General features: G+C 62.7%; 50 protein-coding genes (1 of these 50 cut by a window edge). 26 read left to right on the forward strand and 24 right to left on the reverse strand.

The features are described 5' to 3' along the window. The 7 genes from PQQ52_RS02695 to PQQ52_RS02725 all read left to right on the forward strand — a co-directional run. Positions 1–561 carry the 3' portion of a HoxN/HupN/NixA family nickel/cobalt transporter gene (locus PQQ52_RS02695; protein WP_408206569.1) on the forward strand. 459 nt of this gene lie to the left of the window's left edge, so only the last 561 of its 1,020 coding nucleotides appear in the window; its start codon lies off the left edge, out of view; the stop codon is at positions 559–561. 326 nt (positions 562–887) lie between these two features. Continuing rightward, on the forward strand, positions 888–2,552 hold the full coding sequence (locus PQQ52_RS02700; protein ID WP_408206571.1) for an ABC transporter substrate-binding protein: 1,665 nt from the start codon (positions 888–890) through the stop codon (positions 2,550–2,552). 105 nt (positions 2,553–2,657) lie between these two features. Next, entirely contained in the window at positions 2,658–3,668 is a 1,011-nt protein-coding gene (locus PQQ52_RS02705; RefSeq protein WP_408206573.1) for an ABC transporter permease, read from the forward strand. Beyond that, positions 3,665–4,543: an ABC transporter permease gene (locus tag PQQ52_RS02710; protein ID WP_408206575.1), complete on the forward strand. Its 879-nt coding sequence runs from the start codon at positions 3,665–3,667 to the stop codon at positions 4,541–4,543. The genes PQQ52_RS02705 and PQQ52_RS02710 overlap by 4 nt, the downstream gene beginning before the upstream one ends. Continuing rightward, positions 4,540–6,711 carry an ABC transporter ATP-binding protein gene (locus PQQ52_RS02715; RefSeq protein WP_408206577.1) on the forward strand — a complete coding sequence of 724 codons (2,172 nt, stop codon included), beginning with the start codon at positions 4,540–4,542 and terminating at the stop codon, positions 6,709–6,711. Before PQQ52_RS02710 ends, PQQ52_RS02715 begins: the two co-directional genes overlap by 4 nt. A gap of 759 nt (positions 6,712–7,470) precedes the next feature. Beyond that, the gene (locus tag PQQ52_RS02720) at positions 7,471–8,211 is read left to right on the forward strand and encodes a hypothetical protein (RefSeq protein ID WP_408206579.1); all 741 of its coding nucleotides are present in this window, start codon (positions 7,471–7,473) and stop codon (positions 8,209–8,211) included. A 294-nt stretch (positions 8,212–8,505) separates the two neighbouring features. Continuing rightward, positions 8,506–8,988 carry a hypothetical protein gene (locus PQQ52_RS02725; RefSeq protein WP_408206581.1) on the forward strand — a complete coding sequence of 161 codons (483 nt, stop codon included), beginning with the start codon at positions 8,506–8,508 and terminating at the stop codon, positions 8,986–8,988. 82 nt (positions 8,989–9,070) lie between these two features. On the opposite strand, the gene PQQ52_RS02730 is transcribed toward PQQ52_RS02725, so the two are convergent. Then, entirely contained in the window at positions 9,071–9,916 is an 846-nt protein-coding gene (locus PQQ52_RS02730) for an aldo/keto reductase (protein ID WP_408206583.1), read from the reverse strand. Between the two features lie 201 nt (positions 9,917–10,117). On the opposite strand from PQQ52_RS02730, the gene PQQ52_RS02735 reads away from it, so the two are divergent. Next, complete coding sequence (locus PQQ52_RS02735; RefSeq protein ID WP_408206584.1) at positions 10,118–10,864, forward strand: GntR family transcriptional regulator; 747 nt, start codon at positions 10,118–10,120, stop codon at positions 10,862–10,864. Between the two features lie 96 nt (positions 10,865–10,960). On the opposite strand, the gene PQQ52_RS02740 is transcribed toward PQQ52_RS02735, so the two are convergent. Further along, positions 10,961–12,352, reverse strand: a complete 1,392-nt coding sequence (locus PQQ52_RS02740; RefSeq protein ID WP_408206789.1) for a CoA transferase — start codon at positions 12,350–12,352, stop codon at positions 10,961–10,963. A gap of 125 nt (positions 12,353–12,477) precedes the next feature. On the opposite strand from PQQ52_RS02740, the gene PQQ52_RS02745 reads away from it, so the two are divergent. Further along, positions 12,478–13,716 carry a citrate/2-methylcitrate synthase gene (locus tag PQQ52_RS02745; protein ID WP_408206586.1) on the forward strand — a complete coding sequence of 413 codons (1,239 nt, stop codon included), beginning with the start codon at positions 12,478–12,480 and terminating at the stop codon, positions 13,714–13,716. A gap of 13 nt (positions 13,717–13,729) precedes the next feature. Here PQQ52_RS02745 and PQQ52_RS02750 read toward each other — a convergent pair whose 3' ends face one another. Beyond that, positions 13,730–14,035 (reverse strand): DUF2917 domain-containing protein, encoded by a 306-nt coding sequence (locus PQQ52_RS02750; RefSeq protein WP_408206587.1) that lies wholly within the window; start codon positions 14,033–14,035, stop codon positions 13,730–13,732. A 204-nt stretch (positions 14,036–14,239) separates the two neighbouring features. Between PQQ52_RS02750 and PQQ52_RS02755 the strand changes: the two genes are divergently transcribed. From PQQ52_RS02755 to PQQ52_RS02765, 3 genes are all read left to right on the forward strand, one after another. Then, positions 14,240–15,667 carry an aminotransferase-like domain-containing protein gene (locus PQQ52_RS02755; protein WP_408206588.1) on the forward strand — a complete coding sequence of 476 codons (1,428 nt, stop codon included), beginning with the start codon at positions 14,240–14,242 and terminating at the stop codon, positions 15,665–15,667. A 95-nt stretch (positions 15,668–15,762) separates the two neighbouring features. After that, positions 15,763–17,217 carry a multidrug transporter subunit MdtD gene (mdtD, locus tag PQQ52_RS02760; protein WP_408206589.1) on the forward strand — a complete coding sequence of 485 codons (1,455 nt, stop codon included), beginning with the start codon at positions 15,763–15,765 and terminating at the stop codon, positions 17,215–17,217. Positions 17,218–17,562: 345 nt separating this feature from the next. After that, positions 17,563–18,837: an EAL domain-containing protein gene (locus PQQ52_RS02765; protein ID WP_408206791.1), complete on the forward strand. Its 1,275-nt coding sequence runs from the start codon at positions 17,563–17,565 to the stop codon at positions 18,835–18,837. On the opposite strand, the gene PQQ52_RS02770 is transcribed toward PQQ52_RS02765, so the two are convergent. After that, positions 18,793–19,779, reverse strand: a complete 987-nt coding sequence (locus PQQ52_RS02770; protein ID WP_408206591.1) for a sigma-70 family RNA polymerase sigma factor — start codon at positions 19,777–19,779, stop codon at positions 18,793–18,795. The two genes, PQQ52_RS02765 and PQQ52_RS02770, sit on opposite strands and share 45 nt — an antisense overlap. A gap of 208 nt (positions 19,780–19,987) precedes the next feature. Here PQQ52_RS02770 and clpP point away from each other — a divergent pair, with 208 nt between their 5' ends. Further along, on the forward strand, positions 19,988–20,635 hold the full coding sequence (gene clpP, locus PQQ52_RS02775) for an ATP-dependent Clp endopeptidase proteolytic subunit ClpP (RefSeq protein ID WP_408206593.1): 648 nt from the start codon (positions 19,988–19,990) through the stop codon (positions 20,633–20,635). 138 nt (positions 20,636–20,773) lie between these two features. Further along, entirely contained in the window at positions 20,774–22,204 is a 1,431-nt protein-coding gene (locus PQQ52_RS02780; RefSeq protein WP_408206595.1) for an NYN domain-containing protein, read from the forward strand. 259 nt (positions 22,205–22,463) lie between these two features. Here PQQ52_RS02780 and PQQ52_RS02785 read toward each other — a convergent pair whose 3' ends face one another. From PQQ52_RS02785 to xseA, 11 genes are all read right to left on the reverse strand, one after another. Continuing rightward, positions 22,464–24,209, reverse strand: a complete 1,746-nt coding sequence (locus tag PQQ52_RS02785) for a PQQ-binding-like beta-propeller repeat protein (protein ID WP_408206597.1) — start codon at positions 24,207–24,209, stop codon at positions 22,464–22,466. Positions 24,210–24,500: 291 nt separating this feature from the next. Then, entirely contained in the window at positions 24,501–25,079 is a 579-nt protein-coding gene (locus tag PQQ52_RS02790; RefSeq protein ID WP_408206793.1) for a glycine zipper family protein, read from the reverse strand. A gap of 817 nt (positions 25,080–25,896) precedes the next feature. Next, the gene (locus tag PQQ52_RS02795) at positions 25,897–27,303 is read right to left on the reverse strand and encodes an O-linked N-acetylglucosamine transferase, SPINDLY family protein (RefSeq protein ID WP_408206599.1); all 1,407 of its coding nucleotides are present in this window, start codon (positions 27,301–27,303) and stop codon (positions 25,897–25,899) included. A 64-nt stretch (positions 27,304–27,367) separates the two neighbouring features. Then, positions 27,368–27,841 carry a tetratricopeptide repeat protein gene (locus PQQ52_RS02800; protein ID WP_408206601.1) on the reverse strand — a complete coding sequence of 158 codons (474 nt, stop codon included), beginning with the start codon at positions 27,839–27,841 and terminating at the stop codon, positions 27,368–27,370. A gap of 635 nt (positions 27,842–28,476) precedes the next feature. Further along, on the reverse strand, positions 28,477–29,412 hold the full coding sequence (locus PQQ52_RS02805; RefSeq protein WP_408206602.1) for a c-type cytochrome: 936 nt from the start codon (positions 29,410–29,412) through the stop codon (positions 28,477–28,479). Next, on the reverse strand, positions 29,409–30,101 hold the full coding sequence (locus PQQ52_RS02810; protein ID WP_408206604.1) for a c-type cytochrome: 693 nt from the start codon (positions 30,099–30,101) through the stop codon (positions 29,409–29,411). The genes PQQ52_RS02805 and PQQ52_RS02810 overlap by 4 nt, the downstream gene beginning before the upstream one ends. A gap of 134 nt (positions 30,102–30,235) precedes the next feature. Next, positions 30,236–31,285, reverse strand: a complete 1,050-nt coding sequence (locus PQQ52_RS02815) for a substrate-binding domain-containing protein (RefSeq protein WP_408206606.1) — start codon at positions 31,283–31,285, stop codon at positions 30,236–30,238. An 8-nt stretch (positions 31,286–31,293) separates the two neighbouring features. Continuing rightward, a complete protein-coding gene (gene tetH / locus PQQ52_RS02820) occupies positions 31,294–32,085 on the reverse strand; it encodes a thiosulfate dehydrogenase (RefSeq protein WP_408206608.1) in 792 nt (263 codons plus the stop codon). 247 nt (positions 32,086–32,332) lie between these two features. Continuing rightward, the gene (locus PQQ52_RS02825; RefSeq protein WP_408206610.1) at positions 32,333–32,965 is read right to left on the reverse strand and encodes a LysE family translocator; all 633 of its coding nucleotides are present in this window, start codon (positions 32,963–32,965) and stop codon (positions 32,333–32,335) included. Positions 32,966–33,175: 210 nt separating this feature from the next. Next, a complete protein-coding gene (gene sodB, locus PQQ52_RS02830) occupies positions 33,176–33,754 on the reverse strand; it encodes a superoxide dismutase [Fe] (RefSeq protein WP_408206612.1) in 579 nt (192 codons plus the stop codon). 219 nt (positions 33,755–33,973) lie between these two features. After that, positions 33,974–35,353 (reverse strand): exodeoxyribonuclease VII large subunit, encoded by a 1,380-nt coding sequence (gene xseA / locus PQQ52_RS02835; RefSeq protein ID WP_408206614.1) that lies wholly within the window; start codon positions 35,351–35,353, stop codon positions 33,974–33,976. A gap of 566 nt (positions 35,354–35,919) precedes the next feature. On the opposite strand from xseA, the gene lpxK reads away from it, so the two are divergent. The 5 genes from lpxK (at position 35,920) to PQQ52_RS02860 (ending at position 39,971) form a co-directional block, all read left to right on the forward strand. Next, positions 35,920–36,936, forward strand: coding sequence for a tetraacyldisaccharide 4'-kinase (gene lpxK / locus PQQ52_RS02840; protein WP_408206616.1), 1,017 nt, complete (start codon positions 35,920–35,922; stop codon positions 36,934–36,936). Then, positions 36,917–37,120 carry a Trm112 family protein gene (locus PQQ52_RS02845; protein WP_006050060.1) on the forward strand — a complete coding sequence of 68 codons (204 nt, stop codon included), beginning with the start codon at positions 36,917–36,919 and terminating at the stop codon, positions 37,118–37,120. The genes lpxK and PQQ52_RS02845 overlap by 20 nt, the downstream gene beginning before the upstream one ends. Positions 37,121–37,258: 138 nt before the next feature. Next, on the forward strand, positions 37,259–38,059 hold the full coding sequence (gene kdsB, locus PQQ52_RS02850; RefSeq protein ID WP_408206618.1) for a 3-deoxy-manno-octulosonate cytidylyltransferase: 801 nt from the start codon (positions 37,259–37,261) through the stop codon (positions 38,057–38,059). A 213-nt stretch (positions 38,060–38,272) separates the two neighbouring features. Next, positions 38,273–38,938 (forward strand): adenylate kinase, encoded by a 666-nt coding sequence (gene adk / locus PQQ52_RS02855; protein ID WP_408206619.1) that lies wholly within the window; start codon positions 38,273–38,275, stop codon positions 38,936–38,938. 274 nt (positions 38,939–39,212) lie between these two features. Continuing rightward, positions 39,213–39,971: a 3-hydroxyacyl-CoA dehydrogenase gene (locus PQQ52_RS02860; protein ID WP_408206621.1), complete on the forward strand. Its 759-nt coding sequence runs from the start codon at positions 39,213–39,215 to the stop codon at positions 39,969–39,971. Between the two features lie 187 nt (positions 39,972–40,158). On the opposite strand, the gene PQQ52_RS02865 is transcribed toward PQQ52_RS02860, so the two are convergent. Further along, complete coding sequence (locus tag PQQ52_RS02865; RefSeq protein ID WP_179734003.1) at positions 40,159–41,001, reverse strand: SirB1 family protein; 843 nt, start codon at positions 40,999–41,001, stop codon at positions 40,159–40,161. Between the two features lie 5 nt (positions 41,002–41,006). Further along, positions 41,007–42,557, reverse strand: coding sequence for a murein biosynthesis integral membrane protein MurJ (gene murJ, locus PQQ52_RS02870; protein WP_408206623.1), 1,551 nt, complete (start codon positions 42,555–42,557; stop codon positions 41,007–41,009). Positions 42,558–43,091: 534 nt separating this feature from the next. On the opposite strand from murJ, the gene rpsT reads away from it, so the two are divergent. Next, positions 43,092–43,370: a 30S ribosomal protein S20 gene (gene rpsT / locus PQQ52_RS02875; protein WP_074282377.1), complete on the forward strand. Its 279-nt coding sequence runs from the start codon at positions 43,092–43,094 to the stop codon at positions 43,368–43,370. Positions 43,371–43,614: 244 nt separating this feature from the next. On the opposite strand, the gene PQQ52_RS02880 is transcribed toward rpsT, so the two are convergent. Next, entirely contained in the window at positions 43,615–43,962 is a 348-nt protein-coding gene (locus PQQ52_RS02880; RefSeq protein WP_054034308.1) for a DUF3579 domain-containing protein, read from the reverse strand. A gap of 435 nt (positions 43,963–44,397) precedes the next feature. On the opposite strand from PQQ52_RS02880, the gene argF reads away from it, so the two are divergent. Together argF and PQQ52_RS02890 are read left to right on the forward strand one after the other, a co-directional pair. Continuing rightward, positions 44,398–45,327, forward strand: coding sequence for an ornithine carbamoyltransferase (argF, locus tag PQQ52_RS02885; protein WP_325045554.1), 930 nt, complete (start codon positions 44,398–44,400; stop codon positions 45,325–45,327). A gap of 236 nt (positions 45,328–45,563) precedes the next feature. Further along, on the forward strand, positions 45,564–46,790 hold the full coding sequence (locus PQQ52_RS02890) for an argininosuccinate synthase (protein WP_408206626.1): 1,227 nt from the start codon (positions 45,564–45,566) through the stop codon (positions 46,788–46,790). A 254-nt stretch (positions 46,791–47,044) separates the two neighbouring features. Here the strand turns inward: PQQ52_RS02890 and murB are convergent, their stop codons facing one another. Continuing rightward, on the reverse strand, positions 47,045–48,085 hold the full coding sequence (gene murB, locus PQQ52_RS02895) for a UDP-N-acetylmuramate dehydrogenase (protein ID WP_408206628.1): 1,041 nt from the start codon (positions 48,083–48,085) through the stop codon (positions 47,045–47,047). A 185-nt stretch (positions 48,086–48,270) separates the two neighbouring features. Between murB and PQQ52_RS02900 the strand changes: the two genes are divergently transcribed. Continuing rightward, positions 48,271–48,756 (forward strand): YajQ family cyclic di-GMP-binding protein, encoded by a 486-nt coding sequence (locus PQQ52_RS02900; protein WP_054034313.1) that lies wholly within the window; start codon positions 48,271–48,273, stop codon positions 48,754–48,756. 118 nt (positions 48,757–48,874) lie between these two features. On the opposite strand, the gene plsY is transcribed toward PQQ52_RS02900, so the two are convergent. Then, entirely contained in the window at positions 48,875–49,519 is a 645-nt protein-coding gene (gene plsY / locus PQQ52_RS02905; RefSeq protein ID WP_408206630.1) for a glycerol-3-phosphate 1-O-acyltransferase PlsY, read from the reverse strand. A gap of 125 nt (positions 49,520–49,644) precedes the next feature. After that, positions 49,645–50,136: a Cys-tRNA(Pro) deacylase gene (gene ybaK / locus PQQ52_RS02910; RefSeq protein WP_408206632.1), complete on the reverse strand. Its 492-nt coding sequence runs from the start codon at positions 50,134–50,136 to the stop codon at positions 49,645–49,647. Between the two features lie 197 nt (positions 50,137–50,333). On the opposite strand from ybaK, the gene PQQ52_RS02915 reads away from it, so the two are divergent. Beyond that, the gene (locus PQQ52_RS02915) at positions 50,334–51,896 is read left to right on the forward strand and encodes a class I adenylate-forming enzyme family protein (RefSeq protein ID WP_408206634.1); all 1,563 of its coding nucleotides are present in this window, start codon (positions 50,334–50,336) and stop codon (positions 51,894–51,896) included. A 119-nt stretch (positions 51,897–52,015) separates the two neighbouring features. On the opposite strand, the gene xerD is transcribed toward PQQ52_RS02915, so the two are convergent. The 3 genes from xerD to queG form a co-directional block, all read right to left on the reverse strand. Then, positions 52,016–52,951: a site-specific tyrosine recombinase XerD gene (gene xerD, locus PQQ52_RS02920; RefSeq protein ID WP_408206636.1), complete on the reverse strand. Its 936-nt coding sequence runs from the start codon at positions 52,949–52,951 to the stop codon at positions 52,016–52,018. Further along, positions 52,948–53,418 (reverse strand): methylated-DNA--[protein]-cysteine S-methyltransferase, encoded by a 471-nt coding sequence (locus tag PQQ52_RS02925; protein ID WP_408206638.1) that lies wholly within the window; start codon positions 53,416–53,418, stop codon positions 52,948–52,950. The genes xerD and PQQ52_RS02925 overlap by 4 nt, the downstream gene beginning before the upstream one ends. Positions 53,419–53,561: 143 nt before the next feature. Further along, positions 53,562–54,803 (reverse strand): tRNA epoxyqueuosine(34) reductase QueG, encoded by a 1,242-nt coding sequence (gene queG, locus PQQ52_RS02930; protein ID WP_408206640.1) that lies wholly within the window; start codon positions 54,801–54,803, stop codon positions 53,562–53,564. 17 nt (positions 54,804–54,820) lie between these two features. Here queG and tsaE point away from each other — a divergent pair, with 17 nt between their 5' ends. Next, complete coding sequence (tsaE, locus tag PQQ52_RS02935) at positions 54,821–55,417, forward strand: tRNA (adenosine(37)-N6)-threonylcarbamoyltransferase complex ATPase subunit type 1 TsaE (RefSeq protein ID WP_408206642.1); 597 nt, start codon at positions 54,821–54,823, stop codon at positions 55,415–55,417. Beyond that, positions 55,399–56,973 (forward strand): N-acetylmuramoyl-L-alanine amidase, encoded by a 1,575-nt coding sequence (locus PQQ52_RS02940; protein ID WP_408206643.1) that lies wholly within the window; start codon positions 55,399–55,401, stop codon positions 56,971–56,973. The genes tsaE and PQQ52_RS02940 overlap by 19 nt, the downstream gene beginning before the upstream one ends. The last annotated feature ends 15 nt before the right edge of the window (positions 56,974–56,988 follow it).

The raw sequence follows: 56,988 nt of genomic DNA on the forward strand, positions 1-56,988 counted from the left end.
GGCGAACTCGCTGCAGAAGCGACAGCGAGCATCGCGCCCGCCGGTCTGCTGTCGCGCGCACTTCGGCCGATGTTCCGGCTCGTGACGAAAAGCTGGCACATGTACCCGGTCGGCGTGCTGTTCGGCCTCGGCTTCGACACCGCGACCGAGATCGGCCTGCTGGCGATTGCCGCGTCCGAAGCCGGCAAAGGGCTGCCGCTGTATTCGATCCTCGTGTTCCCGGCGCTCTTCACCGCCGGCATGACGCTGGTCGATTCCACCGACAACGTGCTGATGGTCCACGCCTACGGCTGGGCCATGGACGACCCGAAACGCAAGCTCTACTACAACGCGAGCATCACGCTCGTCTCGGCTGTGGTGGCGATCGTCATTGGCGGCATCGAAGCGTTGGGACTGCTATCGGACAAGCTCGGCCTGAACGGCGGCATATGGGACGCGGTAGCGAGCCTCAACGAGCGCTTCGGCGTGCTGGGTTATGGCGTCGTCGCCATGTTCATGGCGTGCTGGATCGGCTCGGTGTTGTTCCATCGCTGGCGCCGTCCGGCGACCATCGCGCGGTAAATCCAACTTGCCTGTGCGGCGGATCGGTAAGGTTTCCACGGCAGCAGCGGCGGTTTCCGCGCTGCGGCATCCTGCGCTTTCGCGCGACCATGCGAGACAGCCCCAGCGGGCGTTGTCGTGACGACACACCCCACTCCTTTTATCCGCCAAACAGGAACCGGAGCACGCACCAGGCGCGCCGAACCGGCGGGCAATCGCTTACACTGAAACCGCTTTTCGTCACTGCAGCGCCCTGCAGCTTGTCGTCATTGCCATAAGTCGCCCTGTCGCGAGCATCCAGCGCGACCCTTCAGAACCGACAGCAGAACGGACTGGACACTCCATCAATGAAGACTCCCGCGGACCGATTTTTCGAACTCGACCTGGCCCGCCGCACGGCCGACGCCTACGGCAATCACGCCATTGACGAATTCATCGCCGGCCGCATCACGCGCCGCGATCTGCTGCGCTATGCCAGCGTGATCGGTTTGTCGCTGGTTGGCGGCGGTGTTCTGAATGCGCCGCGAGCACGTGCACAAGGCGCGCCGAGTCCGTCTAACCAGACGATCCGCGTGGCCCATCTGACGCCGGCCGGCGCGGTAGATCCGCTCACCGTAACCGATGCCGCAAGCCTCGCGCTGCTGAACCAGACGGGCGAATTCCTGATCGACGACGACGGCGAAAAGCTCGTGCTGAAGCCGGCACTCGCCTTGTCCTGGAAGCCGAACGACAAGGGTGACGTGTGGACCTTCAAGCTGCGGCCGAACGTTAAATTCCACGACGGCCAGGCGTTTACCGCCAAAGACGTTGTCGCCACCTTCGATCGCCTCGCCGATCCGGCGAGCGGTTCGGCAGCGCTCTCGGTGCTCAAGGGCGTGTTGTCGAAAGGCGGTGCGAAGGTGGTCGACGAGCATACGGTCGCCTTCCATCTCGACGCACCGAACGGCAATTTCCCGTACTACGTTTCCTCGGACAATTACAACGCCGTGATCCTGCCCGCGAACTATGCGGGTGGTTATGAAAAGAGCTTCATCGGCACGGGGCCGTTCAAGCTCGAAAAGTATCAGGCAAAGGTCGGCGCATCGTTCGTGCGCAATCCAGATTACTGGGGCGACAAAGCATTACCCCAACGCGTACAGTTCTCTTTCTACGCGGACGAACAGGCGCAATTGCTCGCGCTGCAAGGCCATCAGGCCGACGTGATGGGCACCTTCACCGTGCAGGGCGGCGCCGGTATTCTAAACAATCCGGACTACAAGGCAGTCGGCGTGAAGTCGAGCGCGCATCGCCAGATTCATATGCGCAACGACAACCCGCTGTTCAAGGACAAGCGCGTGCGTCAGGCGATGGCGTTGTCGCTCGATCGCGACATCCTCGTGCGTGGCCTGTTCAAGGGCCGCGCGCAACTCGGCAACGACAGTCCGTTCGCACCGGTGTTTCCGTCTTCCGATGCAGGCATCGCACAACGAAAGATCGACCTCGCGAAAGCGAAGCAACTGCTTGCGCAAGCAGGCGTGCCGAACGGTTTCGACGTCACGCTGACCACCGAGAAATACATGGAGATTCCCGATCTCGCGGTAGTCGTGCAGAACGCGGCAAAGGCGATCGGCGTGCGCATCAATCTGAAAGTGGAAAGCCAGTCGCTGTACTACGGTGCGGGCACGCCGGGCAAATCGGATTGGCTCGACTCGCCGCTCGGCATCACCGATTACGGCCATCGCGGCGTACCGAACGTGTTTCTGAACGCGCCGCTTACCAGCACCGGCACGTGGAATGCCGCGCACTTCAAGAACCCGCAATACGATCAGCTGGTCGCCCAGTTCGTCGCGGCAATCGATCTGGGCACACAGAAGAAAATCTCCGGACAAATCCAGACGCTGCTGCTCGACGAAACACCGGTAATCATCCCGTTCTTTTACGATCAACTGATCGCCATGCGCAAGGGCGTGAATGGCGTGCGCTTCACCGCGCTCGCCCAACTCTATTTCGACCGCGCGGTGTTGAGCGCGTAATCTGAACGCAAAAGCCGTGAACGCAAACGCTGTGAACACAAAACCCGTGAATGCAGAAGCCGTTGAACGCATGAGCGCACGGCGCTTCTTCGGCAGGAGATCGCAATGTCGACCACGGTGAGCCCTTCCGCTTCGCCGGTCTCAAACGGCAACGCGGGTCGCGTCGTGCGTTTTCTGGCGACGCGGATCGGTTTGTCGTTGATTACGCTGTGGCTGCTCTCGGTGATCGTGTTCGCGGGCGGACAGTTGCTGCCTGGCGATATCGGCCGCGCGGTACTCGGGCCGCTCGCCGATGCGCGCGCGGTCGCCGCGCTCAATCATCAACTCGGCGCGGACCGGCCGCTCATGACGCAATACGTCGAGTGGATTTCGCATTTCGTGCGCGGCGACATGGGGCTCTCCTATGCGTACCGTGAACCGGTCGGGCCGTTTATCGCGGAAGCGTTGGCGCATTCGGCCAAACTCGGCCTGCTCGCGTTTATCGTCGTCGTGCCGCTCGGCATTGCGGGCGGTGTGTGGTCGGCCATGCACGCGGGACGCTGGCTAGATCGGACCATCAGCATCGCCGGCCTGTCGGCGACCGTCGTGCCGGAGTTCGTCTCGTCGATCGTGCTGATTCTGGTGTTCGGCGTGTGGCTCAGGTGGCTGCCGATCGAAGCCTCGTATCCGCCCGAAGCGAGCGCACTCGAACAGTTGCGGCATCTGATTCTGCCGGTGCTGCCATTGGTACTGGTGTTTTTCGGCTATATCGCGCGGATGGCGCGCGCGGGCACCGTTGAAGCGCTCGATGCCGACTACACCCGCACTGCGATCCTCAAAGGCTTGCCGCGCCGCACCGTGATCTGGCGACACGTATTGCGCAATGCGCTGTTGCCGACCATCACCGTCGCCGCGACGCAGCTCGGCTACATGATCGGCGGTCTCGTGGTGGTCGAGACGCTGTTCCACTATCAAGGTATCGGCTCGTTGATCTACAACGCCGCCAAGGCCAAGGATTTTCCGATGCTCGAAGCGGGTGTGCTGACGATCGGCGTGGTCTACACCGTCGCCAATCTCGTCGCCGATGCGCTGCATGTCCTGCTCAATCCGCGGCTGCGGGTGAGGAGCGCCGAATGAGCACCATCGTTCCGCCGACCGCGCCGCCCGCTCCACGCCGGGCTGCTGAACCACGCTTCGACCAGTTGCGTGTGCTGCTGCGCTCGCCCACGTTTGTGGTCGGCGTGTTGATCGTTGGATGGTGGATCGTCTGCGCAATCGCCGGGCCATGGATCGTGCGGATCGACCCGTACGCATCCGATCCGCTCAACTCGCTCATGCCGCCCGACAGCACCCATTGGTTCGGCACCGATCAGCTTGGCCGTGACGTGTTCTCCCGGGTCATCGTCGGCGCGCGCGACATTCTGACCATTGCGCCTTTGGCGACCCTGCTCGGCACGCTCGCGGGTACGACGCTGGGATTGATCGTCGGCTACTTCGAAGGCTGGGTCGACAACGTAGTGGGCCGCGCGATCGACGCCGTGCTCGCGCTGCCGCTCGTGATCGTCGCGTTGCTCGCGCTGGCCGCGGTCGGTGCATCGAATTTCACCGTGATCCTCGTGATCGGCATCACCTTCACGCCGATCACCGCGCGTACGGTACGCGCCGCCGTGTTTGCAGAACGGCATCTGGACTACGTCGCCGCTGCGCAACTGCGCGGCGAACGCGCCCCGTACATCATGTTCGCGGAGATTCTGCCGAACGTGCTGCCGCCCATCATCGTCGAGGCCACCGTGCGTCTCGGGTATGCCATTTTTGCGGTTGCGACACTGTCTTTTCTCGGCTTCGGCATTCAGCCGCCTTCCGCCGACTGGGGGCTCGCGCTCTCCGAGTCGTACACGCTGATGGCGGGCGGTGCGTGGTGGACTGTTGTGTTCGCGGCCGGCGCCATCGCCTCGCTCGTGGTCGGCGTGAATCTGATCGCCGATAGCGTGCAAGGAGTGCTCGACCGATGAACGGGCCGCCTCCCGCCTCGTTCCCCGCCTTCGACGTATCGAAGAGCGATCGCACGGATGCGCTGACCGTCGTCGGCCTGACGGTGACGTACCGGATGCGTGGACGCGATCGTGAAGTGCTGCAGGACGTCTCGTTTCGCGTGCGGCGGGGCGAAGCGTATGGCCTCGTCGGCGAATCCGGGTGTGGTAAATCGACGGTCGCGATGGCGGCGTTGCGCTATCTGCCGCGCAACGGCAAAGTGAAGGCCGGCAAGATCATCATCGCCGGCCAGGACGTGCAGAAGCTCGACGCCGACGCGCTGCGCACGATGCGCGCGAACGCGATTTCGATGGTCTATCAGGATCCGGGGCGGGCGTTAAATCCGTCGCTAACGATCGCGCGGCAAGTCACGGAAGCATTCGAAGCAGCCGGTGTCTCGCGTGACGAAGCGACGCAGCGCACGATCGAGATACTGCAACGTGTGCGCATCGCCTCGCCCGAACGCGTGATGGACAGCTACCCGCATCAATTGTCGGGCGGCATGCAGCAGCGCGTGGTGATCGCGATGGCGCTTGCCTCGAACCCGGCCTTGCTGATTCTCGACGAGCCGACCACCGGGCTCGATGCCACCGTCGAAGCCGAAGTCCTCGATCTCGTGGCGCAACTGCGCGAAGAGCTCGGCACGGCCGTGCTGTTCATCAGCCACAACCTCGCGGTGATCGGGCGAATGTGCGAGCGCGTCGGCGTGCTGTATGCAGGCAAGCTGGTCGAGGAAGGCGCAACCCAGGACGTGTTCGCGCGGCCACGTCATCCCTATACGGTTGGATTGCTGCGCTGCCTGCCAAGCGCGGGACGCAGCAAGGACACCGAGCGGCTCGATACCATCGCGGGCCATCTGCCCTTGCCGGGCTCGGTCACACAGGGCTGCATTTACGCGGACCGTTGCCGCCTCGCCGACGATCGCTGCCACCGTGAAGCACCGCCGCCGTATCGCGTGAGCGCCGCGCATGGCGATCAAATGTCGCGCTGCCATTATCACGAACGCGCCATCGACCTGCCGCGTGCGGCCGCGGAAATATTGCCCCAGCATGAGGACGTGGCGCGTAACGGCGAGCGTCCTGCTCTCGTGCTGCGCGCGGAAAAACTCTCGAAGACATTCCATGTTTCCGGGGCTCCGCTGCGCGCAGTCGACGACGTTTCGATCGATCTCGCGAGTGGCGAAACGCTCGGCCTTGTCGGCGAATCCGGCAGCGGCAAGACGACGCTCGCGAAACTGATGCTCGGCCTGCTCACACCGGACGCGGGCAGTGTGCTCGAACTCGACGGCACGCCACTCGCCGCGCGCGTCACGCGGCGCAACGACGAGCAGGTCAAGTCGCTGCAGATCGTGTTCCAGAATCCGGACTCGGCGCTCAATCGCGCGCATTCGGTGAAGCGGCTGATCGGCCGTGCGCTGTCGCGTCTCACCGCGCTGCGTGGCGCCGCCATCGACGAACGGCTCGCCGCCTTGACGGCGGCGGTGCGCTTGCCCGAGCGCTATCTCGGCTCGCGCACGCGTCAATTGTCCGGCGGACTCAAGCAGCGCGTGGCGATCGCGCGCGCGTTTGCCGGTGAGCCGCGCGTGGTGGTCTGCGACGAACCCACGTCCGCGCTCGACGTCTCCGTGCAGGCCGCGATCCTCAATCTGCTCGCCGATCTGCAGCGCGAACGCGGCGTGAGCTACGTGTTTATCTCGCACGATCTGCACGTAGTGCGCTATCTGTCGGACCGCATCGCCGTGCTGTACCTCGGCCGGCTGCTGGAGATCGGACCGGCAGCCGCGGTCTTCGGCGGACCGCACCATCCCTACACCGAAGCGCTTCTGTCTTCGGTGCCGACGCTCGATGCCCACGACAGCAAGGCCCGCATACGGCTGTCCGGCGATCTGCCGAGCGCGGCATCACCGCCGTCCGGCTGCGTGTTCCATACACGCTGCCCGCGCAAGCTCGGCGCAATCTGCGAGCAGCAAGATCCACCCTTCCTCGAAGCCGGCGGTGGCGATCCTGCCCGGCCGTCCACGCATCGCATCCGCTGCCATATTCCCGTCGACGAACTGCGCGCGCTGCAAGCCGCCTCGCACGATAACGGCGGCGACGCCTCCCGTAACGGCTCGGAAAGCGCGCCGGAAAACGCCGCGCGTAACGAATAACGCGCAATAACGCGGCTTTCCGGCCACGCGTTTCATCGCCGAAACGTTTTTGCGCGTTTTTGCCTCCCGGGCATCGCACACCCCTATTCGACGCCTGTCACCGCAAGGCTTTGCGGGCAATGGCATGGATATCGCTAAGTACTGTCCAGACACTCCAGGCCAAAGAGATCGGGAAAGAGAATCGGAAGCGCCGCTTGTGCGAATCGCCGTAGCAAGAAGCGATACGTTACGAAGCGCGCCGGACGGTATCTGCTGAAGCGCACGTAGGCGTTTGTCAGCGCACCGGCTACGGAACCCGGAAGACATTGATGGTGCTTGACTTGCATCCGCAAAACAGACTCGGGGGGCGACGAGGCCCGCGTTCAGACAGGCCCGCCGCCAGCGAATCAGTGTGAGAGATGGCGACAGCGAGGCGTCGGCGTTCTCTCGGGAGAGACGTGATGAAAACCAGAAGATTCAATCAGTACTACTTCGGGGTTATACGGAATGCGGCAGCGGTAGCAGGCGTGATTTTGCTGGTGACCCAGGTCGCGTACCCGGCATCAACCGATGTGATCCCCAAGTGGATCGTGCTTGCCGATGCGCCATTGCCCGCAAGCGGCGCGCATGGCGCGACGCAAGGCGCGCAGGACGACGGTTCGGCAACAGGTGCGGCGGCCACAGGCACAGCGTCGGGCGAACCGACCGCTGCCGACGACGCGGCCCTGGTGTTCCAGCCGCACGATTGCACCAACAGCATTGTCGGGGGCTGCGCACGGCATGGCGGTGGCAGCGGCGCCAACGGCGCGGGCAGCAGTGCCGCGGGTTCGGGCGGCAATGGTGCCGGTGGAGCTGGCGCCTCGGGCAACGGCGGTGGCAATGGCAATGGCAATGGTGGCGGTAGCAGTGGCGGTGGAAGCAGTGGAAGCAGTGGAAGCAGTGGCAGTAGTGGAAGCAGCGGCAGTAGTGGCAGCAGCGGAAGCAGTGGAAGCAGTGGAAGCAGCGGCAGTAGTGGAAGCAGCGGAAGTAGTGGAAGCAGCGGAAGTAGTGGAAGCAGCGGAAGTAGCGGCAGTAGTGGAAGCAGCGGCAGCAGTGGGAGCAGTGGGAGCAGTGGGAGCAGTGGGAGCAGTGGGAGCAGCGGCAGCAGTGGCAGCAGCGGAAGCAGCGGAAGCAGCGGAAGCAGCGGAAGCAGTGGCAGCAGTGGCAGCAGTGGAAGCAGTGGAAGCAGCGGCAGTAGCGGAAGCAGCGGCAGTAGTGGAAGCAGCGGCAGCAGCGGGAGCAGCGGGAGCAGCGGCTGCGGTTGCGGTAGCTCGAGCGGCGGCCCTGGCAGTGGAAAAGGAGGCGGCCCTGGTAGCGGCGGTGGCTTTGGCGGTGGTTTTGGTGGAGGCTTCGGTGGCGGGTTCGGCGGCGGCTTTGGCGGAGGCTTCGGCGGCGGTCACGGAGGCAAGGGTAGCGGCGGTAACGGTGGTAATGGCAATGGCGGAGGGAATGGGCACTAGCAGTCGCCTGCTTCCCGGGTAGGGGGCCCCCGCGCCCTACCCGTCGCTAACGACATACTCCTGTATCCCGTTCGCAGTCCGCCGGCATCGGCGGTGATGTCTCGATCCCCCGGTCGAGCGTCACCGCCCGAGGCCGGCCGGTGTAGTCAGCACCCGCAGGCGGTCCGGCAAAACGGCCCGCACCGCCGCGAACCGCTGACAAGCGGCTCTTGCACGCCTTTAAAAGCAGAATAATCGATTGCGTGTGTGTCACCGGAACCAAACCGAAGCGATTGCCTCATATCAGATTCAACGTTCGATATGAGGGCATCACAATATGCAACGAAACGTCCCCCACGCCATGGCGCGCACGGCCGCTGGTCTGCTGATGGTCACCGCGCTGGGCCTCGCATCGCTCGCTCATGCGCAAACCCCGGCGCAAACATCGGCTACGTCGGCCCAGCCGGAGCAACAGACCCTGTCGCAAGCCGCCCCGCCGGTCGATCCCACCTTTTCGGCCTATTCACTCGCGCAAACCTGCAAACGGAAAAACGACAACGTCGCGCAAGGTCAATGCGTCGGCGCGATCCGCGGCATCATCCACGGCTATCAGTACGGTGTGCTGTTCCTCGGTCAGCGCGCGTCGCTGCCGCCCAACGAAACGCAACGGGTCTCGCTGTGTTTGCGCAATACGCAGGTGTCGTCGATCGTCGACGAATTCGTCGCCGACGCCGCTCAGGTCAGCGAAGATTCGCTCAAGCACACGCCCGCTGAAGTCGCCGTTCTGGGTTCCGTGCACATGCACCACGGTTGCAATTAATCATGCCGAAGCAGCGAGCCGCCGCCGCGTAGGTACGCCGACCGCACCGCCGGCTGCCATTCGCTAACTGCCGCCACGCCGTTCACAGCATTTCGAGTGGCCGCTTGCTGCGTGGCGGTTTGAAATAAGTATCGATGGCAGCAAGCTCACGAGTGCCGAGCTCCAGTTGCGATGCCCGATGGTTGTCGCGCACATGCTCGACGCGGCCCGCCTTCGGAATCGCGAACACGCCGGGCCTTTGCAACACCCACGCCAGCGCCACCTGAAACACCGAAATGCCGCGCGCGTCGGCGATGTCGTCGAGCGGTGAGCGCTTCGGCAGACGCGCGTGATCGACCGGGCTGTATGCCATCGCCGGCATCTTGCGCGCGGCGAGCCACGGCAGCAGGTCGAATTCCGCACCACGGCGTGCGACGTTGTAGAGAATCTGATTGGTCGCGCATGCCTCGCCACCCGGCGTGGCAACGAGTTCTTCCATATCGTCGGTATCGAAGTTGCTGACACCCCAGTGGCGAATCTTGCCCGCGCTGCGTAATGCCTCGAACGCCTCGACGGTTTCCGCGAGCGGCACCGAACCGCGCCAGTGCAGCAGATACAGATCGAGCCGATCCGTTTTCAGGCGCTTGAGGCTCTGCTCGCAAGCCGCGATCACGCCGCGCCGGCTAGCGTTATGCGGATAGACCTTGCTGACGAGAAAGACCTGATCGCGCAGCCCCGCCAGCGCCTCACCCACGAGCGATTCAGTGGCGCCGTCGCCGTACATTTCCGCCGTGTCGATCAGCGTCATGCCCAGTTCGATGCCGCAGCGCAGCGCGGCGATTTCCGAACCGCGGCGCGCCGGCTGTTCGCCCATCTCCCAGGTGCCCTGCCCCAGTTTCGGAATGCGCTCGCCATCGGGCAGGCTCACGCTTGCGATATCGGTCGTCATGCTTTGTCCTCGAAGTGGCTAAACGGATTGAAACGCACGTCTGACCATGCGCATACGTCGATGTGGCGGCGCAGGCTACGGAAATCATAGGGACGAGTTTAGCGGTTGCACAGGCGTCGGATCGGCCATCCGGCAAAAGCCCGCTATAACGGATCGCGCCGATGTCTTAGAATTGCCGCTTGCCCTTCTTGCGTGAGCCCCATGACCTCTGCCTCGGAAGACCGCTGGCGCGACCTGCGCCCGGACCCGGAAAATGACACGCCGCTATACCTGCAACTCGCTCGCAAGCTCGGCACTGCGATTCACGAAAACCGTTGGAACGCCGGCGAGGCGCTGCCCTCCGAGCGCGTGCTATCCGAAGCGCTCGGCGTATCGCGGATCACCTCGCGCAAAGCCATTGCCCTACTGGTCGAACAGGGATTGATCCGCCGCACCCAGGGCGCGGGCAGCTTCATCACGCCGCGCTATGAAGATCCGCTGTCGCGTCTGTCGAGTTTCAGTGAAATGTTGCGGCGACGCGGTTTTACGCCGAGTTCGAAATGGCTGTCGCGAGAAATTTCGCCGGCTAACCGCGATGAGGTGATTCAACTGGGCTTGTCGCCGGCGGCCGCCGTGACCAGGCTGCGGCGCCTGCGCCTTGCCGACGGCATCGTGATGGCCGTGGAGAACTCCACCTTCCCTGCCGCGGTGATTCCCGATCCTCAGGCAATTGGCGATTCGTTGTACACGTACCTGGAACATCGCGGACTGACGATTGTGCGCGCGCTGCAGCATTTTCGCGCGGTGAACGCGAATGACGAGATCGCGCAGCAGATGAGCATTGCCCGGAACGACGCGCTGTTGCTGATCACTCGCGTCGGGTATACGGCGGATCAGCGGGCGATCGAGCTGACCGATACCTACTGCCGGAACGATTACTATGATTTTGTGGCGGAGTTGAGAAAGTAGTTTTCTATCCGCGCGGCACTTTCCGCCGCGCCGGCATCTGTACCCGCGACCAGGCGCGGGACGCAAGCAACCAGACGCCCGGCGGGCAATCAATCTTCAGTTCCACTTCGCCTCGTGTGCCCCGATCCGGGCCGGCGGCAAAGCAAAATAAGCAGGCGTCTCATCCAGACGCTCAGCCGGCAGAACGCCGAGAACACGCCCGAACTCGGATTGAACAGTCGTCAGGCAATCCTGCACGTCGTCAATGGAAACATCGGGCGCCTTCCAGCCGTCGGGAAGCAATCCAAACGACTGCAACCACCGCCCGGTCTGCGCAAGTGACACCTTCACGTGCCAGCTCCCACCTTCGGTGGCCCGCCGCGCCAATGCGGCCATCGCGCCGAAAGCGGCCAGATACCCCGTGGCGTGATCCAGCGCCTGACAAGGTAAATGCTTCGGCTCATCCCATCCCGCTGCCTCGCGCTCGGTAAAAGCAATCCCACTCGCGGACTGCACCAGGCTATCGAAGCCGCGCCGCCCGGCCCAAGGTCCCGTGTGCCCATAAGCACAAACCGAGACATAGACGATCCCCGGCCGCACCTGCGCCAGTTCCTCGGGACCAAACCCACGTGCGGTCAGCGCCCCCGGCCGATACGCCTGCAAAAACACATCAGCGCCACGGACAAGGTCATTTAACGTTTCGCGCCCACTGGCATCGCGCAAATCGACAACCGCCGAGCGTTTGCCGCGCCCGTTGTCGATCACCAGCGGTGCGATGTTCGGCAAATGCGGACCGTTGATCATCAGCACCTCGGCGCCGTGCTGCGCGAGCGCGCGGCCCGCCACCGGCCCGGCGATGATGCGCGACAGATCCAGCACCCGCACGCCTGCCAGCGGCCGCTCCGCGCCGCCACGCCGTGGCGGCTCAACCGGCGCGTCGCCGATGCGCTCGATCTCGAACAGCGGCAGCGCCGCAATCGCCTTCGCCTGATCGAGCGCGGCCCACTCGTCGGGCGTGCGAATCAAGGCGGCGCAGAGGCCAGCGTCGGCGAGCGTCTGATCAAGCGCGTCGCCATCCCAGCCGCGAATCGCCTCGGCCACCGCTGCGCGATCGTTCGCGCAGCCAAGCACCTTCAGCACCCCTTCGAGATGATGCGGAAAGTTCGTGTGCAGTTGAATCCAGCGGTCGTCGCGCGTCGCGTAGAAACCCATCACCGGATCGCGCAAGGCAGGCGGCGGACCCTCGTCGATACGCAGGTAGCGCTCGCTGCGAAATGAGGCCAGCGCGCGCCGCATCTCCACGGTGACGTGTTGCCGGTGCCCCGTGCGGAAGCGCTGGTATTCGGCAGCCGCAAGGCCAGTCGCGGCGATGGTCGCCGAGGCCAACGCGCCGACCCGGTAGACCGACGGCAAGCCCGGATCGGTGCCCGCCAGCGACACGGACCTTAGTGCAGTCGGGTCGCATTCCGCGATTGTCCAGATATGTTTGAGAGCGAGTTCAGGCGTCATGGGGTTCATGTCGTTCATCTCGGAGCGGGAAGAAAGTGAACCGAGTCTAGAATTTCGCCTTGCCGCAATCAATCTTGATTATGATAATCAATATATATTGATTTCTTCGGTTTCTACGCGTTTCCATGCAACCCTCCTCCACTTCCCTGACCGCCGCCGAAGCCGCTGCCGCGCTCGGCATCAGCCTGCCCACACTGTATGCGTATGTCAGCCGCGGCATGCTGAGCTCGTCGCCGGATGGGCAAGGCAAGCATCGCCTCTACGACGCCGGCGAAGTGCGGCGGCTCGCGCGGCGCAAGGAAGACGGCAAGCGTGCCGGCAAGGTCGCGCAGAAGGTGCTGGACTGGGGCGTGCCGGTGCTCGAATCGTCGATCACGCTGGTGGCCGATGGCCACTTGCTGTATCGCGGGCATGACGCCATGGAGCTGGCGCGTACAGCATCACTGGAAGATGTCGCGGCGTTGTTGTGGGAATGCAGTACGAGGCGTATTGCCGATGCCCCGGCAGTCCCGTTCGCCGCCGCTCAGTGGGCGGCATGGCTCAAGCTCTGGAGCGACAGCACACCGCTCGACCGCGCGCTCGTGCTGCTGCCCGCCGCCGCGGCGCAAATGCCGCGGGTGTGGGCGCTCGGTCGCGATGCCCAACTCGATACCGCCTGCGCCGTCATGCGGCTGTTGGCCGCCGCGATGATCTCGGCGGCGCCGTCGAACGAACCGCTGCACAAGCAGTTGGCTTCAGCGTGGAATGTGCGCAACCGCCAGCAGGCAGGGCTGCTGCGCGCGGCGCTGGTGGCATGCGCGGATCATGAACTGAATGCATCGACCTTCACGGTTCGCTGTATTACATCGACGGGGACGCACCTGTTCGGCGCAGTGGCGGGTGGTCTGGCCGCGTTGGCCGGGCCGCGACACGGTGGCGAGACGGTGCGGATCACCGCGCTCCTTGATGACGCGACGCGCGCCCCCGATCTCGATCGCTATCTGGCGAACCGGCTCGCGCGCCATGAACACGGCGTACATGGCCCGGTGCTGTCGGGCTTCGGCCATCCGCTATATCCGGAAGGCGACCCGCGCGCGCGTCTGTTGCTTGAAATGCTCACCGACTGCGCGCCGGCCCGCTCACCGCTAGGCGAAGTGCAAGCGCTCGCGCGCGCGGTGCGCGACACGACCGGTGCGGAGCCAAACGTCGACTTTGCGCTCGTAGCCATCGAACGGGCACTTGGCTTGCCGGGCGGCGCCGCATTCATGCTGTTCGCGGTCGGCCGGGTGGTCGGCTGGATCGCCCACGCAATGGAACAGACGCGCGACGGCCGGTTGATCCGGCCACGCGCGCGCTATATCGGGGAGTATGAGGCGGATAGGTGAGGTTGGGGCGCGGTTACGCCACACCCAACCAGCGCGGCAGCCAGTTCAACACCGGCAAGCTGCGCAGTGGCCGGGTTGCCGCGCGTTCTGACCCGCTAGCCAGCGCGAAACGCGCACCGGCCTTCCCTGCACTGACCCACGCCACCGTACCGCGCGGCAACTCGGTCGATTGGCCCGTTGCCAGCCAGTGATCCGCGTTGTCGCCTTCGACAGTCAGCCAGATCTCGCCCGAGACCACCTTGAAGATCGACGGACGCGCGACACGCCAGGCCGCCGCAGGCTCGTCATGTTCCATTTCGAAAATCCGGACTTCACGCATCGCTTTTCTCCTTCGAAGAACTTTCCTGTTGTATCGATTATTGACGTGCCATCATCGAACACCCATGCACAGTTCCGAACACTTCCATCGGAACTGTTCAGTCAAAAAACCGGACAGTTGGGGTAAACACGCTCCAGGAAAGCGTGCGCTGCGCACCGTCGAGGCGGTTCGGCGCGCCGGGTCTTCGTTGGAGGAAAGAACCGCATGAAACTCGAAATTCAACTCGATCGGGATAGCACCGTACCGCTTACCGAGCAGATCGTTACAAGCGTCACCGCCTGGATTCGGTCGCGCACGGTTCACCCGGGCGCAAAGCTGCCGTCGATCCGTCAGTTCGCCGCCGACTACGGCGTGAGCCGTTTTCCCGTGATCGAGGCTTATGACCGCCTGGTGTCGCTCGGCTATGTCGACTCGCGCCACGGCTCGGGCTTCTATGTCTCCGACCGTCAGCCGGCCAGCACGCAGTGCCAGGGCACCTCGGACCCGCGCCGCGCCGAGGACGAATCGGGACACCTTCTGCAGCAGTTCAACCACCCGGGCGAGACGCTCAAGCTCTGCAGCGGCTTCATTCCCGACGCGTGGCGCGACCTGGATAGCCTCGCGCAGGCGATCCGCCACGTGTCGCGCACGGACGCTGCAAGCATGGTCGATTACGCGACCCCGCTCGGCAATCTGACTTTGCGCGAACATCTGCAAAGCCGCATCGGCCAGTTGGGCATTAAGGCGGACGCCTCGCAGATTTTGATTACCAACGGCGCAAGCCAGGCGCTCGACCTGCTGATGCGTTACATGCTCAAAGCCGGCGACACGATGTTCGTCGAGGACCCCGGCTACTACAACCTGTACGGTCTGCTGAAACTGCACGGCGTGAAGCTGATCGGCATTCCGCGCACCCGCAACGGTCCCGATCTCGATGTGTTGCAGGCGCAGTTGCAACTGCACAGGCCGAAACTGATGTTCATCAACACGGTGTTCCACAATCCGACCGGCACCACGGTCGCGCCGCCGGTAGCGTTCCGGCTGCTGCAACTGGCGCGCGAACACGGCTTCAAGATCATCGAGGACGACATCTACGCCGACTTCCAGAGTGACGTCACCGACCGTCTCGCGACCCTCGACCAGCTCGAGCACGTGATCTACGTGGGTGGTCTGTCGAAGACGCTGTCGTCGTCGCTGCGCATAGGCTGCGTGGTGGCCAGCCACGCGATCATCAAGGATCTGGTCGACATCAAGATGCTGACGAGCATCGGCGGTTCGCGTTTTGCCGAGGCAGTCGCCGTGTCGCTGCTGGAACGCGGTGCGTACCGCAAATACCTCGAGCGGCTGCGCCGCCGCATGCGCGACGCGCTCGGCTCGACCATCCAGACACTCGAAGACGCCGGCTGGGAGCTGTTCGAAAAACCCGTCGGCGGCAAGTTCGTCTGGGCACGTGTACCGCACGTCGACAACTCCGAACGGTTCGTAGCATGCGCCGCGCCGCTCGGCGTGACGGTCATTCCCGGCAGCTATTTCCGGCCGAACACGGCAGTCAGCCCGTGGATCAGAATTCACGTGGCGTTCGGCAACGAGCCGCGCGCGCAGGCATTTTTTCACGCTGCCGTGGCGTTGCCTGCTTCGGCCAAAGCGGCTTGACCTGTCGTCGCGCCTCGCGCTTATCCACTGCGCCGGGCTCCGCTTTTCCCTAGAATAGCGAGTCCAGCCCGTCCCTGCGCGCTCAGCCGCCCTCCATGTCCACACCGCCGCCCCTGCCCGCTTCCCCCGCCACGTCGGCCCGGTCGCCCCGTTCGCTCACCGTGATGCTGTGGCTCGTCGCCACCGGCTTCTTCATGCAGACGCTCGACTCGACCATCGTCAACACCGCGCTCCCCGCGATGGCAACGAGCCTTGGCGAGTTGCCGTTGCGCATGCAATCGGTGGTAATCGCCTACTCGCTGACGATGGCGGTGATGATCCCGGTGTCGGGCTGGCTGGCCGACAAGCTCGGCACGCGGCGCGTGTTCTTCAGCGCGATCCTCGTGTTCGCTGTCGGCTCGCTGTTGTGCGCCAACGCGCGCACCCTGAATCAGCTGGTGATCTACCGCATCATGCAAGGTGTTGGCGGGGCAATGCTGCTGCCAGTTGGGCGGCTCGCGGTGCTGCGTACCTTCCCGGCAGAACGCTATCTGGCCGCCTTGTCGTTCGTGGCAATCCCGGGGCTGATCGGGCCGCTAATCGGCCCGACGCTCGGCGGCTGGCTCGTGAAAATCGCATCGTGGCACTGGATCTTTCTGATCAATGTGCCGGTGGGGATTGTGGGTTGCATCGCCACGTTCATCTTCATGCCGGATAGCCGCAACGAACACACCGGCAAGTTCGATCTGAAAGGCTATCTGCTGCTGATTTTCGGCATGGTGGCGATTTCATTCGCGCTCGACGGCCGCACAGAGTTTGGTATTCAGCACGCCACGGTGTTGGTGCTGCTGATTCTGAGTCTCGCCTGCTTCGTCGCCTATGGGTTGCACGCCGTGCGCGAGCCCGCGCCGATCTTCCCGCTCGACCTGTTCAAGATCCACACGTTCAGCGTCGGCCTGCTCGGCAATCTGTTCGCGCGGATTGGCAGCGGCGCGATGCCCTATCTGATCCCTCTGCTATTGCAGGTAAGTCTTGGCTATAGCGCCTTCGAAGCCGGCATGATGATGCTGCCGGTAGCGGCCGCGGGCATGGCGGCCAAGCGCCTTGTCACGACGCTGATCATCAAGTACAGCTACCGGCAAGTGCTGATCGTCAACACGGTGCTGGTGGGGCTGACCATGGCGAGCTTCGCGCTCACCACCGCCAGCCAACCGCTGTGGCTGAGGCTCGTGCAACTGGCGTTCTTCGGCGGCGTCAACTCGGTGCAGTTCACCGCGATGAACACGCTGACGCTCAAGGACCTCGGCACCGGCGGCGCGAGCAGCGGCAACAGCCTGTTCTCGTTGGTGCAGATGCTGTCGATGAGTCTCGGCGTGACGGTGGCCGGTGCATTGCTCGCGACCTTCACCGGCCTCCTGCCGCGCGTGACCGCCGCCAACTCGCTGCCCGCGTTCCATGCGACGTTCCTGTGTGTCGGCATCATCACCGCGGGCTCGTCGTGGATCTTCGCGCAACTGTCGCCGGACATCCGCACGCCCGCCAAAAAGACCGATCCTTCGGAGCGGACCTGAGTTTTGGGTCGAGCGGCGGTGGCGTGCCGTGATTCGTCGTCACCCCGCGGTCATCCGGCGGCCATCCCGCAGTGACTGTCGCAATCATTCTCACCGCTCACCGTTACTCGCCGCGCCCCGTTGCCGACCCGCAACGGGGCGCGCGTCGCACCACAGAAGTGCGAATCATCGCTTTCGCGCCCGCGCTGGCGCACAATCGCCGTACTGACCACGGTCGCCACGCACGTACGGTGTGTTTCCGCTCGCGCATAGTTCTTGCTCAACTATCCTGTAAACTCACAATTTGCGCGTGCGAACTCGTGCCGAGCATGCCGGGCGCGCCGCCACTTCCACACGACTGACATGATGAGCATGATCGAACTCGATCCTCCCGGCTTCCAGCCGCCGCGCCCAATGGCCGGCGACGAAGGCTCCCGGCGCACCGTTCTGTACGGCGGCTACACTGTTTTCAGTGTGTTCCAGCCGGTTTTCTCGGTGTCGCACCGGCGCGCGATCGGTTATCACGCTTCACTGCGCGCACACGACGAACATGCGCTGCAGGTGCCGTCGCATGAGGTCTTCACGCAGGCGGCGCGGCGCGGCGACCTGCTGGAACTCGGGCGGCTCGCCGAATCGCTGCATCTCGGCAATTTCAATGCATTCGACAGCCACGACGAGTGGCTTTTCCTGAGCCTGCACCCGGCAGCGCTGATGGACACCAGTTACGGCGACGCCCTGCTCGCCGGCCTCAAGGCGCTGGGCCTGCCGCCGCAACGGGTGGTACTGGAAGTGTCCGAGCAGGCAGGCGGTGAAACCACCCGCTTCGCAGATATCATCGACGCGTTGCGCAAATCCGGTTTCCTGATCGCGCTGGACGGCTTCGGCGCGAAGCATTCGAACATCGACCGCGTGTGGAATCTGCGTCCGGACATCGTCACGCTCGACCGCTGCATCCTCGCGCAAGCGAGCGAGCACTCGCATATCGAACGTGTGCTGCCAGGCCTCGTCTCGCTGCTGCACGAATCTGGCCAACTGGTGCTGATGGGTGGCCTGAGCACCGAGCGCGATGCGCTGATCGCGCTCGAATGCAACGTCGACTTCGTGCAGGGCGCGTTCTTCGCTGGCCCGAGCGTCGAACCGGTGAAACCGCAAGCGGCGGCCGGCTTGATGGACTCGCTCTCCGCGGCGCTTCGCGAACGGGTTGCCACGCGCGATCGCGCACAGTCCGCGCGGCTTGCTCCCTATGTCACGGCGCTGGAAACGGCCGCTGCTCAACTCGTGGCCGGGGAATCGGTGGCCCAGGCGACCGCGTCGCTGCTCATGCTCGGCGAAACGGCGCGCTGCTTCGTGCTCGACGGTTCGGGCCGGCAGATCGGCGACAACGTACTGCCGCCGGGACGTGCTTCGCAACGCGCCAAGCGCTTCCGGCCACTGCTGCATTCGGAAGGCGCGAGCTGGGAACGCCGGCCGTACTTTATTCAGGCAATGCGCCTGCCCGGCCAGGTGCACCTCACGCCGCCTTACCTCTCGATCAACGAAGCGCACCTGTGCGTGACAGCTTCGATCGCCGCGCATACGCCGCACGGCACGCAGGTGCTATGCGTCGACATCAACTGGGAAGTCGCTGCGCATCGTAATTGAGGCTATGGTGTTCCGCTGAATCCGCGCGAGCAGCTTCATGACGGCCGCGCGACCCAGCAAGCGGTTGGCTGCCTGCAAACGCAGCGCGCTGGTGACGGCGCGCAACGCGACGATCTTCACCGAACCGTCCGCAAGACTTTGCGTGGACACGTCGATTACCCCAACAACCTCGCCGTCGACAAGCAATGCAATACACATTGCGCCTTCGACCGACACCACCTCTGCGTGGCTCGCCTGATGCGCAAGCGCGGTCACCGTCTCCATCCAGGCCACTGGCGCCAGTTCCTGCGTGCACACCGGCGCGTCGCTAACGACGTCGCTGACAACTTCAGGCGCGTCGCTAAAGAGACGTAGCAAACCAATCCGATCCTGCGCCTCCAGCGCTGTGCGCAAGCCCTCTACGATCCGCGCATGGGCGGCGGGATCAGGCCGTTCCAGCGGCGCACCCGCGCGCTGCAAACGCGCCTTGGCCCGGTGGACGATCTGACGGCAACTGGCCGGCGTACGGTCGAGGATTTTCGCAATCTCCGCGTAGTCGCAATCGAAAGCTTCATGCAGCACGAATGCCGCCCGCTCATCCGGCTTCAGGCGCTCGAGCAGGAGCATCACGCCGTACGACATCTCCGCCGCGCGCAAGGCCAATTCCTCCGCCGATGGCGCTACCTCGTCGAGCCAGGGCTCCGGCAGCCAGCCGGCCGCCTGTGACGCCCGTTCGCGCCGCACATGACGCAGCCGGTCGATGGCCGCGCGCGTGGTGATCGTGGTGAGCCAGGCGGCCGGCGTCTGCACCTCTTGCGTGCCGGCGAGGTGCCATTTGAGCCAGACGTCCTGCACCACGTCTTCCGCTTCGGCGCGGCTGCCGAGCATGCGGTACGCCAGCGCGAGCAGGCGTGCGCGCACGGCCTCGAAGCTGGATGCCTTGTCGATTCCTTGTTCCGTCATGCGTAAACCTCCAGATCTGCATCCTTTTCAGCTTGACGCCCGGCTCCGCGGCGATGTGACAGCCTGACGAAAAAATATTCCTGTCACACCACCGTCTGCCCTCTCGTCATACGGACAACAAGCCGCGCAACGGGTGCGCGATTGTTCGAATCGGTCACCGCTACCGGTCACCGGGCTACCGGCAATACACCGCATAAACGAGGCAACCATGCATTCCAGCTACCCCTCCGTCGTCGGCCTGGGCCTCGTGCCCACCGTGATCGAACAGTCAGGCCGCGGCGAGCGCGCCTACGACATTTATTCGCGCCTGCTGCGTGAGCGGATCGTTTTCCTGGTCGGCCCGGTAAACGAACAATCGGCCAGTCTGATCGTCGCCCAATTGCTGTTTCTGGAATCCGAGAATCCCGACAAGGATATTTCTTTTTACATCAATTCGCCGGGCGGCTCGGTGTACGACGGCCTCGCCATCTACGACACGATGCAGTTCATCAAGCCCGAGGTGTCGACCTTGTGTACCGGCTTTGCCGCCAGCATGGGGACATTCTTGCTGACCGCCGGCCAGCGCGGCAAGCGGTACGCGCTGCCGAACGCGCGCATCATGATCCACCAGCCGTCGGGCGGCAGCCAGGGCACCGCGGCCGACGTCGAAATCCAGGCGAGAGAAGTGCTCTACCAGCGCGAACGCCTCAACGCGATGATGGCCGAGCGGACCGGGCGCAGCATCGAAGAGATCGTCCGCGACACCGACCGCGACAACTTCATGTCAGCCCACGGCGCCAAGGCGTATGGCCTCGTCGACGAGGTGCTGGAAACACGCGCGGCGCCTGGCGACCCGGTTCGCCACCACGACATGTAGCGCGGCAGTCCTCACCCCGGGCGGCTTTTTTGCCCTCCGTAATGGTGCGCCAGGAACACAAAAGCTGATCACCTCCGTAGGAATCGCTATCATGGTCGCGATTCGTCGAATTTGACGATCGCTTCAATGGAGATATTCATGGCGTCATCCAACGAAACCGTCAGCATGGCGCTATTCTGCGACTTCGAAAACGTTGCACTCGGCGTGCGCGACGCGAAGTACGACAAGTTCGACATCAAGCTGGTGCTCGAACGTCTGCTGCTCAAGGGCAGCATTGTCGTGAAGAAGGCATATTGCGACTGGGACCGCTACAAGAGTTTCAAAGGCCCGATGCACGAGGCCAATTTCGAGTTGATCGAAATTCCGCACGTGCGCCAATCAGGCAAGAATTCGGCCGACATCCGGCTCGTGGTCGACGCGCTCGACCTTTGCTACACGAAATCGCACGTCAATACCTTCGTCATCATCAGTGGCGACTCGGACTTCTCGCCGCTGGTGTCGAAGCTGCGCGAGAACAACAAGCAGGTGATCGGCGTCGGCGTGCAGCAATCCACCTCCGATCTGCTGATCGCAAACTGCGACGAATTCTTTTTTTACGATGACCTCGTACGCGAAAGTCAGCGCACGGTAACCAAACGCGAGTCGTCGCGCCCGCAACAGGCCGCGCAGCAGACGGCCAAACGCGCGCCCGACGAAGAAAAGTCGCGCAACAAGGAAGATCTCGAAAAACGCCGCACCAAAGCGGTCGAAATCGCGGTGCAAACGTTCGACGCGCTCGCGTCCGAACGTGGCGACAGCGGCAAGATCTGGGCGTCGGTGCTGAAGAACGCGATCAAGCGCCGCAAGCCAGATTTCAACGAGACGTACTACGGTTTTCGCGCATTCGGCAATCTGCTGGAAGAGGCCCAGGCGCGTGGGCTGCTCGAATTCGGCCGCGACGAGAAGTCAGGCGCATACGTTTATCGGGGGACGACCGCGAATGTGGGCGCCGAAAACGTGAATGATCCAGCCGAATCTGGCGAGTCGGCAGAACAGATGGTTGAGGCACAGGTTACCGAGACAGTGGTTGCCGGGTCGGGTGGCAAGCAGGAGTCGCGACGCCGAGGCCGTGGCAATCGCAAGCCCGGTCGTGGCCAGCAGGAAGCCGTGCACGAAGAACGCGCGGCAGTCGAGCACAGTGGCCTCGCGCAGGCTCAAGCAGAGTCCGTGCACACGCATTCGTCATCGGCCCGCGAATTCGTTTTCGAAACGCCGGAAGCGGCTTGGGTAGAAACGGCGGCCTCTGCGGATGAACCCGTCGCGGTAGCCGGCGAAGAAGCACAGGAAGCGAGCGGCACTCAACCTAAGCGCCGCAAGGAACGCGCACCGCGCAAGACAGCTGCGAAGAAAACGAAGAAAGCAACGGCGCGAAAGATCGATGAGGTACCGGAGATCGCGGCACCTGCTGAAGCACCGGCAGCGTCTGCCGCCGAAGAAAAAGCGCCCGTGGCCGCCAAAAAGGCAGCGCGCAAAACGGCCCCTCGCAGTCGGCGCCCGCGAAAGACAGCCGCTACGAGCGACGCGGAGTAAGCGTCCCATATTGCGTGACGCGGACTGAAGCAATGTGGGCGCCGCAGTACAAGCTCCGCCGCTGCAAACAAAAAGCCCCTGTTCGTCATGAACAGGGGCTTTTCCATTTCCAATTCGCGGCGCTTCGATCGAGCTGAAACTGCAACGGCAACAGCGCGCCCCAACAGATCAATGGCGCCTGCTCCACGATCAGCAATATCAGCTCACTTCATCCCATGACGGCTGTCTATGGCTGCGGCTAAAACTGCGGCTGCCGCACTCACCGCAAGCCAAACACCGCCACGCCATTAGTCGCACCCACATACACCTTGCCCCGCGCGATCATCGGCGTGATGAACTTGTTACCTGCGCCCCATTGATCGCGCGTCCCGGCCTGATTGCTGTTGTACAACTCGTTCGCAAGATTGCTTGCGTCGTACGCATGCAGGGCACCCGTTGTACCGTTTTCCGCCACCCAGACGATGCCATTGCCCGAGCCGTTCGCCGACACGGCCGGTGTCGCGCCGGGATAGGCAAACATGGTTGGACTCTTCGACGAAGCGGTGGTCGCGAGAAACGCACCAGAGACCGGCAGCGCCTTCAGGTTGTCGTTCCAGCCGCCGTAATACACCGCACCGTTGTAGTAAGCCGGCGACCCCCAGATGCCACCCGCGAGCGTGCCGCTCAGCTCCTGCCAGATGTTATTTGCCGTCGGACTGAATTTGCCCATCGAGTCGCGATCGACGACATAGATGTTGTTGTCCTTGCCCGCCGCCACCGCCAGATGCTTGACGACACCGCCCGTGGTCGTCTGATCCGGCAACAGCATCACCCCGCCCGAGCCGAAGTCGTTGTCGGCGTTTGCCTCGGCCACGACGTTATCCATAGCAAAGTAATCGGTGACCTGCAGGTTTCCCGACGACAGCTTCATCAACGAATTACCGAAGTCACCGTCGACCGGGAAGCCCTGCGCATTCAGCGTGGTGCCGAACGTGCCATTGCCGTCCACGACGTATATCGAGGTGCCGTCCGACGCCATTCCCGAGCCCGCCATCCAGATCGATCCCTGGCTGCCGTTCGGCGTGATGTTGAGCGCGCTGGTCTGCTTGAGCGTGTCGGCGCTGTAGTCCATCAGCCAGCCGGTGTATGCGCCCGCCATGCAGTGCGAGGTCCAGCCCATATAAATGTTGCCGCCGACCAGCGTGAGTGCCGCGCGCTCCGTATGCAGCGAAGGATTAAAGGTAATCACGCCGTTGACGCTGCCGGCGCCGTTGCCCGGGTAGGTCGCGGCGATCTCGGTCGGGCCGCCCAGCACTTCCGCGCCGGTAGTCAGATCGAGCGCATGCAGACGGTGATGATAGGTGCCGCTGCTGTCTTTGGTCATCGCCACGGCGTACAGGACGCCGTTCGCGCCACGATTGCGGTCAATGACCGGCGTCGACGTAATACCGATTTCCGGCGTGAAATCCGGACAGCTAAAGTCGTCGCTCGATGTTTCGCCACTGCCTGTCAACGAGACCTTCCACAATTGCGCGAAGGTCGTGGCGTCATAGGCGTACACGCTGTCGTGCTCGGTCGCGACGTAAACCACATCATGCGATGCGCCGCCGATCGGCAGACTGGTCACGAACAGCGGCTGCGCATCCACTTTGCCGTCCGCGGCGAGAAACGCGACTTTGCCGAAACTGGCTGAATTGACGTTCGCGAGCGTCAGCGTCGTCTCGGCAAGCATCTGGCCAGTGCGGGCGAGATCGTTGTGATGCATCAGCACGTCGGTAGCGTAGGCCGTCGTTCCCGTAGGCGTGCTGCCGGAACCCGTTGAGCCGCCGGTGGAGCCGGTGCCACTCGTGCCGCCGCCACCGCTGGTGGAGCCGCCGCCGGCCGCTGAACCCGAAGCGGTACCCGATCCGCCACCCGAGCCACCGCCGCAAGAAAGGAAACTGGCGACGACGAATGCAATCGCCAGCCACCCGCACACACGGGACCACACGCTCGGATTGAACGTACCGGTTTGCGGTCGCTGCATAGTCGCCTCGTTCGCACGATGTCGGACCCACTCCGTACGTCGTGCTACGTCGCGCGGCAGAGTCAGAAACGGCGCGTGCCGGCAGGAGCGGAGTGGACTTTGCGGGCTCTGCTGAACCGCCAGACAGGCGGCGCCCCTAGCCATCGATCCGAACGTACGCCCTTTGCCGGGCGGCTTGCCGCCATCGTTTCGTGCCTTTCCGCCAGATATGACAAAAGCTTTACAGCAACAAGCTTGCCTGGTACCAGGCGCAAATGCGCCGTTTCGGCGAAGCGACGCTGCCGGTCAAGCTCAGTAATACGGGTAAGGGGCGTACATCACCGGAGGCGGCGCGACATACCGCGGCGGCGGCGCATAGTAGTACGGCTGCGGCGCGTAATAAGCCGGCTGCGGCGCATAGTAGGCGGGCTGCGGCGGCTGCGAAATCGTATTGCCTTTCGAGGTCATGCACTGCGCGTAAGAGGCGTCATAACGTGCTTGCAGACCTGCGGCGGAATACTGCGCGCCATTCGCGCCGTTCGCGCCGCCGATTAACAGTCCGCTGCCCGCGCCGATCGCCGCGCCCGCGCCGGCATTACCCGCCGCCGCACCGATCAGTGCGCCGACAGCAGCGCCGCCGAGCGTGCCCAGCGCCGCGCTGTTCACGCTGTTTGTGGTCGCAGCCTGCGCGGCTCCGTTCGGGTCCGTCGAACGGTTAGCGTAGTCGCGGCATGCGTAGTCGTCCTGCTGGAACTGCCCAAGCGGTTCGCCACTGCGCGGCAGCGCGACCACACTCGGGCCGCTTGGCGGCATCACCGCACAACCGCCAAGCGCGAGCGCGACGACGGCGGCCGGTATGGCGATGCTTATCGACTTGGTGCTGGAGATCATGTTGGTACGTTTTAGAGACATTGGAATTCTAACGTTAGGCCAAACGGCACCGTCCCTGGTTACAGGATCGTTACAGAAAGTTTTTCGCTTACATCTGCGCAGCGGCTCACGCGCCGTCCCGCACCGCACGGAAATGGAACCCTGATCGCCAGCCTCATGCGTTATATGGGGTAACGCTTGTAAGCGAAGCGGCAATCTGATTTCACCCCCTCGCGGCCTAAACTGACTGCCGCCAGGGCCACGCGATCGGGTTAGCTGAAGCGCTCCCCCGCGTCGTACTGCGGCTCCGCTGAACGTGCGCTCGCCATGGCTCAGGGGCACTCATTAATGCAACAGAGGATCACTCGATGAATCGATTTGTTTTCGCCGTGGCGGCTTCTGTCGGCTGCATATCGCCCGTCTTTGCGCAGTCGAATACGACACTCCCGAGCACCGTAATCGAGCCCTCGACGACGACTTTTCCGAGCGCCTCGATTGCACAAAATTTCCAATACATCAATCACCCGCCGCCGCCCGCGCCGGCGAGTTCGGTGGCGCCCGCAGGCGGTGGGCGCGGTCATCGGCATCGGCAGACGTCGACGGATTCCGATACGACGGGGACCGCGTCAACGCAGCCTTGATCGCACGCGAGCAAGATCCGAACCGGCGCGGCGCAAAGGTCCGTCGACTTCGCAGTTACCAACTGTGACAAAGCTTGCACTTGAAACTGGGCTCGGATGGCGGTCGTTCGCGCGTCAGCGCAAGCAGGTAAAGGTAACGCCGATGCACGAACGAAGCTGCGCCCGCGCGGGCGGCGGCACGAGCGACGTTTCAGCGCTCAATGGCGAAAGGTCGGCACCACGGTTTGCGGCATCGGCCGCGGCCCATAGACGGAACCGGCGGCCACCACGCTGTCGCATCCGCCAGGCGCGCCATGTTGCGCCTGCTCACACCACTGCAGCCAGACGCCGCGGTAGGCGGCTTCGAGATGACGCGCGAAGCGCGCACCGTCCATCAACGGCGAGGTCGCGAGGCGTGCGCGCAGGCTCCCACGCATCTCACTCAGGCGCGGCAGATCGCGTACCAGGTGGACGGCGGTCTCGACAAACTGCGCGTCACTATCGGCCACCAGTTCACGCAGACCCAGGTTCGCCGACTGACTCAGACCCGCTCGCCCGACCACCGTGTCGCCGAGCCGCGTGACGACCGGCACCCCCATCCAATACGAGTCGAGACTCGTCGTATGGCCGTTGTACGGAAACGTATCGAGCCCAATGTCAATCTGGTGATACGTGCGCAGGTATTCCGCGCGTGGCCGGAACGACGCAAACGAGACTCGCCCGGCGTCGATACCCTGTTGTCCGAGCCGCTCGAGCAGACGCGCGCGGGCCAGGCCGTCCGGCGCCATCAGCAGCAGGCGGGCGTCCTCCACCTCACGCATCACGCCGCCCCACATTCTGAACGTAGCGTCGCTCAGCTTGCACGGGTTGTTCAGACAGCCGAACGTCGGATATCCGTTGGAGAGCGCAGGCAACGCATTGACCGCCGGCGTATTGTTCAACGGGTCATAGCACCAGAAAGAGTCGGGCAGACGGACGGAAGCTTCGCTATACCGCGCATCGCTGCCGATCGGGTCGAGCCATGGGTCGGTCACCCGGTAGTCGATCGCATCCATGCCGGTCGTCCCCGGATAGGCCAGCCATGCAATCTGCACCGGCGCGGGTTTGCGCGCAAACAGCAGCGGACGTCCATCCGCCATGTGCATGGTCAGGTCGATCAGAATGTCGATCCGGTCGTCACGGATCATCTGTGCGAGCCGCTCGTCGTTGAGTTCGCGCACGTCGCGCCATACGTCGGCATGAGTGGCCACGCGCCGTGTCAGGTCATCCGGCCGGACGACGCTCGCATAACAGAAGACTTCAAACTGTTCGTGGTCATGGTTCGACAGCAGCGGCAGCGTGAACAGCGTCTGGCAGTGTTCGCGGAAATCCGGCGACACATAACCGATGCGCAAGCGGCGCGAGGGTGTCGCATCGTTCGGATGCAGCCGATGCGCGTCGCGATATGGTGCTTCGTGCCGCACCGACCATCGACGGCATTCGTCCAGCAGCGGCTGGGGATGTTCTGCCTGGAAGCTCAATGCATAAGCCAGGTTGCTGTGCGCGACGACGTTGCAGGGATCGCACGTGAGCGCCCGGCGATAGCAATCAATGCCGTCTTCGAGACATCCTTGGTCCTTCAGCACGTTGCCGAGGTTGTTGTGCGTGCTCGTACAAACTCGCCGCGCTGGTTTAGCGCAACGCCGAGATTCACCAGGCAACAAGGCGAGTCGGGCGCCACGCGCACGGCCGCCTCGAGCAGCACCGCGGCTTCGACCAGACGGCCGGCCGCACCGAGGTATAGGCGTCGATTGCTGCGGGGTAATCGACAGCCGATTGCAACGCTGACGCCAGTGCAAACAGCACGTCGGCAGACCCCGCTTCGAGGGCCAGGGCTCGCCGGTAGGCGTCGATCGCATCGGTGAAACGCCAGGCGGCGGCAAGCACCTGTCCGCGAACGAAGTGATATCGCGCGTAATCGGGAGCGCGGGCTAGCGCCCGATCGAGCCAGTCGAGTGCGGCATCGTACGCGCCACCTTGCATGTCGAGCACGCCGAGACGGAACATTACGTTCGCATCGTCGGGGGCAATCGCGAGCGCACGTTCGTACAGTTCGCGCGCATGGCCGAACTCGCCCGCGAGGTGATGTGCCGTCGCGCGCTCCAGAATCTGAGTGGTTTCCATCCTGCCCCGCCGGTGGCCTGGCTATTTCATCGATGTCGCTTCCACGCGGACCGCTGTCCGCGTCACGTCAATGCGATGTCATTCGCAAGGTGTGCCGACGATTGCGCGAAGGGGAACGGACGCTGTTGAACGATAGCGAGCTAGTCCTTACCGATGTTTACCAGTTCTCACCGGGTGAAACTTGTAGCGATGCGGTTACACCGCTTCTGGTCGGGCAGCGAATATCGTGGAGGCTTCGCAGGATGCGGGGCTGTAAACGAGCGTGACAGGCGCCACGCGCATAGCCAGTAGGGTGCGCGCTGCGCGCAGATGATGGGGGCGATGCTGGTGAGTCTTTCGATGTCCAACCTGATAGCTTTCGGCAAGACCGCACCTGTAATACGGAATACCGACGAAGCTTTCCTGTTGCAAGAAATACTCAGTAACCCGTAAGTAATAATAGGTGTGATCGGCGAAAGATTTGACGCGCTAATGCGACGCCGCTCCGCTCCTTCTGACGGGAGCGGAGCGCACTCCCTCTTTCAGCTTTCGCTAGCATGACGTCGTAGTCTCCTCAATTGCCGCTTTGCTTTGCTGCGGGACGAGTTATTCACGCGGCCCGCGTACAGAGGTAGTGCTCGCGGCAACGCGTTACATCATCGGGATCCAGACGCGCCCAAGACCTGTCCATTAACGGTTTGACCGTACATGGAGTGCGGCGAGTCATGGAACTTCGCTCGCGTAGCTTCGACTGAACCCAGAAAGCGAGGGTCTTGCGGACGTTCATGGCTGTCCATAAACGTCGCGACGTCCCACGCTTGCTGGTCCGTCAGCGTTCCTGACAGTCCCAAGGGCATATTCGCCTTGATGAAGCCGGCTGCATTCTGAATGTCGCCCATTCCGGCACCCCAATTGAACGAATGAGCACCCCATAGCGGCGGGAAGACGGATTGTCCTCCACTCGACTGTCCTTGCCCATCGGCGCCATGACATAAAGCACAGTGCTGTGCGTAGACGGCGCTCCCTCTCGCATAGTCCGCCTTTCGCGCGGGCGCCGGAAGTTTGGGATAGCCTTGCCCCGGCAGTTTTTCGCCAATAGGCGCGCCTTTCGCGAGCCAGTACGCGTACGTTTCCAATGCCACGAGCACCGGATCGCCAAGCGGCGGCGCCTTGCCGTTCATGCTGTACTGGAAGCATCCCTGGAGGCGCTCGGCGAACGAGTTCACATGTCCGTTCTTGCTCCGATAGGCCGGATACAAGGGATACGCGCCCCACAACGGACTCGAATTCGCCTTGCGGCCCGCATCGAGATGGCAGCTGGCGCAGTTCAGCGTGTTACCAACGTACTTCCCCGCGAACGTTTTGGTATGCGTAAAGATTTGCTCGCCCAGTTTGACCGTTTTGCCGAAACCGTCCGTCGGCATGCTCGACTCTGCCGGTGGCGCGAACGGCTTTACCGGCGACGACACAGGGGCTTGTGCAGAAGAAGCGGGCAATACCGGCACGTCGCCGTTAGCAGCCAGGCACGAACCGGCAACCACACTCAACACGCTGACGAGCACGCCGCGACACAACCAGGTTCGATCGATCATTGCTTGCTCCCGTTCGCAGAGGTCCCTTCAGACGTCACTTCAGACTTCATTTCAGCCGGCGCTCCGCCACCGCCGTAATAGGCGGCAACGGCCGTGATCTCCGTGTCGGAAAGCTTGCTTGCGACGGCCGGCATCAACGCCATAGGTCCAGGCGGCCGAATGCCGCTCTTCCAGCTATGCAGTTGGCTCGCGATATAAGACGCCGGCTGACCGGCCAATGGTGGAAACGTCGCGCCCACACCCATTCCGCCCGGCCCATGGCATTGCACACAGGCAGGCAGACCCTCGTTCCAGCGTCCGCGGTTGGCGATCCATGCGCCGACGTCCGATGGCTTGACTGACTCGTTGTCATTCGCGGTTACGCCCGGAGGCGGCTGCAGCCCGGCGAAGTACTGCGCGACGTCATTGCGCTCGCTCGCAGACAACAGTTTCGCCAACGGTTGCATGATCGGGCTCTGGCGCGTCCCGTCCGCGAACGCCACCAATTGGGCCGACAGATAGGGTGCGCTAACGCCGGCAAGACGCGGAAAACTCGCCGCAGCGTTGCCTTCGCCCTTCGCGCCATGACAGCTGATGCACGCGGCGACACCCTTCGCCGTGCCCTGCATCGCGATGGTTTGTCCAGCGGTCAGATCATCTGCATGTGCACTGGACATCGCCAGCAACGTGCTCGCTATGGCCAGACACATGGTCAGGTATCTGCGCCTCCCTATCTTGACCGAATAGTCCACATCGTCTCCTTCAGAATTATCGCGAGTTGCGACTCGCCTGGCATGGCTATCCGGCTAGCGTTCAACTGTTCTCGTTGAATCGCAACGGCGCTTCACTGAATGGTCGAAGTCGAAGTCGAAGTCGAAGTCGAAGCCGGTTCGTACTTGCCAAAGCCGTATCGCTGAAAGATCTGAAATGCGGCGGACGACTGAATGAAGGCGAGCCACTTGCGAGCCGCTTGCGGATGCTGTGCGCCGTTGACTCGCGCGCCGGCATAGATCGCGGTCGTGTTTTCATCCGCGGGAATGTCGACGTGAGCAAGAGGATGCCCGATCTGCTCCTGGAACAAGGCTTCGGATTTCCAGACCACGCCGGCATCGGCGCGATTCTGCATCAAAAAAAGCGCGGTTTGCCGGTGATGTATCTGGGTCAGCTCCGTCGACCCGGCCTGCACCTTATCCTCGTAGACGGTCTTGGCGAGCGCGTCGCCCCCCGCTTTCACCAGCGATGCCTTGATCTGTCGTGTCACCCCTTCAAATTCCGGATTGGGCATCGCGAGCCGCAAGTCGGGTCTCGCCAGGTCTTTGAGCGACGTGACGTGCTGGGGATTGTCGCGACGAACCATGATCGTCAATTGATTCGTCACGTAGGGCACGGCCGGGCCCGTTAGCGTGCCGTCCGCGATGAGCGCTTTGACCTTGGCCAAACCGGCGAAATAAGCATCAGGTTTGACCGTCCAGGTCATATTGCCGACCGTGATCGTGCCGCCGGCCTTCATCTGCTTGACCAGCAAACCTGGTGGAATCGTTTCCCAAAAAATCCGCCCGCGATATTCCGGGTTGTCTTTCTCGAACTGCGCAACAAGCGGCGCCATCGCGAAGAAATAGTTCCCTCCCACGAACAGCACAAGCTTGGGCGTTGACAGGTTGCCGTGAAAATCAGCCAGCACGTCGACCTGCGGAACGGTGAATTCGAGTCCCCGATCGGGCGCGTCGTTATTTTCTCCATGCTGCCACGGCGGAAAGACGCCGGCCTCCGTCGATGCGGGCGATGCACACGCGATTCCCGTAGCGCAAGACAGCGAGCACAGTGAAACCGCTAGTGTTAACCGCAAGAGCCGTCGGGACCCATGCAAGGGGTTGTGAGCGCGAGTGAGTGCCATGCTGATCCTTAACTGGCGTAGTGAAAGCCGGCCTGTTGAAGTTCGACCAGCGTGGCCACCACGCCGGGCGTGATGATCGCACTCTGGATGACATGGTTCGTCAGATCGGCTGCTAGCGCATCCAGCGGCAACTTGTCCGGATTCGCATTGGCGGCGTTCAGTTTCTCCGCCAGTTCCCAGATGGCGTTATGACACGACAGGAAGACGACACCTCTTTTCAGCAACGCCGGAATGCTGTTGTCGTGCGACGAAAAAGCGCCTTCGGCAACTTCATGATCGTCGTGACCCACTGTCTCGGCCGGTTGACTGTCGAGCAGCGTGTTAGTCGCAAACTTGTTGCCGCTCATTTTCGCAAGACCATACTTGTCCCACGCGGCCTGATCGAACAAGGACAAATGGGCCGCCCCGTGGGTTGCCGATACCACGAGGAAATCCGGATGTTTGAACGACCAGATCTGCGCATTCAACGCATTGCGCATCAGGTTCAGCCACGGTCCGCCAAGCTCGGTGTTGTCCCAAACCTGCTTCGGCCTGCCTCGATACCCAATGACAGCAGACAGCGCCTCGTGATCCCATTGGTCAGGACGCTCGAGAATCATGGGAATCGTTTTGAAGTCACGCCGCCTTGGCGCCGCGGCCAATCGTTGAGTCAATTCGGACAGATCGCCGGCCCCTGCGGGTAACAATGATGCCGAGTCGGATGCTATCGCTCGCGCTTGCCCGGTGGCGCTCAGAAGCGCCGTACCGGCGGCCAGGCCAAATGTCTTTAACGCACTACGGCGCGCATTCTGGTTCGTCATGCCTGTATTCCTTGTTGTTGTTCGAACTGCCAAGGTCGCGAGAATACGGGCGCACGAGTGATTCAATCGACATGGCAGCACGTCTTATTAACGTTTGCCAAGTCTAGGGATATCCGATCGATAATAGAAATCGTGAATTCAGATTTGATGTATTTGCGTAGCCGATGATTCATGCGATGCGAACCGATCGCACAGAAAGTGATGACCTGTTGATGCAGATTGCGTGCAGCGATATGCGTTAGTCACGCTAAGCAATGTGACGGCGGTATAGGGCGAGGGACCCCGCGAGCGCAACCAGCACAGCGCCGCAAGACCGTTCGAGCCATAGCGCCCCTGACTTCTTCAGCAGGCGAATTGCCCGTGCACCGAGCAACGAATAACCGAACATGATCGTGCAATCCAGCATCGCAAACGTGATGGCAAGTGCCACGTACTGCGGCACAAGGGGTGCGGACGGCGCGATAAATTGGGGCAGAAATGCCGAGAAGAACAGGTATCCTTTCGGGTTCGTGACCGCGGTGAGGAAACTCTTGAGGAAAATTGCCGAGTTGCTGTCGCGGCCGACTTCGCCATGCACGCTCGCAACATTCAACGAGCCTTTTGACATCAGCAACTTGATGCCAATGTACGCGAGGTAGGCCACGCCCACCCATTTGACGACGGCAAACCAGAACGCCGACGCTGCCAGCAGTGCACCTAGACCCAGCGCTACGGCGAAAATCAATACGAAGTCAGATGCGACCGCGCCAGCGAACCCATAAGCGGCACGGCGAAGACCATAGCGGGAGCCATTGGTCAACGCCAGTAGAACCGTCGGTCCAGGCGTTACGATACCGACGAAAGCCACAGCGGCAAAAATTAGCAACGTACTTTCATGCATGATGGTCTTCTCCATTGCAAGAGGCTGATTTCGTCAACCCCGGCTACGTCCGCGAGAAACCGCTACTTTGAAACGAAACGCAGGCACAAAAAAGCCCTCACATTCGAGGGCTTTCTATCGGCTACGGTTTCAAAGTCTATTGCGTGGCATGCTGCCCACGCTAAAAACTTTTCGGCCGTTTCCAGACTTCATTGTCACGGAACAGCAATCTCACGCGAAGTTCTTCGACGCGAATTCCCAGTTGGCGATGTTCCAGTACGCTTCAACAAACTTCGGACGCGCATTGCGGTAGTCGATGTAGTACGCGTGTTCCCACACGTCGATCGTCAGCAGTGCCTTCGCGTCCGTGGTCAGCGGCGTAGCAGCGTTGCTCGTCGACACCAGGTCGAGCGAACCGTCGGCCTTCTTCACCAGCCATGCCCAACCCGAGCCGAACGTGCCGATTGCGGTCTTGGCGAATTCTTCCTTGAACTTGTCGAACGAGCCCCACTTTGCGTTGATCGCGTCAGCCAGTGCGCCGGTCGGTGCACCGCCACCCTGCGGCGACAGGCTGTTCCAGAAGAACGTGTGGTTCCACACTTGAGCAGCGTTATTGAAAACACCGCCCGATGCCTTCTTGACGATCTCTTCGAGCGACAGATTCTCAAACTCCGTGCCCTTGATCAGATTGTTCAGGTTGGTCACATAGGTCTGATGGTGCTTGCCGTAGTGATACTCAAGCGTCTCTTCCGACATGTTCGGCGCAAGTGCGTTTTTCGCGAACGGCAGCGGCGGGAGCGTATGTTCCATGGTGCTTTCCTTGTGTCTGTATCTGTTGTGGGGGAGTCTGCGGATAACGCTTTTGAGCACTCGATTGTAGGCGAGTTGGAATAACCCCGCAAACCAACGGACTTTATGTCCGGCATCGGCGAACATGCCGCACACATAGCGTATTTAGTGCATCCGCATGCGCTGTGCCCGCCCCATGCGGAGGTCAAAAATACGCCTTTGCGTGCTGTCGGCGAAGTGTCAGAAACCGTCGGTCAGGCGCGGTTGCACGTCGGCGAGGGCAATGTCCGCGGCCCCTTCCGCCAGATGCACCGTAAGGCGCCGCCCCGGTTTCAGCGACGACGGCGCGCGCACGGCGCGGCCGCTCTGTGCATCGAGCACCGCCGCATAACCACGCTCCAGCGTGCGCTGCGGACTCAGCACCTCGAGCCGGGCGGCCAACGTGTCGATACGCGCGGACTGACGTTCATGCTGGCGCAACAATGCGGCGTCCAGACGCTGCGAGAGATTGCCGAGCTTCGTCTGATGCGCGGCGAGATCAGGGCGCCAGCGCTGCCAGCGCATCTCCAGCAGAGAAAACCGCGCTCGGGCGTCACGCACAGGACGTGCGCCCGCCGATGCCAGCCGCACGCTCAATTGCTGCAAATGCGTGCGCTGCCGCGCGAGGCGCTCGGCCGGCGACACCAGCCGGCGCGCAAGCCAGTCGAGTTGTTGGGCGCGCCGCTCCATCATGCGGCCAAAGCCGCGTGCGAGCGTCGCATGCCGATGATCAAGCTCGCGCAGCAACAGCACGCGCTGTGGGCTGACAAGTTCGGCGGCCGCGGTGGGCGTCGGTGCACGCACATCGGCGGCGAAGTCGGCGATCGTGAAATCGGTTTCGTGGCCCACGCCGCTCACCACCGGTATGGCGCTTTCGGCAATCGCACGCGCCAGCACTTCTTCGTTGAACGCCCACAGGTCCTCGATCGAGCCGCCGCCGCGGCAGACGATCAGTACGTCGACCTCGCGCCGCGCGTTGGCCGCGTCGACCATCGCGGCCAGCTTCGCGCTGACGCCCACGCCCTGCACGGGTGCCGGATAGACGATCACGGGGATATGCGGCGCGCGACGCGACAAGGTGGTCAGGACATCACGTAATGCAGCGGCCTGCAGCGATGTCACGATGCCGATCGCACGCGGGTGAGCCGGCAAAGCACGCTTGCGTTCGGCGGCAAAGAGCCCTTCGGCTTCGAGTTGCGCCTTCAGCCTGAGAAAGGCTTCGTAAAGACGCCCCTGCCCCGTGCGGCGCACCGCTTCCACATTCAGTTGCAGCTCGCCGCGCGGCTCGTACATCGTCACCAGCGCGCGCACTTCGATGCGATCGCCTTCGCGCGGCGTGAACTCGGCGTACTGCGCGCGACCACGGAACATCACGCAGCGCATCTGCGCCTGGGCGTCCTTGATCGAGAAATACCAATGGCCGCTCGCGGCACGCGTGAAGTTCGAGACTTCCCCAGCCACCCAGACGAGCGGAAATGAGCGTTCGAGCATCGTGCCAATCGCACGGTTGAGCGCGGAAACAGGGACGACAACTTCACCGCCGGGCGTAGCCGACGAGGAGAAAGGGCTTTCGGGATTCATGCGAGGAATATCGGTGACTGGCCGGACAGACGATAGACCGAGTGGCCATCGGCGTCCAGCGGCGCGGATGAATTGTTAAAAGTGTCCACATGTCGGGAGCCGTTAGACGAATGCCGTCAGCATCGCCTGCCGAGCCAGTGAATTGGAGGCATGTCATTGATTTATATGGATTTTGCATCTCATTAAAGAGAACGATTGCCGATACGGATGGCTCGGCGCGGCCCTTTCAGCCCTTCGATGGGCAGGTTCTCCACAAAGTTATCCACAGGCTGGGGACCCCGTTGGAAGCGCTGCCGCGCCGCGTCGTGCGGGGTGCGCGACTTGCCGGGCAGGACGCCCGCGCGCTAGAGTGGCGGGTTCGACGGCATGGCGAACGCCCCGCAGCGCTCGCCATTACGGCACACTGACGGCACACTGCGCGAACGCATCGGACACAGCCGCCGCCTTACCTGTTCGCCCCACTTTTCGATTGCCCGGAGAACCGCGTTGACGTTTGCCCCGCGTATTGCACCTGGCGCTTCCATGCCGCCGTCCCGGCCCCTTTCGCCCATCCTTGCGACTTGCCGATGAGCGAACTAAACAACCGTTTCGAAGCGCGCCTCGCGCGCGAATGGCAGCAGCGCGGCCTGTTTGCGTGGGCGCTGACGCCCTTCGCGTGCGTGTTCGGCGCGATTGCCGCCGCGCGCCGCGCCGCTTTTTCGTTCGGCTGGCTGAAGTCCGTACGCATTGGCGTGCCGGTGGTGGTGGTCGGCAACGTGACAGTCGGCGGCACCGGCAAAACGCCGACCGTCATCGCGCTGGTCGAAGCCTTGCGCGCCGCCGGCTTTAAGCCTGGCGTGGTGTCGCGCGGCTATGGCGCGCGCGTCAAGGGGCCGACGCCGGTCCTCGCGACGTCGGCGGCGAGCGTCGGCGGCGACGAGCCGCTGCTGATCGCGCGCCGCACCGGCGCACCGGTGTGGGTCTGCCCGGATCGCGTCGCGGCCGCGCAGGCGCTGTGCGCCGCGCATCGCGAGGTCGACGTGATCGTCAGCGACGACGGCTTGCAGCACTACCGTCTCGCCCGCGACGCCGAACTGGTGGTCTTCGATCACCGGCTCGGCGGTAACGGTTTTCTGCTGCCGGCCGGTCCGCTGCGCGAGCCGCTCTCGCGCCACCGCGACGCGACGCTGATCAACGATCCGTATTCCCGCAGCCTGCCCGCGTGGCCGAACACGTTCGCGCTGCAGCTCGCGCCCGCCGACGCCTGGCATCTCGACAACCCTGGTCTGCGCCGGCCGCTCGCCCAATTCAGCGGTGATCGCGTGCTGGCCGCAGCCGGCATTGGCGCGCCGGAGCGTTTCTTCGCGACACTGCGCGCGGCCGGTCTCACGCCCGCCACCCGAGCCTTGCCGGATCACTACGCGTTCGAGCGCAATCCTTTTACGGACGTCGACGCGGACGCCATCCTGATAACGGAAAAGGATGCGGTAAAATTAGGGTCCTGGCGCGACGCGCGCATCTGGGTTGTCCCTGTCGAAGCCGCGCTCGATCATCGCCTCATTGCCTTAGTTGTGGAGAAAGTCCGTGGACGCTCGCCTGCTTGAAATTCTCGTCTGCCCGATCTGCAAGGGCCCGCTCAGCTACGACCGTTCCGCGCAGGAACTGATCTGCAATGCGGACAAGCTTGCGTATCCGATCCGCGACGGCATTCCCGTGATGCTGGTCGACGAAGCACGGCAGACCGTGGAAGGCACGCCGGTCGATCTGAATCCGGGCTCCGTCGCCTGAGTCTGATTTGCCCAGCGCGGGGGGCGGTGCCTTCTGCGCGCCCCCGCGTGTCTGATCCGCATTTGCCGTCTTCCCCGTCAGCGCCCGCGGTGCACTTGCGAGCGCTTCCTTCCGGTTGCATCGCCGCTCGTCCTTCCGATGACCAACGTCAATACCACCACTCCTCCGTTCATCGCCGTCGTGCCCGCCCGGCTCGCTTCGACGCGTCTGCCCAACAAGCCGCTCGCCGACATTGGCGGCAAGCCGATGGTGGTGCGGGTCGCCGAACGCGCGCGCGAATCGGGCGCGCAACAGGTACTGATCGCCTCGGACGCGCAAGCGGTGCTGGACGTGGCTCGTGAACATGGTTTCGAAGCCGTGCTGACGCGCGCCGACCATCCGTCGGGCACCGACCGTCTCGCGGAAGTGGCGGCGCAATTCGGCTGGAGCGACGAGACGATCGTGGTGAACGTGCAGGGCGACGAGCCGCTGATCGACCCGGCGCTCGTGTGCGGCGTGGCGTCGCACCTGGCTTCGAGCCACGGATGCGCGATCGCCACCGCCGCGCATCCGATCACCGACCCCGCGGAAATTTTCAATCCGAACGTCGTCAAGGTCGTGTTCGACGCGCGCGGCGTCGCACTGTACTTCTCGCGCGCGCCGATTCCGTGGGCACGCGACGCGTATCAGCCGCATTGGCCCAACGTGGCGTCGATGACCACGCCGCCGGCCCCCGCAGTCGTCCATCGGCATATCGGCCTGTACGCCTATCGCGCCGGATTCCTGCGCACGTATCCGGGTCTCGCGATCTCCCCGATCGAGCAGGTCGAAGCGCTCGAACAATTGCGCGCGATGTGGCACGGCGAACGAATCGCGGTGCTCGTCACGCAGAATGCGCCGCTGCCCGGTGTCGACACGCCCGCCGATCTCGCGCGCGTGCAGGCTTTATTCGGGGCTTGAGCGTAAAAACCCATGGCATAATCGGACGGTTGTGCGCGCCTCCCGCTAAGCGCGAGAGTCAGGGATTGCCCGGTCGCGCCGTTGTCGGCTTGCAGCGCCGTCGTTGTCGACGTGCAGCGCGAGGCTCGAAACGGCAGCCGACGCGGGTCCCCCGACGAATCGTGGGATGGCTGCAGCGCCACCAAAGAATTCACATAGATCTGGAGATATCACATGCGGTTGATCCTTTTGGGTGCGCCCGGCGCGGGTAAGGGCACTCAGGCAAACTTCATCAAGGAAAAGTTCGGCATTCCGCAAATTTCCACGGGTGACATGCTGCGCGCAGCCGTTAAGGCAGGCACGCCGCTCGGCCTTGAAGCCAAGCGCTTCATGGATGCCGGTGAACTGGTCACAGACGAGCTGATCATCAACCTGGTGAAGGAACGTCTGCAGCAGCCGGATTGCGCGAACGGTTATCTGTTCGACGGTTTTCCCCGCACCATTCCGCAAGCCGAAGCCATGAAGCAGGCGGGCGTCGCGATCGATTACGTGCTGGAAATCGACGTGCCGTTCGACGAAATCATCGTGCGTATGAGCGGCCGCCGCTCGCACGCCGCGTCGGGCCGTACGTACCACGTCAAGTTCAACCCGCCGAAGGTTGAAGGTATTGACGACGTGACGGGCGAATCGCTGATCCAGCGCGACGACGACAAGGAAGAAACGGTCAAGAAACGTCTCGACGTGTACGTTGCGCAAACCAAGCCGCTGATCGAGTACTACAACAACTGGGCGCAAAACGGCGACCCGGCAACCTCGCTGACGGCACCGCAATATCGCCGCATTTCGGGCCTCGGCTCGGTCGACGAAATTCGCAACCGCGCGTTCGATGCGTTGAAGTAATCTCGCGTCACCGGTTGTCGTTCGAAAAACCCGCCCTTGCTGGCGGGTTTTTTTATTGTGCCGCGCGTGGCGTGCACGCTCTCACGATCCCGTTTTCAGCCATGCCCGGCATTAATTAGCCATCCGTAGCAGTTTGGGGCGCTGTACGTCTGCGGCAAGGGCCTTCGGCAGTCGCCACCCCACTTCGCTTTCCGCATTGCAGCATAGCCGTTACAATCAATCATCGAAAAGATATTCGATCGAGACATTACTGAACTGAAGCAAAGGAGAAGACATGGAGATTCGTGACAACGTATTCCTGATCACCGGCGGTGCATCGGGCCTCGGCGCGGCCACAGCACGCCTTTTCGTCGAGAACGGCGGCAAAGTGGTGCTGGCCGACCTGAATGTGGATGCTGGTGAAGCGCTCGCGAAGGAACTCGGCGGCGTGTTCGTCAAGTGCGACGTGAGCCGCGAAGACGACGCCACGCAGGCGGTCGAAGCCGCCACGAAGCTCGGCACGCTGCGCGGCCTCGTCAATTGTGCGGGCGTGGCGCCTGCCATCAAGACGGTCGGCAAAGACGGGCCGCATCCGCTCGAGTCGTTTGCGCGCACCATCTCCATCAATCTGATCGGCACCTTCAACATGATCCGGCTCGCCGCCGCGGCGATGTCGAAGAACGAACCGAATGCGAATGGCGAACGTGGCGTGATTATCAACACGGCGTCGGTGGCGGCGTACGACGGCCAGATCGGCCAGGCCGCTTATGCTGCGTCCAAGAGCGGCGTAGTCGGCATGACGCTGCCGATCGCACGCGACCTGTCGCGCAACGCGATCCGCGTGATGACGATCGCACCAGGCATCTTCGAAACGCCGATGCTGCTGGGCATGCCGCAGGAAGTGCAGGATGCGCTGGGCGCGATGGTGCCGTTCCCGCCGCGCCTCGGCAAACCGGCGGAGTATGCGATGCTGGCCAAGCAGATCTTCGACAATCCGATGCTCAACGGCGAAGTGATTCGTCTGGACGGCGCGATCCGGATGCAGCCGAAGTAACGATGTATCCGGCGCGCCGCTTTATGCGGCTGCGCCAATGGCCAACGAAAAACGCCTGCACGTGAATCACGTGCAGGCGTTTTGTTTTGACCAGTTTTTGCTCATCATCCGTAGCTGGAAGCGGCCGCTAATTCCTTGCCGTCGCTGCTTACGCTACGAGCCCGGTCCGCTGGCAGACAAAGCGGTTCTAGTCGCGATCGTCGTACTGGGTACGTTGACGCAGTTCATGCAACTGCGATTCCACCACCGTTGCGTCTTCCGCGTCCGGCCGGTCGCCGAGATATCGTTCGAGATCCTCGAGCGCGGGGCGCAGATAATCGAGCCGCGCATAGGCAAAACCCCGATCGCGCACTTCTTCGATACTTTCCGGCAACAGGATCACGAGGCGCTGCTGCACCGCCAGCAGACGCTGCCAGCGTTCCGTCTGAAGATAAGTGGACTTCAGATTGCGCAGCATGCGAGCGATGATCTCGCGGCGCGTGGCCGGTTGCAGCAACATGCGCAGCGCCCTGCTCACCGACTCGCCCGCCGACGCCACATATGGCTCCAGCATGTCCACCATCTGCGATTCGGACAACGAATGCCCGCTGGTCGGATCGAGCATGACGTCGCCATCCGGCGTCGTGACGCGCAACAGGAAGTGGCCGGGAAACGACACGCCGCGCGCCGGAATGCCGATCTGCTCGGCCATCTCCAGATACAGCACCGCCAGGGAAATCGGAATGCCGCGGCGCCGTTTGAGCACCGCATTCAGATGGCTGTTGTCGGGATCGTAATAATCGTTGAGGTTGCTGGCGAAACCCAGCTCGCGGAAGAAGAACCGGTTCAGAATACCGACCTTCTGCCTGATGTCGGCATCGTCCGGCATGCGGCGCTGCAAACGCACGACCAACTCGTCGATCTCGGCCAGCGTGCCTTGCAAATCGAGATCGGGATAAGCGTCCTGCGCGAGCGAGAGCGCCGCCTCGGTCAGCGGCAGGCTGTCATCTTCGGCAACCAGCGTACTGAAATAGTCGAGAACTCGCGTCATCGTGATCACTTCACTCGCCTTTTGAAATACGCGTACTTGAAGCCCATCAGCCAAAGCATACCGAAATATAGCGCGGCGAACAGAACGAGGCACGCCCCCAGCAACACGATGCGGTCAACCGGCCGACTATGCATGCCGATCCAGTCGAAGCTGATCGCGAGCCAATGCATCGTGCCGGCCAGCACCAGACAGGCGCCGAGCAGCTGCACGAAGAATTTGAGCCAACCGTTCGACGGCATATAGATGCCGCGCTTACGCAAGCCGAGGAACAGGAATAGTGCGTTGACACAAGCCCCGAGCCCGACGCTCAGCGTGAGACCCGCATGCGCGAAAATCGGCACGAACAGATAGTTGCTCAGCTGCGTGACGATCAGCACGCCGATACCGATCTTCACCGGCGTCTTGATGTCCTGCTTTGCGTAAAAACCAGGCGCGAGAATCTTGATGAGAATCAGGCCGATCAGGCCGATGCCGTAGGCCGACAGCGCACGGGCAACCATCACCACTGAGTTGCCGTCGAACTTGCCATAGTGGAACAGTGTCGCGGTAAGCGGCTGGGCGAAGAAAAACAGCGCAACGGCGCTCGGTGCGGCCAGCAGGAAGGTGACGCGCAGCCCCCAGTCGAGCAGCGACGAATACTCGTGCGGATCGGCGTCCACGTGCGCCTTCGACAGGCTCGGCAGCAAAATCGTGCCGAGCGCGACGCCGAGTAGCGCGGTCGGAAACTCCATCAGCCGGTCGGCGTAGTTGATCCAGGAGACAGCGCCCGGACCGATGCGCGACGCAATATTGGTGTTGATGATCAGGCTGATCTGCGCGACCGATACGGCGAACATTGCCGGCACCATCTTCGACAGCACCCGCTTCACGCCGCGGTGCGCGAGCGCCTTCAGCGGATTCAGGCCGATGCGCGGCAGCATGTCGATCTTCTTCAAACCCGGCAATTGCACGATGAATTGCAGCACGCCGCCGGCGATTACCGCCCACGCGAGCGCATAAACCGGCGTTTGCAGGCGCGGCGCGACGAACACCGCCGCGATGATGAACGCGACGTTCAGCAGGACAGGTGCGAATGCGGGCAGCGAAAAGTTCTTGTACGTATTCAGCACACCCGACGCCAGTGACGTCAGCGAGATGAAAATGATGTACGGGAACATGATGCGCGTCATCGTGACCGCGAGCGCATAAGCCTGGCCTTCATGCGCAAGCCCCGACGCGACGATGAACACCACGCCCGACGCCCCCACCACGCCGATCAGCGAAAGGATCGCGAGCGCCCAGGCAAGCACGGTCGACGTGGCGTCGACGAGCGCCTTGGTGGCGTCGTGTCCTTGCTGGTTCTTGAACTCGGCGAGAATCGGCACGAAGGCCTGCGAGAACGCACCCTCGGCGGAAATGCGGCGCAGCAGGTTCGGAATGCGGAAGGCGACGTAAAACGCGTCAGTGTATTGACTGGCGCCGAACGCGCGGGCGATCAGCGTTTCTCGGGCCAGTCCGGTCACGCGCGACAGCAGCGTGAAGCCGCTGACCGTCAGCAGGGCTCGGAATAGATTCATGGGGCGCTTATTATACGGGTGCCGCAGGTGCGGACGACGAGCCTGAACGCGAATCGGACCGATTTGCGCCGCAGACGTTCGTTCGGATGCGCGGATCAGGCCGTTTTTTGTTGCTTGCCGCACGCGTTGCGTGCCGAGCTAGCCACCCGCTCGGCAGTCGCCCGCCCTTCGCCCGCCTGCTGCCCATCCGGCCAAGGCTTACAGAATCCAGGACCGTGCGAGGCAGCCCGGCACACCAGGATTGGAGATTCCCCGTTGCCACGTGTCTGATTTTGTTGCTATAATCGCCGGTTTCGAAGCTCGCTCAATTTTCGGACGGGGTTCAGGCACGCAATCTCATCGGGCACTCAAGCCGTATTGAGGCGCCAGCCAACCTCGAAATACACCGGAACGCAGCCCGCCTTCGCGTAGTTCGATCGATTATTTCGACACTTTTTGCGCTCTTGGGCAATCGCTTCCAGGAGTTCGATCTAAAAGCAGCACCTACCACTTGAAGGTCAGGTACTGGAAACAGGAACAGGATAAGGAACCGTCATGGCTAACACCGCACAAGCACGCAAGCGCGCCCGCCAGGCCGCCAAGGCAAACTCGCATAACTCGGCACTGCGCTCGAAGTTCCGCACGGCTATCAAGGCTGTTCGCAAGGCAATCGAAGCCGGCGACAAGGCTAAGGCCGTTGAAATCTTCCAGGCGTCGTCGAAGACCATCGACATCATCGCCGACAAGAAAATCGTTCACAAGAACAAGGCAGCTCGCAACAAGAGCCGTCTCGCTGCAGCCCTCAAGGGTCTGCAAGCGCCCGCAGCGCAGTAAATTCGGTCAGCCCGCTTCGGTGGGCTACCTCCTGTTTCCGCTGCAACAGAAAGGCTCGCTTCGGCGGGCTTTTTTGCTTGGTCCCGACGAAACCGGATACTGACTCATACCTGTTCGAGAGTCAGCCGGCTGCACATCGAAGCCACCGCATTGGAGCCGTCCGCCTTGAAGCCAATGCTTCAGGCGCAAAAAAACCCGCCACTGGCGGGTTTTTCTTTTGCCGATCCGGCCCGACTCGCTCGCGCTAGATCACGTGCCTCTTCTCTTGTGGCGTAGCGTGCTCGAGTTGCAACTCGCACGCCTCCGTCACGAGAAGGTCATTATCTTTCGCGAAATTCAGGACGAAATCGAAGGCCATCGGTTCGATGTCGCGCAAGCGCGAATCGAGAATCACGCATTTGAGGTCGCCGATCATGGTGGGGCGGACGTACAACGAGTATTGCAGGTAGGCGTTCGGCCCCCTGCCACGAGGGCTAGGACCAAAACATGCCATCACACCTGCGAGCCGCTCCGACCAATCGCTCGGCCGAAATTTTTTCCCGGTCGACGTGATGCCCTGAATGAAATATTCGGTTGGAGCTGCTTCGGCCATGTAGGAATACCTGTGTGACTGCCCAGCGGGATGACGGCAAGCTGACCGCAAATCGGTTTTGGGATGCCTGAACACGTTGTGCACGCGCGAATGGCGAACTGCGCCGCCAGAAACCGCGAGGGCCGGACAAGCCGCCTCGGCGCTCGTCATGACGGCGCACCGCGAGGAAACTTTCCGAACCGCGCGAGCCGTGTCCCGCAAGCTCAATACCGGCCTGCTGGGCTTAGGGATAACCGCTAGATTATAGCGCAGCGGACCTTTTTCCGCAGCGCACACAAACGCCATGCAAAGGCTGCGCGAGCCTTTCAGACAGCCTGCCCAAGCTTTTGGCCGACTCGTCAAACGGGGCGAAATCCTTTATGCTGCATAGAGTTACCACAAACGACGGCGGCGCCGTCCGGCAATCCTGCCGGGTGAGACCGCCGTATTTGTTTCATGACCGCCAAGAAAATTCGCCACTACCTGCAGTTCAAGGATTTCTCGCTGGAAGACTACGAGTACGTACTGGAACGCGCGCGCATTCTGAAGCGCAAATTCAAGAACTACGAGACCTACCACCCGCTGCACGACCGTACGCTGGCCATGATCTTCGAGAAAAACTCGACACGCACGCGCCTGTCGTTCGAAGCCGGGATCTTCCAGCTGGGCGGCCACGCCGTCTTCATGAGCACGCGTGACACGCAACTCGGCCGCGGCGAACCGATTGAAGACGCAGCGCAAGTGATCTCGCGCATGGTCGACATCATCATGATTCGCACGTTCGGCCAGGACATCCTCCAGCGCTTCGCCGAGAATTCGCGCGTGCCGGTGATCAACGGGCTGACCAACGAATATCACCCGTGCCAGGTGCTAGCGGACATCTTCACGTACTTCGAGCATCGCGGTCCGATTCGCGACAAGACGGTCGCGTGGGTCGGTGACGCGAACAACATGCTGTACACGTGGATCGAAGCCGCCCAGATTCTCGGCTTCAAGCTGCGCCTGTCCACGCCGCCGGGCTACAAGCTCGACCGCGCCATGGTCGCGGCTGAAAGCGCGCCGTTCTATCAGGAATTCGACGATCCGAACGAAGCCTGCACAGGCGCCGATCTGGTAACCACGGACGTGTGGACCAGCATGGGCTTCGAAGCCGAAAACGAAGCACGCAAGAAAGCTTTCGCAGACTGGTGCGTAGACACCGACATGATGGCGCGCGCCAATTCCGATGCATTGTTTATGCACTGCCTGCCCGCCCACCGCGGCGAGGAAGTCAGCGCGGAAGTGATCGACGGCCCGCAAAGCGTCGTGTGGGACGAAGCGGAAAATCGCCTCCACGTGCAAAAGGCCTTGATGGAATATCTGCTGCTCGGCAAGCTGAATCACTAGGCGAGCCGCAGGCAGCACCTGCGTGAAGCGCGACGGGGCCTTGAATACGAGGCAAGGCATCCACGTTTAGCGCCACGCATCGAGCCGGCGTCCACGATAACAAGCGGCCCGGCTCACCCATCGCATTGCCCCAAAAACGCGGGCACGCGGCGGTTTAGTGTCAAAATAGTGGTTTTCCGCGCTCCGGAACCGCCGGCGCGCCTTGTTTTCCAGCTTTCTCCAGCTACGAGTTCACCATGAGCGATATCAAGAAAGTCGTGCTCGCCTATTCGGGCGGCCTCGACACCTCCGTCATCCTGAAGTGGTTGCAGGACAATTACGACGCCGAAGTCGTCACGTTTACGGCCGACATCGGCCAAGGCGAAGAGCTGGAACCGGCGCGCAAGAAAGCCCTGCAACTCGGCATCAAGCAGGACAACATCTTCATCGAAGACCTGCGCGAAGAATTCGTGCGCGACTACGTGTTCCCGATGTTCCGCGCCAACACGATCTATGAAGGCGAGTATCTGCTGGGCACGTCGATCGCGCGTCCGCTGATCGCCAAGCGTCAAATCGAAATCGCCCGCGCCACCGGCGCGGAAGCGGTCTCGCACGGCGCAACCGGCAAAGGCAACGACCAGGTTCGCTTCGAACTCGGTTACTACGCGCTGGAACCGGGCATCAAGGTGATCGCACCGTGGCGTGAATGGGATCTGCTGTCGCGCGAAAAGCTGCTCGCGTACGCTGAAAAAGCCGGCATTCCGATCGAAATGAAGCACAAGCAAGGCGGCGCGCCGTATTCGATGGACGCGAACCTGCTTCACATCTCGTTCGAAGGCCGTCACCTGGAAGACCCGAAGGCTGAAGCCGAAGCGGATATGTGGCGTTGGACGGTGTCGCCGGAACAGGCACCCGACCAGGCCGAATACCTCGACATCGAGTACGAGCACGGCGACCCGGTCGCGATCAACGGCAAGCGTCTGTCTCCGGCTGAAATGCTGACCGAGTTGAACCGTTTGGGTGGCAAGCACGGCATCGGCCGTCTGGATCTGGTCGAAAACCGTTACGTCGGCATGAAGTCGCGCGGCTGCTATGAAACGCCAGGCGGCACGATCATGCTGAAAGCGCACCGCGGCATCGAGTCGATTACGCTCGACCGCGAAGTGGCCCACCTGAAAGACGACCTGATGGCGCGTTACGCGTCGCTGATTTATAACGGCTACTGGTGGAGCCCGGAGCGCCGCGCAATTCAGGTGTTGATCGACCATACGCAAGAAAAGGTCAACGGCTGGGTGCGTGTGAAGCTGTACAAGGGCAGTGTCTCGGTTGTCGCGCGCGATTCGAAGGAAACGCTGTTCGACAAGACGATCGCTACGTTCGACGACGACGGCGGTGCGTACAACCAGGCCGACGCTGGCGGGTTCATCAAGCTGAACGCGCTGCGTATGCGGATTGCTGAGAATGCTCGTCGTCAGCGCGACTGATGATCTGCGTTTCGACGGAGGCTAACGTCGCGCAAGCGAAGCCAAGCTAGGCGCCGAGAGGCGCAGCCGGCACTGAAGCGCAGATGCAAAAAAGGCGCCGGGAGGAAACTCCCGGCGCCTTTTTCATTACCGCGTCCTGTGCGCCGATCCGATCGACGGCGAACCGGCTCCACGCCGCGTCACCCTCTTGTGCTGTCCAACCGCTACGGCGACAGCCAACAACCTAAGCGCGACTCGCCCCGCCCCTGCCGCAATCACACGCAAACCGGCTCCGCTTCCAGCTCCACCCCAAATCGCTCCAGTACATCCCGCTGAACGGCTTTCGCGAGCGCCAACACCTCAGCGCCGCTCGCCCCACCGCGATTGACCAGCACCAGCGCCTGCCGCTCATGCACGGCCGCTGCGCCCATTGCGCGACCTTTCCAGCCACATCGATCGATCAACCAGCCCGCAGCAAGCTTCACGCGGCCGTCCGACTGAAGGTAAGACACAAGCTCGGGTTCCTTGGCCTTCAGCGCCTCGAACTGCGTTGCGTCCACAACCGGATTCTTGAAGAAACTCCCCGCGTTACCGACTTGAAGCGGATCAGGCAGCTTGGCGCGCCGCACCGCCACGACCGCGTCGAAAATCGCCTGCGCGCTCAGTGCTGCGTTGGCGTAGCCACCCGCAGCCAGTTCACGCGCAAGATCCGCATACCCCGCCCGCGGCTGCCAAACCTTCGGCAAACGGAAAGTGACCGAAGTAATCACAAAACGGTCGCGCCCTTCCCGCTTGAAAAAACTGTCGCGGTAACCGAATCGGCAAGCGTCGGCATCGAGGTCGACCACGGCCCCCGTTTCCAGCTCAATCGCCCGCAGAGACGCAAACCGTTCGCACATTTCCAACCCATACGCGCCGATGTTCTGAATCGGCGCCGCCCCCACCGTGCCCGGAATCAGCGCGAGGTTCTCCAACCCGGGCAACCCTTGCGACAAGGTCCATGCGACAAAGTCATGCCACGGTTCGCCGGCTGCCGCCTCGACGTACCATGCGTCGTCGTCCTCCCGCACGACGCGGCGGCCTTGCAGAACCACCAGCAGCACCAGTCCGGCGAAATCCCCCGTCAGCACGACATTGCTGCCGCCGCCCAGCACGAGCCGCGGCAAGCCGGCGGCACGCGGATCGCGCACGGCAGCCATCAGTTGCGCTTCGTGTTCGATCCGGCACGCAAACTGCGCGCGAACATCGAAACCGAAGGTGTTATGCGCCTTTAGCGGGTAGCCGGTAATGAACGCGGCGGAGTCGGATTGGGACATCAGAATGAGAAGAATGGAGCGACGAACGAAACGACATCTGGCTTCCGGCCACGCGACAATGCGCGACGGCCTTAGGCAAAAGGGAGTTGCGTCGGTAAAATGACGCCAGGTTCGTGATTATAGCGAGTGCCCCGTGAGCAGCCGACCGGCCGCGCCACGCACCGCAGCACTATTGGGAGAAAACAATGCCATCGTTTGACGTCGTCTGCGAAGCGGACATGATCGAAGTCAAGAACGCGATCGAGCAGTCCAACAAGGAAATTTCAACCCGCTTCGACTTCAAAGGGTCGGACGCGCGCGTCGAGCACAAGGAAAGCGAAATCACGGCCTACGCCGACGACGATTTCAAGCTTGGCCAGGTAAAAGACGTGCTCCTGTCGAAAATGGCCAAGCGCAATGTGGACGTACGCTTTCTCGACTACGGCAAGATCGAAAAGATCGGCGGCGACAAGGTCAAGCAGATCATCAAGATCAAAAAAGGCGTGTCCGGCGATCTGTCGAAGAAAATCGTCCGCCTCGTGAAGGACAGCAAGATCAAGGTCCAGGCGAGCATTCAGGGCGACGCGGTACGCATCACCGGTGGCAAGCGCGACGATCTGCAAAGCGTGATCGCGATGCTGCGCAAGGACGTGACCGACACCCCGCTCGACTTTAATAACTTCCGCGACTGAACGCGCGTCAGGCTCGGCAACGGGCCGCGTCGCGCACGCCGTGAACGAACCCGGGCACGCCACCTGGTACCCGGTCGGGTACACGCCGGCTAACACCCCTCCAGCACCCCGCCCGCGCTCAAGGCTCGTTGCCACCCGCCGCGCTGGCCGCCGCGTCGGTTTTCTTCTTGTCGCCGATGCGGCTTTCCTGGCCGCGCATCAGCTTCGCAATGTTGGCGCGGTGGCGCCATACCAGCAGTGAACTCATCACGACAATTGCCAGCGCGACAATATGCGGCCCGAAAAGGAAGCCGTCGAAGATAGGCGCGAACACCGCCGCGGCCAACGCCGCCAGCGAAGAATAGCGCGTGAAGAACGCGACGATCAGCCACGTCAGCAAGGTGGCGATGCCGAGGATCGGGTTGATCGCGATCAGCACTCCCGCTGCGGTCGCCACGCCCTTGCCGCCCTTGAAACGGAAGAACACCGGATACAGGTGGCCGAGAAACACAGCGACGGACGCAATCGCCACCGCCGTATCGTCAAGGCCGTAACGCGCGCCGAAGTGCACCACGAACCACACCGGCAGCCATCCTTTGAAAGCGTCGCCGATCAGGGTAAGTATCGCGGCCTTCTTGCTGCCGCTGCGCAGCACGTTAGTCGCGCCCGGGTTGCCCGAACCATACGAGCGCGGGTCGTCCAGCCCCATCGCGGCGCTCACGACCACAGCAAACGACACCGAGCCGATCAGGTAGGCAACGACAGCAACGATCAGGTTTTGCATCTGGGACTCTTATAAGGATCGGCGGTCTGAAACTCGATACCCCAACCGCAACAGGGAACGCAACACGCAACAAGGCGGCGCACATTCTACCGAACCCACCGGCCCGAAAAACATTCAGGCAAACGTCAATCGACGCCCGCGCACTGAACCGGCGTCGCCGCAAGCAAGCCGGTCAATACCGTGGGCTCGATGCTGACCAGAAAACCGCGCCGCCCGCCATTCAGCCAGACCTTGTCCATCTCGAGGATGCTCGACTCGACGTACACCGGCATCTGCTTGCGCGTACCGAACGGCGACGTACCGCCGATCAGATAGCCCGAATGCCGGTTCGCCACCTCGGGCTTGCAGGGCTCGACACGTTTCGCGCCGATCTGCCGCGCCAGATTCTTGGTGCTGACGGTGCGGTCGCCGTGCATCAGCACAATCAGCGGCTTGGCATGCTCGTCTTCCATCACCAACGTCTTCACGACATGATGTTCGTCCACACCGAGCTGGCGCGCCGATTCTTCGGTGCCGCCATGCTCGACATAATCGTAAGGATGTTCGCCGAAAGTGACGCCGTGACGGCGCAGAAACTGCGTCGCGGGCGTTTCGGAGACGTGTCTGGATTTGCTCATCGGCGCATTGTAATGGCGAGTTTGCACAACGGCTATTTGCCGAATGGCCAATTGTGCGGGTCCGGCGATTGTGGCACGATCGTTCGTAAATCTTCCGGCGCACAGTATGCCGAGCATTGAATACGTTCAGCAACCATGTTGCATGGGACCAGAGTAACGCGCTGAAGCGCGAACTCTGGTCGACACAGGAGACAGCGTTGAGCCTCGATTCATCCATCCGTTCCACGATCGACATTCCCGCGCTGCTGGCTGCCCTGCCCGCACGTATCGCCGACATTCCGGCGCTCGCCGCCGCGCGCGACCCACGGCACGTCGCATTGATCGAGGACGCACGCCGCCTCACCAATGCGCAACTTCTGGAGGCCGTCGACGCCACCGCCGCGCTGTTGCGCGCATGGGGCGTGCGTGGCGGCGATCGCGTGATGATCGTGGCCGAGAACAGCATCGTGCAGATCGTACTGCTGTTCGCGACCGCGAAACTCGACGCGTGGGCGCTGGTGTCGAACGCCCGCCTGTCGGCCGCCGAGCTCGACGCGATCCGTGTGCACGCGCAGCCCCGCGTGGTCGCGTATGCGGCCGAAAGCTCCACGGATGCTCAACAGCATGCGCAGCGGCACCTGGCCGTCACGGCGCCTGCCATCACGCCGGATATCGGCGCCTGGTCGTACACGATCGACACCGGCGCAAAAACCGAACCGGTCGAAGCCGCCAATCACCGCCAATGCGCCGCGCTGATCTACACCACGGGAACCACAGGCGCGCCGAAAGGCGTGATGCTGTCGCACCGCAATCTGCTCTTCATCGCGGCCGTGTCGAGCCGCTTGCGCAAAGTCGGTCCGGACGATGTCGTGTACGCCGTTCTGCCGATCTCGCACGTATACGGCTTTGCATCGGTTTGTCTCGGCAGCCTGCACGCCGGCGCGACCTTGCGCCTCGCGCCGCGCTTCGTTCCGGAAGCGGTGCGGCGCGCGCTCGCCGACGAACGGGTGTCGATTTTTCAGGGCGTTCCGGCCATGCATGCCAAACTGCTCGAACATGTGCAAACGCACGGTCACGCGTGGTCCGCGCCGCATCTGCGCTTTGCCTATTCGGGCGGCTCGCCGCTCGACGCCGCGCTCAAGGCGCGTGTCGAAAGCGTCTACGGCCTCCCGCTGCACAACGGCTACGGCATGACCGAGAGCAGCCCGACCGTCTCCCACACCATGCTCGATGCGGCGCGCAGCGATTGCTCAGTTGGCGAGGTCATTCCTGGTGTTGACGTGCGGTTCGTCGGACTCGATGGCGTCGATGCCGCGCCGGGCGAAATCGGCGAACTATGGGTACGTGGCCCGAACGTGATGCTCGGCTACTACCGCAACCCGGAGCAGACCCGCGCCGTCGTGACCGAAGACGGCTGGCTCAAGACCGGCGATCTCGCGCGGCAGGACGCGGACGGTGCGTTGCATATCGTCGGGCGCAGCAAGGAGTTGATCATCCGCTCGGGCTTCAACGTGTATCCGGCCGAAGTCGAGCATGTATTGAACGCGCATCCGCAGGTCGTGCAATCGGCGGTGATTGGGCGCGCAGTGGAGGGTAACGAGGAAGTGGTCGCGTTCGTCGAATTGATCGCGGGCGCGAAAGTATCCCCGGCTGAACTGATCGCGTGGTGCGGCGAACGTCTCGCGCCATACAAGCGGCCTGCCGAAGTGAAAGTGCTCGCCGCGCTACCGGCTGCGTCGACGGGCAAGATTCTCAAGCACCGGTTGCGCGAGTTCATGTAAAGCAGCGGCCGCAATGGCTTCGGCGAGGCGAGCCGAGGCCATAAAAATGCGGCAGCAGGAGCAATCACAACCGGACGCGTAACGGCACGGGCAAACGCGAGCATCCATGCAAGCGCTCGTCACCCCCGCGGATGATGCTGCGCATGCAGCGACTTCAACCGTTCGCGGGCCACGTGTGTATAGATCTGCGTGGTCGAGATATCCGTATGCCCGAGCAGCAATTGCACGACGCGTAAATCGGCACCATGGTTCAGCAGGTGCGTCGCGAACGCGTGCCGTAGTGTGTGCGGCGAGAGCGGCGCGTGCACCTCGGCCGCTGTCGCGTGACGCTTGATGATGTTCCAGAACTGCTGGCGGGTCATGCCCTCCGCGCGGCTCGTGACGAACAGCGCATCCGTCGCTCGCGCCCCCAGTAAAGCCGGGCGCGCTTCGCGCAGATAGCGTTCGATCCAGTTATGCGCCTCTTCGCCGAACGGAATCAGGCGCTCTTTCGAGCCCTTGCCCATCACACGCACCACGCCTTCGTTCAGGCCCACTTCCACCGTCTTCAGCGTGACGAGTTCGGTGACACGCAAACCGCTCGCGTACATCAATTCCAGCATGGTGCGATCGCGCAGGCCCAAGGGCGTGTCGATGTCCGGCGCGCCGAGCAGTGCTTCGACTTGCGCTTCGCTGAGCGTCGACGGAAAACGCGGCGGTTGCTTGGCCGAACGAATGCGCACCGTCGGATCGACCTGCGCGCGATGTTCGCGCACCGCCCAACCGTAGTAGCGGCGAAACACCGAAAGCCGCCGGTTCGCCGAGGTGGATTTGTCTTTCTGACGCGCCGCGCTATAGGCGTTGAGATCGGCCTCGCTGGCGGTGTCGAGCGAGGTGTTGCGGCTTTGCGCGAGCCATTCGCAGAACAGCCGCAGATCGCGCCGGTACGCATCGAGCGTGTTGCGCGACAAACCGTGCTCGAGCCACAACGCGTCGCAGAACGCATCGATCGAGGCCGAGCTCGCCACAAACAAAGGTGACGCGGCCGGCGCGTCTTCAATCACGGTGTCGCTCATGCGTAGGGAATGCCTTCATGCGCCAGAAGCCAGCGCTTGACGTTGCGAAAGAAGCCCTCTCCGGCGTGATGCGCGAATCCGCCGATGCCGCTCGCACTGACCACCCGATGACACGGAATCACGATCGGAAAGTAATTGGAACCGCATGCCTGGCCGACTGCGCGCGGAACACTTCCTAGCTGCCTTGCCAATTGCCCATAGGTCAGTACGACGCCCGGCGGGATGTCGCTGATTGCCTGCCACACGCGTCGCTGAAACGGAGTGCCGACCGTGGCCAGCGGCAATTCGAATTTCGCGGATGCACGCTCGAAATAACGTTCGATCTGCTCCACAGACTGTTTGGCCAAGCGCGTGTCCGGTGCGACGTTCTGCACCGACTCCGGCAAATAGACAATCTCGCGCACGGCCTCGCCTTCGAGGCGTATGCCGACCTTGCCGAACGGTGCATCGATCACTGCGTTGAACATGGTTGCTTGCTCCGTGATTGGCGGCGCATCTTTCAGATTGCATGGCGGCGCATTTGAATTGGCGCGCAAACAGCTTGCAAACGCGCTACTCGCCATCACCCGTGACTGACTCCTGGCGACGATCCCGCCCGATTGCCGCTACTTTACGCCGCTTCCAACGCCCATTCCACATGCTCGCGCACCACCGCCGAAGGGTCTTCGGTCCGTAACTTCAGCGCTTGAACAATCGCCTCGCGCGCATCCTCGCTCAAACTTTCCGAAGACGCACGCAGCGCATTGCCCATCCCCACCGCGAGATTGCGCAGCCAGCTCTCATAGCCGATGCGGCGAATCGCACTCCCTTGCATGCGCGTATCGAACTCGACGGCAGACCATGCGAACAGTTCGACCAGCGTCGCACGATCGAGCCCATGCCGCACATCGAAATCGGCAACCGGCGCGGCCTGCGCAAACTTGTTCCACGGACAGACGAGCTGGCAATCGTCGCAGCCGTACACACGATTACCGATCAGCGGTCGCATTTCCAGGGGAATATTGCCTTTCAATTCGATCGTCAGATACGAAATACAGAGGCGTGCATCGACCTTATAGGGCGCCACGATCGCACCCGTCGGGCATGCACCGATGCAACGCGTGCAACTGCCGCAATGCGAACCCGGCGTTTCGGGCGCGTCGTCGGGCGACGTCTCGGCATCGGTGGGCAACGGCACGTCGACGTAGATTTCGCCGAGAAAAAATAGCGATCCGGCATCGCGCTGCAGCAGCAGTGTGTGCTTGCCGCGCCAGCCGATCCCGGCCTTCTGGGCAAGTTCTACTTCGAGCACCGGCGCCGAATCGGTAAATACGCGGTAGCCAAATGCGCCGATCTCCGCCTCGATTTTCTCGGCCAGATGTTGCAGACGGTTACGCATCACCTTGTGATAATCGCGGCCCCGCGCATAGATCGACACCACCGCCGCCGACGGGTCCGCGAGCCGCGCATGCTCGGCTGCGCGCCAGTCTTGCGGTTCGAGCGGCGAGTCCTGCAAAGCGCTTTCGTGCGCCTTTCCACTCAATGTCTGAGCGGGCAAATAGGCGATGCGCGCGGTAATCACACGTCGCGTGCCGGCCACAAGCTCGGCGGGGCGCGCGCGTTTCATGCCGTGTTTCGCCATATAATCCATCTCGCCGTGGCAACCCGCGTCCAGCCATGCTGCAAGCGGCGCTTCGGCAGCGGAGAGATCGGTGTCGCTGATACCAATCGCCCCGAAACCCAGTTCACGGCCCCACGTTTTGATGTTGAGCGCGAGCGCATTCAGCGCCGCTTCATCGAAATGACGCTCGGCACGCACACCGTCGTTAGACGCAGGCGGGCAGGAAACAGGGGACTCCGGACTTCGGTTCATCACGCCATTTTACGAGAATGCCTGTCAACCCCGATCTCGCGATCCAACCGCCCGCCGATATTCTGCTCGAACGCTCCTTTGCGCTCGCGGATGAGGCCGCCACCCATGCATTCGGCGAGCGCTTCGCGCAGGCGATCGAAAGCGTACGCGAGTTGCCGCAAAAACCACTGCAAAAACCGCAGCAACACGCGCTTGGCATCACGGGGGATCAGGCATTCCACGGACTGCAGGTACAACTCGTCGGCGACCTCGGTGCCGGCAAAACCACGCTGGTGCGCGCAACTTTGCGCGGCCTCGGCCACACCGGCCGCGTGCGCAGTCCCACTTACACACTCGTCGAACCCTACGTGCTTGAACGGCCCGCTGGGGAACTCGCGCTCTATCACTTCGATCTGTATAGATTCACCGACCCGGCCGAATGGGCCGACGCGGGGTTTCGCGAGTACTTCGACAGCGGCGCCATCTGCCTCGTCGAATGGCCGCAGCGCGCAGGGCGTCTCCTTGGCGTGCCGGATCTCGTCTTCTCGCTCGATCTGGACAGCACGGGCGAAGGTCGGGTACTCGTCGCACAGGCATACAGCGAATCAGGAAAGGCATGTCTCGAAAGATGTTGATCAAACCGTTCCGCTCGATCGAATCGGCGGCTACCGCAACGCATAACTGGCGGCGCCGGCAGATTCTGCGCGCGGGCGCGTCCACGCTGGTGCTCGGCCTTGTCGCTCCGCGTCTTGCGTGGGCAAGCTCGGTGCTGGGCGTGCGGGTCTGGCCGGCGCGCGACTACACGCGCGTGACGATCGAGTCGGATCAGCCTTTGCAGAATACGCAGCAGTTGCTGCAGGGCCCAGACCGGCTGGTGGTCGATTTGAGCGGTCTCGATCTGGACCAGGCGCTGAAGGATCTGGTGTCGAAGATTACGCCGAACGACCCGCAGATTCAGTCCGTGCGCGTCGGGCAATATCAGCCGCACGTCGTGCGCATGGTGTTCGATCTGAAGGGCTCGGTGAAGCCGCAGGTGTTCACGCTGCCGCCGGTCGGCGCGTACAAATACCGGCTGGTGTTCGACCTGTACCCCGCTGTCGCGCCCGATCCGCTGATGGATCTGCTCGCGCAGACCGAGCGCAAGCAGCAAACGCTGGAAGAAAACAACGCGCCGCCCGCTACGCTAAGCGGCCCGGGCACCACGCCGCCCACCGCCGACAACAGCGAAGCCTTCTTCGAGCGCTATGCACAGAATGGCAGCGGCGGGACGGCGCCGAGCGTGCCACATCCGCCGGCGCATACCACACCGACCCCTGCTCCGCCCATCCTCGGCAAGCCTGCAACGCCGACGACACCGCTTGCGCCGGCCACGCCGCCCACCGCAATCGCCCGCAACAAGGGGAGCAGCAGCAACCTCGGCAGCGATGACAGCGACGATAGCTACGCATTCACCAACCCGAAAACCGGCAGGAGCAACACCGTACGTCTGTTGACCGTCGCGATCGATCCGGGTCACGGCGGCGAGGACCCGGGCGCGATCGGCGGCGGGGGCACGTATGAGAAGCACGTCGCACTCGACATCGCGAAGAAGCTGCGCGCGAAGATCGACGCGCAGCCGAACATGCGCGCCATGATGACGCGCGACGCCGACTTTTTCGTGCCGCTTAACGTGCGCGTGCAGAAGGCGCGGCGCGTGGGCGCAGACCTGTTCGTGTCGATCCACGCGGACGCATTCACCACCCCGGAGGCCAAGGGCTCGTCGGTGTTTGCCTTGTCGGAGCATGGCGCCTCGAGCGCCGCGGCGCGCTGGATGGCGAACAAGGAGAACTCATCGGATCAGATCGGCGGGATCAACATCAAGTCCGCCGACGCCACCGTCAATCGCGCGTTGTTCGATATGTCGACCACCGCGCAGATCCGCGACTCGATGCGCTACGGCAATTTCGTGCTGAAGGAAATCGGCGGCATCAACAAGCTGCACAAGGGCTCGGTCGAACAGGCCGGATTTGCTGTGCTGAAGGCGCCGGATATTCCGTCGATCCTCGTGGAGACCGCCTTCATCAGTAACCCGGATGAGGAGCGCCAGCTGAACGACGACGCCTATCGGGAGAAGATGGCTGACGCGATCATGAGCGGCATCAAGCGCTATTTCGCGGCGAATCCGCCGTTGGCGAAGAATCGCATGACCTGACACCACCCTGCATGG

The sequence above is a fragment of the Paraburkholderia sediminicola genome (assembly GCF_046030555.1).
In the GTDB taxonomy this organism is placed as follows: Bacteria; Pseudomonadota; Gammaproteobacteria; order Burkholderiales; family Burkholderiaceae; genus Paraburkholderia; species Paraburkholderia sediminicola_E.

What these genes read in the sequence shown, in the direction of transcription:
- lpxK (WP_408206616.1), top strand. Translation starts at nt 35,920, where the DNA reads ATGAGCGAACTAAACAACCGTTTCGAAGCGCGCCTCGCGCGCGAATGG.
- PQQ52_RS02860 (WP_408206621.1), top strand. Translation starts at nt 39,213, where the DNA reads ATGGAGATTCGTGACAACGTATTCCTGATCACCGGCGGTGCATCGGGC.
- PQQ52_RS02865 (WP_179734003.1), bottom strand. Translation starts at nt 41,001, where the DNA reads ATGACGCGAGTTCTCGACTATTTCAGTACGCTGGTTGCCGAAGATGAC.
- kdsB (WP_408206618.1), top strand. Translation starts at nt 37,259, where the DNA reads ATGACCAACGTCAATACCACCACTCCTCCGTTCATCGCCGTCGTGCCC.
- rpsT (WP_074282377.1), top strand. Translation starts at nt 43,092, where the DNA reads ATGGCTAACACCGCACAAGCACGCAAGCGCGCCCGCCAGGCCGCCAAG.
- xseA (WP_408206614.1), bottom strand. Translation starts at nt 35,353, where the DNA reads ATGAATCCCGAAAGCCCTTTCTCCTCGTCGGCTACGCCCGGCGGTGAA.
- tsaE (WP_408206642.1), top strand. Translation starts at nt 54,821, where the DNA reads ATGCCTGTCAACCCCGATCTCGCGATCCAACCGCCCGCCGATATTCTG.
- PQQ52_RS02825 (WP_408206610.1), bottom strand. Translation starts at nt 32,965, where the DNA reads ATGCATGAAAGTACGTTGCTAATTTTTGCCGCTGTGGCTTTCGTCGGT.
- adk (WP_408206619.1), top strand. Translation starts at nt 38,273, where the DNA reads ATGCGGTTGATCCTTTTGGGTGCGCCCGGCGCGGGTAAGGGCACTCAG.
- PQQ52_RS02805 (WP_408206602.1), bottom strand. Translation starts at nt 29,412, where the DNA reads ATGATCGATCGAACCTGGTTGTGTCGCGGCGTGCTCGTCAGCGTGTTG.
- murB (WP_408206628.1), bottom strand. Translation starts at nt 48,085, where the DNA reads ATGTCCCAATCCGACTCCGCCGCGTTCATTACCGGCTACCCGCTAAAG.
- PQQ52_RS02720 (WP_408206579.1), top strand. Translation starts at nt 7,471, where the DNA reads ATGGCGGTGGCAGCGGCGCCAACGGCGCGGGCAGCAGTGCCGCGGGTT.
- PQQ52_RS02925 (WP_408206638.1), bottom strand. Translation starts at nt 53,418, where the DNA reads ATGTTCAACGCAGTGATCGATGCACCGTTCGGCAAGGTCGGCATACGC.
- PQQ52_RS02770 (WP_408206591.1), bottom strand. Translation starts at nt 19,779, where the DNA reads ATGACGGAACAAGGAATCGACAAGGCATCCAGCTTCGAGGCCGTGCGC.
- plsY (WP_408206630.1), bottom strand. Translation starts at nt 49,519, where the DNA reads ATGCAAAACCTGATCGTTGCTGTCGTTGCCTACCTGATCGGCTCGGTG.
- PQQ52_RS02700 (WP_408206571.1), top strand. Translation starts at nt 888, where the DNA reads ATGAAGACTCCCGCGGACCGATTTTTCGAACTCGACCTGGCCCGCCGC.
- mdtD (WP_408206589.1), top strand. Translation starts at nt 15,763, where the DNA reads ATGTCCACACCGCCGCCCCTGCCCGCTTCCCCCGCCACGTCGGCCCGG.
- clpP (WP_408206593.1), top strand. Translation starts at nt 19,988, where the DNA reads ATGCATTCCAGCTACCCCTCCGTCGTCGGCCTGGGCCTCGTGCCCACC.
- PQQ52_RS02745 (WP_408206586.1), top strand. Translation starts at nt 12,478, where the DNA reads ATGCAACCCTCCTCCACTTCCCTGACCGCCGCCGAAGCCGCTGCCGCG.
- murJ (WP_408206623.1), bottom strand. Translation starts at nt 42,557, where the DNA reads ATGAATCTATTCCGAGCCCTGCTGACGGTCAGCGGCTTCACGCTGCTG.
- PQQ52_RS02785 (WP_408206597.1), bottom strand. Translation starts at nt 24,209, where the DNA reads ATGCAGCGACCGCAAACCGGTACGTTCAATCCGAGCGTGTGGTCCCGT.
- PQQ52_RS02900 (WP_054034313.1), top strand. Translation starts at nt 48,271, where the DNA reads ATGCCATCGTTTGACGTCGTCTGCGAAGCGGACATGATCGAAGTCAAG.
- PQQ52_RS02765 (WP_408206791.1), top strand. Translation starts at nt 17,563, where the DNA reads ATGAGCATGATCGAACTCGATCCTCCCGGCTTCCAGCCGCCGCGCCCA.
- PQQ52_RS02810 (WP_408206604.1), bottom strand. Translation starts at nt 30,101, where the DNA reads ATGTGTCTGGCCATAGCGAGCACGTTGCTGGCGATGTCCAGTGCACAT.
- PQQ52_RS02715 (WP_408206577.1), top strand. Translation starts at nt 4,540, where the DNA reads ATGAACGGGCCGCCTCCCGCCTCGTTCCCCGCCTTCGACGTATCGAAG.
- ybaK (WP_408206632.1), bottom strand. Translation starts at nt 50,136, where the DNA reads ATGAGCAAATCCAGACACGTCTCCGAAACGCCCGCGACGCAGTTTCTG.
- tetH (WP_408206608.1), bottom strand. Translation starts at nt 32,085, where the DNA reads ATGACGAACCAGAATGCGCGCCGTAGTGCGTTAAAGACATTTGGCCTG.
- PQQ52_RS02880 (WP_054034308.1), bottom strand. Translation starts at nt 43,962, where the DNA reads ATGGCCGAAGCAGCTCCAACCGAATATTTCATTCAGGGCATCACGTCG.
- queG (WP_408206640.1), bottom strand. Translation starts at nt 54,803, where the DNA reads ATGAACCGAAGTCCGGAGTCCCCTGTTTCCTGCCCGCCTGCGTCTAAC.
- PQQ52_RS02705 (WP_408206573.1), top strand. Translation starts at nt 2,658, where the DNA reads ATGTCGACCACGGTGAGCCCTTCCGCTTCGCCGGTCTCAAACGGCAAC.
- PQQ52_RS02780 (WP_408206595.1), top strand. Translation starts at nt 20,774, where the DNA reads ATGGCGTCATCCAACGAAACCGTCAGCATGGCGCTATTCTGCGACTTC.
- PQQ52_RS02890 (WP_408206626.1), top strand. Translation starts at nt 45,564, where the DNA reads ATGAGCGATATCAAGAAAGTCGTGCTCGCCTATTCGGGCGGCCTCGAC.
- PQQ52_RS02815 (WP_408206606.1), bottom strand. Translation starts at nt 31,285, where the DNA reads ATGGCACTCACTCGCGCTCACAACCCCTTGCATGGGTCCCGACGGCTC.
- PQQ52_RS02800 (WP_408206601.1), bottom strand. Translation starts at nt 27,841, where the DNA reads ATGGAAACCACTCAGATTCTGGAGCGCGCGACGGCACATCACCTCGCG.
- argF (WP_325045554.1), top strand. Translation starts at nt 44,398, where the DNA reads ATGACCGCCAAGAAAATTCGCCACTACCTGCAGTTCAAGGATTTCTCG.
- PQQ52_RS02790 (WP_408206793.1), bottom strand. Translation starts at nt 25,079, where the DNA reads ATGATCTCCAGCACCAAGTCGATAAGCATCGCCATACCGGCCGCCGTC.
- PQQ52_RS02710 (WP_408206575.1), top strand. Translation starts at nt 3,665, where the DNA reads ATGAGCACCATCGTTCCGCCGACCGCGCCGCCCGCTCCACGCCGGGCT.
- PQQ52_RS02755 (WP_408206588.1), top strand. Translation starts at nt 14,240, where the DNA reads ATGAAACTCGAAATTCAACTCGATCGGGATAGCACCGTACCGCTTACC.
- PQQ52_RS02725 (WP_408206581.1), top strand. Translation starts at nt 8,506, where the DNA reads ATGCAACGAAACGTCCCCCACGCCATGGCGCGCACGGCCGCTGGTCTG.
- PQQ52_RS02735 (WP_408206584.1), top strand. Translation starts at nt 10,118, where the DNA reads ATGACCTCTGCCTCGGAAGACCGCTGGCGCGACCTGCGCCCGGACCCG.
- PQQ52_RS02940 (WP_408206643.1), top strand. Translation starts at nt 55,399, where the DNA reads ATGTCTCGAAAGATGTTGATCAAACCGTTCCGCTCGATCGAATCGGCG.
- PQQ52_RS02750 (WP_408206587.1), bottom strand. Translation starts at nt 14,035, where the DNA reads ATGCGTGAAGTCCGGATTTTCGAAATGGAACATGACGAGCCTGCGGCG.
- xerD (WP_408206636.1), bottom strand. Translation starts at nt 52,951, where the DNA reads ATGAGCGACACCGTGATTGAAGACGCGCCGGCCGCGTCACCTTTGTTT.
- PQQ52_RS02730 (WP_408206583.1), bottom strand. Translation starts at nt 9,916, where the DNA reads ATGACGACCGATATCGCAAGCGTGAGCCTGCCCGATGGCGAGCGCATT.
- sodB (WP_408206612.1), bottom strand. Translation starts at nt 33,754, where the DNA reads ATGGAACATACGCTCCCGCCGCTGCCGTTCGCGAAAAACGCACTTGCG.
- PQQ52_RS02740 (WP_408206789.1), bottom strand. Translation starts at nt 12,352, where the DNA reads ATGACGCCTGAACTCGCTCTCAAACATATCTGGACAATCGCGGAATGC.